Origin of the sequence: Mycobacterium syngnathidarum (assembly GCF_001942625.1) — a bacterium.
Lineage (GTDB): Bacteria > Actinomycetota > Actinomycetes > Mycobacteriales > Mycobacteriaceae > Mycobacterium > Mycobacterium syngnathidarum.
Map to the genome: position 1 here is coordinate 1 of NZ_MLCL01000052.1, position 55,582 is coordinate 55,582.

The 55,582-nt window shown below is 65.5% G+C and carries 59 protein-coding genes and 1 tRNA gene (1 of these 60 cut by a window edge); 40 read left to right on the forward strand and 20 right to left on the reverse strand.

All coding sequences use genetic code 11. From position 1 onward, the window contains the following. Positions 1–75 precede the first annotated feature (75 nt). The 5 genes from BKG60_RS13885 to BKG60_RS13905 all read left to right on the forward strand — a co-directional run bounded on the left by BKG60_RS13885 (position 76) and on the right by BKG60_RS13905 (position 6,608). Positions 76–1,557 (forward strand): flavin-containing monooxygenase, encoded by a 1,482-nt coding sequence (locus BKG60_RS13885; RefSeq protein WP_075909698.1) that lies wholly within the window; start codon positions 76–78, stop codon positions 1,555–1,557. A 115-nt stretch (positions 1,558–1,672) separates the two neighbouring features. Then, on the forward strand, positions 1,673–3,130 hold the full coding sequence (locus tag BKG60_RS13890; RefSeq protein ID WP_012394812.1) for a cytochrome P450: 1,458 nt from the start codon (positions 1,673–1,675) through the stop codon (positions 3,128–3,130). Continuing rightward, on the forward strand, positions 3,127–3,780 hold the full coding sequence (locus BKG60_RS13895; protein ID WP_012394811.1) for a transglutaminase-like domain-containing protein: 654 nt from the start codon (positions 3,127–3,129) through the stop codon (positions 3,778–3,780). Before BKG60_RS13890 ends, BKG60_RS13895 begins: the two co-directional genes overlap by 4 nt. A 14-nt stretch (positions 3,781–3,794) precedes the next feature. Continuing rightward, positions 3,795–5,420, forward strand: coding sequence for a fatty acid--CoA ligase (locus BKG60_RS13900; RefSeq protein WP_016889183.1), 1,626 nt, complete (start codon positions 3,795–3,797; stop codon positions 5,418–5,420). 66 nt (positions 5,421–5,486) lie between these two features. Beyond that, complete coding sequence (locus tag BKG60_RS13905; protein ID WP_016889182.1) at positions 5,487–6,608, forward strand: acyl-CoA dehydrogenase family protein; 1,122 nt, start codon at positions 5,487–5,489, stop codon at positions 6,606–6,608. Between the two features lie 136 nt (positions 6,609–6,744). Here the strand turns inward: BKG60_RS13905 and BKG60_RS32485 are convergent, their stop codons facing one another. Next, a complete protein-coding gene (locus BKG60_RS32485; RefSeq protein WP_078321963.1) occupies positions 6,745–7,224 on the reverse strand; it encodes a transposase in 480 nt (159 codons plus the stop codon). Positions 7,225–7,580: 356 nt separating this feature from the next. On the opposite strand from BKG60_RS32485, the gene BKG60_RS13920 reads away from it, so the two are divergent. Beyond that, the gene (locus BKG60_RS13920) at positions 7,581–8,117 is read left to right on the forward strand and encodes an HD domain-containing protein (protein ID WP_012394808.1); all 537 of its coding nucleotides are present in this window, start codon (positions 7,581–7,583) and stop codon (positions 8,115–8,117) included. Between the two features lie 10 nt (positions 8,118–8,127). Here BKG60_RS13920 and BKG60_RS13925 read toward each other — a convergent pair whose 3' ends face one another. Both BKG60_RS13925 and BKG60_RS13930 read right to left on the reverse strand, forming a co-directional pair. Beyond that, positions 8,128–8,595, reverse strand: a complete 468-nt coding sequence (locus BKG60_RS13925) for an NUDIX hydrolase (RefSeq protein ID WP_012394807.1) — start codon at positions 8,593–8,595, stop codon at positions 8,128–8,130. Between the two features lie 5 nt (positions 8,596–8,600). After that, a complete protein-coding gene (locus tag BKG60_RS13930; protein WP_012394806.1) occupies positions 8,601–9,419 on the reverse strand; it encodes a hypothetical protein in 819 nt (272 codons plus the stop codon). Between the two features lie 239 nt (positions 9,420–9,658). Here BKG60_RS13930 and BKG60_RS13935 point away from each other — a divergent pair, with 239 nt between their 5' ends. The 4 genes from BKG60_RS13935 (at position 9,659) to BKG60_RS13950 (ending at position 14,861) form a co-directional block, all read left to right on the forward strand. After that, a complete protein-coding gene (locus tag BKG60_RS13935) occupies positions 9,659–10,003 on the forward strand; it encodes an SCO3933 family regulatory protein (protein WP_011893911.1) in 345 nt (114 codons plus the stop codon). Between the two features lie 89 nt (positions 10,004–10,092). Continuing rightward, complete coding sequence (locus BKG60_RS13940) at positions 10,093–11,526, forward strand: FtsK/SpoIIIE domain-containing protein (protein WP_012394805.1); 1,434 nt, start codon at positions 10,093–10,095, stop codon at positions 11,524–11,526. Further along, positions 11,523–13,028, forward strand: coding sequence for a replication initiator (locus tag BKG60_RS13945; protein ID WP_012394804.1), 1,506 nt, complete (start codon positions 11,523–11,525; stop codon positions 13,026–13,028). The genes BKG60_RS13940 and BKG60_RS13945 overlap by 4 nt, the downstream gene beginning before the upstream one ends. Positions 13,029–13,214: 186 nt before the next feature. Beyond that, positions 13,215–14,861, forward strand: coding sequence for a recombinase family protein (locus BKG60_RS13950; protein ID WP_012394803.1), 1,647 nt, complete (start codon positions 13,215–13,217; stop codon positions 14,859–14,861). On the opposite strand, the gene BKG60_RS13955 is transcribed toward BKG60_RS13950, so the two are convergent. Continuing rightward, positions 14,843–14,928 (reverse strand) — tRNA-Leu (locus tag BKG60_RS13955). The genes BKG60_RS13950 and BKG60_RS13955 overlap by 19 nt on opposite strands. An 88-nt stretch (positions 14,929–15,016) precedes the next feature. Here BKG60_RS13955 and BKG60_RS13960 point away from each other — a divergent pair. Continuing rightward, positions 15,017–16,360 carry a M20/M25/M40 family metallo-hydrolase gene (locus tag BKG60_RS13960; protein WP_070943303.1) on the forward strand — a complete coding sequence of 448 codons (1,344 nt, stop codon included), beginning with the start codon at positions 15,017–15,019 and terminating at the stop codon, positions 16,358–16,360. 27 nt (positions 16,361–16,387) lie between these two features. Further along, positions 16,388–16,912 carry a YbhB/YbcL family Raf kinase inhibitor-like protein gene (locus BKG60_RS13965; RefSeq protein ID WP_070188690.1) on the forward strand — a complete coding sequence of 175 codons (525 nt, stop codon included), beginning with the start codon at positions 16,388–16,390 and terminating at the stop codon, positions 16,910–16,912. Between the two features lie 20 nt (positions 16,913–16,932). Here BKG60_RS13965 and BKG60_RS13970 read toward each other — a convergent pair whose 3' ends face one another. The 3 genes from BKG60_RS13970 to BKG60_RS13980 are packed head-to-tail and all read right to left on the reverse strand — an operon-like array spanning position 16,933 to position 19,288. After that, entirely contained in the window at positions 16,933–17,994 is a 1,062-nt protein-coding gene (locus BKG60_RS13970) for a quinone-dependent dihydroorotate dehydrogenase (protein WP_207549525.1), read from the reverse strand. After that, a complete protein-coding gene (locus BKG60_RS13975; protein ID WP_070943301.1) occupies positions 17,994–18,263 on the reverse strand; it encodes a DUF5703 family protein in 270 nt (89 codons plus the stop codon). Before BKG60_RS13975 ends, BKG60_RS13970 begins: the two co-directional genes overlap by 1 nt. Further along, positions 18,260–19,288 (reverse strand): YncE family protein, encoded by a 1,029-nt coding sequence (locus BKG60_RS13980; protein WP_083339154.1) that lies wholly within the window; start codon positions 19,286–19,288, stop codon positions 18,260–18,262. The genes BKG60_RS13975 and BKG60_RS13980 overlap by 4 nt, the downstream gene beginning before the upstream one ends. 122 nt (positions 19,289–19,410) lie before the next feature. Here BKG60_RS13980 and BKG60_RS13985 point away from each other — a divergent pair, with 122 nt between their 5' ends. Genes BKG60_RS13985 through BKG60_RS14005 form a run of 5 tightly spaced genes read left to right on the forward strand, consistent with a single transcriptional unit; the run spans position 19,411 to position 22,719 of the window. Beyond that, positions 19,411–19,722 carry a hypothetical protein gene (locus BKG60_RS13985; RefSeq protein ID WP_070188693.1) on the forward strand — a complete coding sequence of 104 codons (312 nt, stop codon included), beginning with the start codon at positions 19,411–19,413 and terminating at the stop codon, positions 19,720–19,722. A 56-nt stretch (positions 19,723–19,778) separates the two neighbouring features. Further along, positions 19,779–20,609 carry an undecaprenyl-diphosphate phosphatase gene (locus BKG60_RS13990; protein WP_070188765.1) on the forward strand — a complete coding sequence of 277 codons (831 nt, stop codon included), beginning with the start codon at positions 19,779–19,781 and terminating at the stop codon, positions 20,607–20,609. A gap of 13 nt (positions 20,610–20,622) precedes the next feature. Beyond that, positions 20,623–21,294 (forward strand): histidine phosphatase family protein, encoded by a 672-nt coding sequence (locus BKG60_RS13995; protein WP_070188694.1) that lies wholly within the window; start codon positions 20,623–20,625, stop codon positions 21,292–21,294. Positions 21,295–21,329: 35 nt separating this feature from the next. Beyond that, entirely contained in the window at positions 21,330–21,917 is a 588-nt protein-coding gene (locus tag BKG60_RS14000) for a DUF3090 domain-containing protein (RefSeq protein WP_070188695.1), read from the forward strand. After that, a complete protein-coding gene (locus BKG60_RS14005) occupies positions 21,901–22,719 on the forward strand; it encodes an SCO1664 family protein (protein ID WP_070943300.1) in 819 nt (272 codons plus the stop codon). Before BKG60_RS14000 ends, BKG60_RS14005 begins: the two co-directional genes overlap by 17 nt. Here BKG60_RS14005 and BKG60_RS14010 read toward each other — a convergent pair. Beyond that, a complete protein-coding gene (locus BKG60_RS14010; RefSeq protein ID WP_070943299.1) occupies positions 22,716–23,123 on the reverse strand; it encodes a DUF2628 domain-containing protein in 408 nt (135 codons plus the stop codon). The genes BKG60_RS14005 and BKG60_RS14010 overlap by 4 nt on opposite strands. 92 nt (positions 23,124–23,215) lie before the next feature. On the opposite strand from BKG60_RS14010, the gene BKG60_RS14015 reads away from it, so the two are divergent. From BKG60_RS14015 to BKG60_RS14025, 3 genes are all read left to right on the forward strand, one after another. Next, on the forward strand, positions 23,216–23,977 hold the full coding sequence (locus BKG60_RS14015) for a 3'(2'),5'-bisphosphate nucleotidase CysQ (RefSeq protein WP_070943298.1): 762 nt from the start codon (positions 23,216–23,218) through the stop codon (positions 23,975–23,977). 100 nt (positions 23,978–24,077) lie between these two features. Next, positions 24,078–25,316: a cysteine--1-D-myo-inosityl 2-amino-2-deoxy-alpha-D-glucopyranoside ligase gene (gene mshC, locus BKG60_RS14020; protein ID WP_070943297.1), complete on the forward strand. Its 1,239-nt coding sequence runs from the start codon at positions 24,078–24,080 to the stop codon at positions 25,314–25,316. A gap of 39 nt (positions 25,317–25,355) precedes the next feature. Further along, entirely contained in the window at positions 25,356–26,240 is an 885-nt protein-coding gene (locus tag BKG60_RS14025) for an SDR family oxidoreductase (RefSeq protein WP_070188700.1), read from the forward strand. Between the two features lie 23 nt (positions 26,241–26,263). Here BKG60_RS14025 and BKG60_RS14030 read toward each other — a convergent pair whose 3' ends face one another. Further along, complete coding sequence (locus tag BKG60_RS14030) at positions 26,264–27,142, reverse strand: PAC2 family protein (RefSeq protein WP_070188701.1); 879 nt, start codon at positions 27,140–27,142, stop codon at positions 26,264–26,266. Between the two features lie 385 nt (positions 27,143–27,527). Between BKG60_RS14030 and metH the strand changes: the two genes are divergently transcribed. The 3 genes from metH to BKG60_RS14045 all read left to right on the forward strand — a co-directional run bounded on the left by metH (position 27,528) and on the right by BKG60_RS14045 (position 33,714). After that, positions 27,528–31,307, forward strand: a complete 3,780-nt coding sequence (gene metH / locus BKG60_RS14035) for a methionine synthase (RefSeq protein WP_070946417.1) — start codon at positions 27,528–27,530, stop codon at positions 31,305–31,307. Between the two features lie 73 nt (positions 31,308–31,380). After that, a complete protein-coding gene (locus BKG60_RS14040; protein ID WP_070946418.1) occupies positions 31,381–32,064 on the forward strand; it encodes an HAD family hydrolase in 684 nt (227 codons plus the stop codon). Positions 32,065–32,121: 57 nt separating this feature from the next. Then, positions 32,122–33,714: a sugar porter family MFS transporter gene (locus BKG60_RS14045; RefSeq protein ID WP_070188704.1), complete on the forward strand. Its 1,593-nt coding sequence runs from the start codon at positions 32,122–32,124 to the stop codon at positions 33,712–33,714. 14 nt (positions 33,715–33,728) lie between these two features. Here the strand turns inward: BKG60_RS14045 and BKG60_RS14050 are convergent, their stop codons facing one another. Continuing rightward, positions 33,729–34,208: a DUF7956 family protein gene (locus BKG60_RS14050; protein WP_070188705.1), complete on the reverse strand. Its 480-nt coding sequence runs from the start codon at positions 34,206–34,208 to the stop codon at positions 33,729–33,731. Between the two features lie 37 nt (positions 34,209–34,245). Here BKG60_RS14050 and BKG60_RS14055 point away from each other — a divergent pair, with 37 nt between their 5' ends. From BKG60_RS14055 to BKG60_RS14070, 4 genes are all read left to right on the forward strand, one after another. Then, complete coding sequence (locus tag BKG60_RS14055; RefSeq protein WP_070188706.1) at positions 34,246–34,527, forward strand: phosphoribosyl-ATP diphosphatase; 282 nt, start codon at positions 34,246–34,248, stop codon at positions 34,525–34,527. 15 nt (positions 34,528–34,542) lie between these two features. After that, entirely contained in the window at positions 34,543–35,397 is an 855-nt protein-coding gene (gene hisG, locus BKG60_RS14060; RefSeq protein ID WP_070188766.1) for an ATP phosphoribosyltransferase, read from the forward strand. Between the two features lie 89 nt (positions 35,398–35,486). Further along, positions 35,487–35,969 (forward strand): DUF4126 family protein, encoded by a 483-nt coding sequence (locus BKG60_RS14065; RefSeq protein WP_070188707.1) that lies wholly within the window; start codon positions 35,487–35,489, stop codon positions 35,967–35,969. Positions 35,970–35,972: 3 nt separating this feature from the next. Further along, the gene (locus BKG60_RS14070) at positions 35,973–37,349 is read left to right on the forward strand and encodes an FAD-containing oxidoreductase (protein ID WP_070188708.1); all 1,377 of its coding nucleotides are present in this window, start codon (positions 35,973–35,975) and stop codon (positions 37,347–37,349) included. Here BKG60_RS14070 and BKG60_RS14075 read toward each other — a convergent pair. From BKG60_RS14075 to BKG60_RS14085, 3 genes are read right to left on the reverse strand one after another with little or no spacing between them, the layout of a single operon-like run. Beyond that, complete coding sequence (locus tag BKG60_RS14075; RefSeq protein WP_200806179.1) at positions 37,315–37,947, reverse strand: flavodoxin family protein; 633 nt, start codon at positions 37,945–37,947, stop codon at positions 37,315–37,317. The genes BKG60_RS14070 and BKG60_RS14075 overlap by 35 nt on opposite strands. After that, a complete protein-coding gene (locus BKG60_RS14080; RefSeq protein ID WP_070188709.1) occupies positions 37,928–38,476 on the reverse strand; it encodes an SRPBCC family protein in 549 nt (182 codons plus the stop codon). The genes BKG60_RS14075 and BKG60_RS14080 overlap by 20 nt, the downstream gene beginning before the upstream one ends. Next, on the reverse strand, positions 38,473–38,790 hold the full coding sequence (locus BKG60_RS14085) for an ArsR/SmtB family transcription factor (RefSeq protein WP_070188710.1): 318 nt from the start codon (positions 38,788–38,790) through the stop codon (positions 38,473–38,475). The genes BKG60_RS14080 and BKG60_RS14085 overlap by 4 nt, the downstream gene beginning before the upstream one ends. 155 nt (positions 38,791–38,945) lie before the next feature. Here BKG60_RS14085 and BKG60_RS14090 point away from each other — a divergent pair, with 155 nt between their 5' ends. Continuing rightward, on the forward strand, positions 38,946–39,203 hold the full coding sequence (locus BKG60_RS14090) for a DUF3297 family protein (RefSeq protein WP_070188711.1): 258 nt from the start codon (positions 38,946–38,948) through the stop codon (positions 39,201–39,203). A gap of 9 nt (positions 39,204–39,212) precedes the next feature. Here the strand turns inward: BKG60_RS14090 and BKG60_RS14095 are convergent, their stop codons facing one another. From BKG60_RS14095 to BKG60_RS14105, 3 genes are read right to left on the reverse strand one after another with little or no spacing between them, the layout of a single operon-like run. Then, positions 39,213–39,731, reverse strand: a complete 519-nt coding sequence (locus tag BKG60_RS14095; protein ID WP_070188712.1) for a DinB family protein — start codon at positions 39,729–39,731, stop codon at positions 39,213–39,215. Further along, the gene (locus tag BKG60_RS14100) at positions 39,728–40,525 is read right to left on the reverse strand and encodes a thioesterase family protein (protein ID WP_070188713.1); all 798 of its coding nucleotides are present in this window, start codon (positions 40,523–40,525) and stop codon (positions 39,728–39,730) included. Before BKG60_RS14100 ends, BKG60_RS14095 begins: the two co-directional genes overlap by 4 nt. Continuing rightward, positions 40,522–41,349, reverse strand: coding sequence for a RecB family exonuclease (locus BKG60_RS14105; RefSeq protein WP_070946419.1), 828 nt, complete (start codon positions 41,347–41,349; stop codon positions 40,522–40,524). The genes BKG60_RS14100 and BKG60_RS14105 overlap by 4 nt, the downstream gene beginning before the upstream one ends. Before the next feature lie 85 nt (positions 41,350–41,434). Between BKG60_RS14105 and BKG60_RS14110 the strand changes: the two genes are divergently transcribed. Then, entirely contained in the window at positions 41,435–42,313 is an 879-nt protein-coding gene (locus BKG60_RS14110; protein ID WP_070188768.1) for a tRNA (adenine-N1)-methyltransferase, read from the forward strand. A 90-nt stretch (positions 42,314–42,403) separates the two neighbouring features. On the opposite strand, the gene BKG60_RS14115 is transcribed toward BKG60_RS14110, so the two are convergent. Genes BKG60_RS14115 through BKG60_RS14125 form a run of 3 tightly spaced genes read right to left on the reverse strand, consistent with a single transcriptional unit; the run spans position 42,404 to position 43,758 of the window. Beyond that, the gene (locus tag BKG60_RS14115; RefSeq protein WP_070188715.1) at positions 42,404–42,697 is read right to left on the reverse strand and encodes a DUF503 domain-containing protein; all 294 of its coding nucleotides are present in this window, start codon (positions 42,695–42,697) and stop codon (positions 42,404–42,406) included. Positions 42,698–42,703: 6 nt separating this feature from the next. Continuing rightward, positions 42,704–43,246, reverse strand: coding sequence for a lipoprotein LppK (gene lppK / locus BKG60_RS14120; RefSeq protein ID WP_070946420.1), 543 nt, complete (start codon positions 43,244–43,246; stop codon positions 42,704–42,706). An 8-nt stretch (positions 43,247–43,254) separates the two neighbouring features. Then, positions 43,255–43,758 (reverse strand): MTB12 family secreted protein, encoded by a 504-nt coding sequence (locus BKG60_RS14125; protein WP_070188717.1) that lies wholly within the window; start codon positions 43,756–43,758, stop codon positions 43,255–43,257. Between the two features lie 145 nt (positions 43,759–43,903). Between BKG60_RS14125 and arc the strand changes: the two genes are divergently transcribed. Further along, positions 43,904–45,745, forward strand: a complete 1,842-nt coding sequence (gene arc / locus BKG60_RS14130) for a proteasome ATPase (protein ID WP_070188718.1) — start codon at positions 43,904–43,906, stop codon at positions 45,743–45,745. 30 nt (positions 45,746–45,775) lie between these two features. On the opposite strand, the gene BKG60_RS14135 is transcribed toward arc, so the two are convergent. Continuing rightward, complete coding sequence (locus BKG60_RS14135; protein ID WP_070188719.1) at positions 45,776–46,921, reverse strand: hypothetical protein; 1,146 nt, start codon at positions 46,919–46,921, stop codon at positions 45,776–45,778. 544 nt (positions 46,922–47,465) lie between these two features. On the opposite strand from BKG60_RS14135, the gene ectA reads away from it, so the two are divergent. The 10 genes from ectA to BKG60_RS14185 all read left to right on the forward strand — a co-directional run. Further along, complete coding sequence (gene ectA / locus BKG60_RS14140) at positions 47,466–48,011, forward strand: diaminobutyrate acetyltransferase (protein ID WP_070188720.1); 546 nt, start codon at positions 47,466–47,468, stop codon at positions 48,009–48,011. A 47-nt stretch (positions 48,012–48,058) separates the two neighbouring features. Further along, positions 48,059–49,345 (forward strand): diaminobutyrate--2-oxoglutarate transaminase, encoded by a 1,287-nt coding sequence (gene ectB / locus BKG60_RS14145; RefSeq protein ID WP_070188721.1) that lies wholly within the window; start codon positions 48,059–48,061, stop codon positions 49,343–49,345. 13 nt (positions 49,346–49,358) lie between these two features. After that, positions 49,359–49,751, forward strand: coding sequence for an ectoine synthase (locus tag BKG60_RS14150; RefSeq protein WP_070188722.1), 393 nt, complete (start codon positions 49,359–49,361; stop codon positions 49,749–49,751). Then, entirely contained in the window at positions 49,748–50,668 is a 921-nt protein-coding gene (gene thpD / locus BKG60_RS14155) for an ectoine hydroxylase (protein WP_070188723.1), read from the forward strand. Before BKG60_RS14150 ends, thpD begins: the two co-directional genes overlap by 4 nt. Before the next feature lie 9 nt (positions 50,669–50,677). Next, positions 50,678–52,186, forward strand: a complete 1,509-nt coding sequence (gene dop, locus BKG60_RS14160) for a depupylase/deamidase Dop (protein ID WP_070188724.1) — start codon at positions 50,678–50,680, stop codon at positions 52,184–52,186. 105 nt (positions 52,187–52,291) lie between these two features. Then, on the forward strand, positions 52,292–52,486 hold the full coding sequence (locus BKG60_RS14165; RefSeq protein WP_003880265.1) for a ubiquitin-like protein Pup: 195 nt from the start codon (positions 52,292–52,294) through the stop codon (positions 52,484–52,486). 56 nt (positions 52,487–52,542) lie between these two features. Then, positions 52,543–53,340: a proteasome subunit beta gene (gene prcB / locus BKG60_RS14170; protein ID WP_070188725.1), complete on the forward strand. Its 798-nt coding sequence runs from the start codon at positions 52,543–52,545 to the stop codon at positions 53,338–53,340. Then, complete coding sequence (prcA, locus tag BKG60_RS14175) at positions 53,341–54,081, forward strand: proteasome subunit alpha (protein WP_070946421.1); 741 nt, start codon at positions 53,341–53,343, stop codon at positions 54,079–54,081. A gap of 5 nt (positions 54,082–54,086) precedes the next feature. Then, positions 54,087–54,830 (forward strand): YqjF family protein, encoded by a 744-nt coding sequence (locus BKG60_RS14180; RefSeq protein ID WP_070946422.1) that lies wholly within the window; start codon positions 54,087–54,089, stop codon positions 54,828–54,830. Positions 54,831–54,965: 135 nt separating this feature from the next. Beyond that, positions 54,966–55,582 carry the 5' portion of a nitrilase-related carbon-nitrogen hydrolase gene (locus BKG60_RS14185; protein ID WP_070946423.1) on the forward strand. It continues 379 nt past the right edge of the window, so 617 of the gene's 996 nt are visible here — the first part of the coding sequence; the start codon lies at positions 54,966–54,968; the stop codon falls past the right edge of the window.

Below are 55,582 nucleotides of genomic sequence, written 5' to 3' on the forward strand. Positions count from 1 at the left end.
GCACCGCGGCGGCCTTCTCCTCCGGGCTGTAACGACGCGCCGTGGGCTTCCCGGCACACTGTTCCTTCGGCATACCTGCATCCTCGTTTCCAAGGTCAGGAGCCTCCGGGATTTCCAGGGCGATTCAGATTCACCAACTTCACCATGGTGGAAAAGGCTGCAGACATCGGCGGCGTCTGGCGCGACAACACCTATCCAGGAGCGGCTTGCGACGTGCCGTCAGCGTTGTACTCACTCTCGGACAAGCCCAACACTCGTTGGTCGAGACGTTATGCAGAACAGCCCGAGATACTCCAATATCTTCGCCGACTCGTCCTGGCCGACGGAATGGACCTGCATTTGCGCACGCGGACCGAAGTCGTCGAGATGACCTTCGATGAACAGGCCGGCCGTTGGCGTTTGGTGACCGGATCCAGCGAGACGATCTGGTGCGATGTCGTGATTTCGGCCGTGGGGCAGCTCTCGCGACCTCATACGCCGAATATTGCCGGCGAAGACACCTTCGAGGGGCCGCGTTTTCATTCGGCGCGTTGGGACCATTCGGTATCGCTGCGCGGCAAGGAAGTAGCCGTCATCGGGACAGGCGCAAGCGCGATACAGTTTGTGCCACGGATCGCACACGAGGCACAGCGCGTAACGCTGTATCAGCGCACGGCGCCTTGGATTTTGCCGAAGTGGGACAGCAGGTACGGACGTCTTCACCAACAGCTGATTAAGGTTCTGCCGCTGTGGCTGCGTCTTGAGCGTTTCGCGGTATGGCTGATTTTTGAAGTGCTCGCAGTGACGTTGGTCGACGCGAAGCCCTTGTCACGCATTCTCGGCGCGGTCGCCCGCTACCACCTCCATCGGCAGGTTGCCGATCCAATGCTGCGCCGGCAACTCACGCCATCAGATGCGCCGGGGTGCAAGCGGGTGTTGTTCTCGAATGATTACTACCCCGCGATTGCCAACGGTGAAGTCTCGTTGGTGACCAACGCGGTTGCGAAGCTTTGCGACAAGGGAGTCGTGACCGACGATGGCGTACTCCATCGCGCGGATGTCGTCATTTACGGAACAGGTTTCCGCGCTACCGACTTCCTCGCCCCGATGCGTGTTCGCGGCTGGGGCGGAGTGACTCTGGACGAGGTGTGGGGGACGCAGGCGCACGCATACCTGGGCATTACAGTCCCGATGTTCCCGAATCTCTTTCTCCTCTATGGCCCGAACACGAATGTCGGTTCCGGGTCGATCATTTACATGATCGAGTCTCAGGTCCGCTATGTCGGTGCCCTCATCAAGATTTTGGCGAGTGACCCAGGGCGTACGGTCGACGTCAGGCCAGACATCGAGCAAAGCTACAACACACGATTGAGCCGGCGGCTGCGAAGGTCGGTGTGGGCGCTTTGCGCGAGCTGGTACACGACCTCGAGTGGCGCGATCCCGACGAACTGGCCTGGGCCTACATTTGCCTACCGGATCCTCACCCGCAAACCACGCAGTCACGATTATCTATTCAGGCACGTTGAACGCCTTCAGTTAGACGGCCCGAGTGAGAACCGCGCGAGGCTGCGCAGATGATCCGGGTCGCAGGCGGTGTCTAACATTTCACTGTTAACTGTTCGAATATTGACATTCAGCACATCTATGTAAACTATTACCAGATACCCGTGCAGCAGAGCGCCCAGGAGGCATCGTGGCTAATCAGCTTCTCGCAATCACGCGTCACCCCAAGGAGCGGTTGACGTCTGTCCTGTTGGCGCCCGCCCCCCGCGTCGTCGATGACAAATGGCGACAGTGGAGTCGGGACTGGAGAGTCCGGGAACTTGCGCCGGCCCCCGCCGGATCTGGGCTGAGAGCCGTCCTAGGGGACGCTGGACTCCCGTTGCTGGGGCACACTGTCGACTACATCCGATTTGGTTCAGAATTCAGTCGGGAGCGTTACGAACGTTTGGGCTCGGTGTCGTGGATGGGCGCATTCGGTACCAAAATGGTGGTCATCGCCGGTCCAGACGCAACGCGTGAGGCGTTCACAAGCGAAGCCAAGGCCTTTTCTCAAGATGGCTGGTCCTTCCTGATCGATGCTTTCTTCCATCGCGGGTTGATGCTCATGAGCTTCGACGAACATTTGATGCACCGGCGCATCATGCAGGAGGCGTTCACGCGTCCTCGCCTGACCGGATATGTCGGGCAGGTGGCCCCGTGCGTTCGCGCAGCCGTGCCCGCGTGGCCGACCGGTCCGTCGGTCCGGATCTACCCGTTGTTGAAGAATCTCACCCTCGATATTGCCACGGATGTCTTCATGGGTGGCCGCGGCAAGGACGAGAGCGCTGCTGTCAACGAGGCGTTCGTGTCCACTGTTCGCGCGGCGAGTTCCTTTGTGCGAGTTCCACTCCCGGGCACCAGGTTCCGCGCCGGCGTGCATGGGCGGCGCGTGTTGGAGGACTACTTCTCCCGACACCTGCCGGCCGCGCGTGCAGGCGAGACCGACGATCTATTCGCCGCCCTCTGCCAGGCGACCACAGAAGACGGTGAACGGTTCTCCGACGAGGATGTGATCAACCACATGATCTTTCTCATGATGGCCGCCCATGACACCTCCACGATCACCACCACTGCTGTCACCTACTTCCTCGCTAAACATCCTGAGTGGCAGGAGAAGGCAGCGGCGGAGGCGCGGTCCTTCGGTCACGATTCGCCAGATATCGACGAACTGGAGCGGATGACGGTCCTCGATCTGATCCTCAAAGAAGCTCTGCGTCTGCTGGCGCCCGTTCCGCTGGTGATGCGCAAGACCGTCCGCGATGTCGCCATCGACGGCTATCACATCCCCCGTGAAACCTTGTGCGCAATCACACCCGCCGTAAATCACTTCGACCGCAGAATATGGAGCGACCCGGACCGTTTCGATCCGTCGCGCTTCGATGAGCCCCGGCGCGAGGACCAACAGCACCGATTCGCCTGGGTGCCGTTCGGCGGGGGGGCGCACAAATGCATTGGGATGCAGTTCGGCACACTCGAGGTGAAGGCAATCCTGCACCAGATGTTGCGTACCTACACTTGGACGGTCCCAAACGACTATCACGTGCGTTGGGACAACACCTCGCTGCCCATTCCCGTGGACGGACTGCCTGTGACGTTGCGGCACCGATGAGCGGTGAGAACTCGCCTTACCTGGAGCCCACGGAGTTCCTCGATTGGCAACATGAATCGGTACGCGACTTCGTTGCATCGGCGACCCGCGGCGCGGTCGACGACACCACGAAGGCCATAGCCATCTTCACTGCGGTCCGCGACTCGATTTGGTATGACCCCTACACCGTGACCGATGACCCGCATGCGTATCGCGCCAGCACCATCGCAACTGCAGACCGCGCTTACTGCGTCCCGAAGGCGGTGCTCTTGACGGCGGCCTGCCGAGCAGCAGGCATCCCAGCGCGGCTGGGGTTCGCCGATGTCCGAAACCACCTTCAGACCGAGACATTGCGTGAGCGGATGGGCGGTACCGACGTCTTCGTCTACCACGGATACAGCCTCATGCATCTCTGCGGTGTCTGGGTCAAGGCAACTCCGGCGTTCAATCGCGAGCTATGCGCACGGTTCGGCGTCCCGCCAATTGATTTCGACGGGCGCACAGACGCCCTGCTGCACGGGTTCGCCGGTGACGGCACACAACACATGGAATATCTGAGGGATCGAGGCGCCTTCGACGATCTACCGCTGGCAGAGATCCTGCAAGCGCTCAGAACCCACTACGGGACGCTCATAGGCGATGCGAGTCGCCATCCAGACCTGTTCGCCTGAAGGGCCGATGCGTAATGCACAGCACGATGCAAGACGTCCAGCTCACAATCTCGGCAATTGTCCGCCATGCCGCCTCCATTCACGGAAACAGCGAGGTGATCACCCCCGACGGAATTGGATACCGAAGTATGTCCTACCGTAGCGTCCTGGGGCGAGCGGGCCGACTTGCCAATGCGTTGCGCGGGCTCGGAATAACGGCAGATCAACGGGTGGCCACTTTTCAGTGGAGTAACCAAGAACATCTCGAGGCCTACTGCGCGGTTCCCTCCATGGGCGCGGTGCTGCACACCCTCAACATTCGTTTGGCTCCAGAGCAACTCGCGTACATCGCCAACCATGCCAGCGATCAGATCATCCTGGTGGATGCGTCGGTTGCGCCATTGTTGGCTAGTGCGCTACCAGCGATGGAGTCGGTGCATACGGTCATCGCCACCGGGGGCGGCGACCTCGCTCCGCTGCAGCGATGCGGGAAGACGGTGTTGCGTTACGAGGAGATCCTGGCGCAGCAACCGGAGACTTTCGATTGGCCCGAGATCGATGAGCGTTCCGCCGCGGCCATGTGCTACACCAGCGGGACTACTGGAAATCCCAAAGGTGTTGTCTACAGCCACCGTTCGACCTACCTACATGCACTGACCGCCTGCACGTCGAACGCCCTGGCAGTGAGCGAGGCCGACCGTATCCTGGCCATTGTCCCGATGTTTCACGCCAATGCGTGGGGACTGATCTACGCGGCGTTGATGTCTGGTGCGGACTTGGTATTACCCGATCGCCATCTGCAAGCCGCGCCGCTGGTGTCGATCATCGAAGAGACTCAGCCGACTATCGCCGGTGCAGTGCCGACGATCTGGAACGATGTCGATCGATACCTGGAATCGAATCCCGCCCGGGACATCTCCTCACTTCGGCTGGTTGCCTGCGGGGGATCGGCAGTCCCCGTCTCGCTGATGCGGGCATTCGAAGACAAGTACAACGTGCCTATCGTGCAGGCATGGGGCATGACCGAAACCTCGCCGCTGGCTACCGTCGCACGCGCAGCGCACGGAGTAGGCGAGACCCGTGCGTGGGAGATGCGCGAAAGCCAGGGTCGGCCGATGTGCGGTGTCGAGATCCGGTTGCGTGACGACCACAAGAAGACAGTGCCGTGGGACGGTCGATCAGCGGGTGAAATACAGGCGCGAGGCCCGTGGATCACCGGCGCCTACTTCGGCGACGATGATCCGGACAAGTTCGACGGAGGGTGGCTGCGCACCGGCGACGTCGGCCGGATCGACCCGGACGGGTATCTCACGCTGACCGATCGTGCGAAGGACGTCATCAAGTCAGGTGGAGAATGGATCTCCTCAGTCGAGCTGGAAAACACGCTGATTGGTCACCCGGCGATCTACGAGGCTGCGGTGGTGGCAGTTCCCGACGACAAATGGCAGGAAAGACCGCTCGCCCTGGTCGTGGTTCACCGTGGAGCCGAGGTCGACATCGACCGACTGCGCGCGTTTCTGTTGGACAAGGTCGCCAAGTGGTGGATCCCGGAGCGGTGGAGCTTCGTGTCTGAGATTCCCCGAACAAGCGTCGGGAAATACGACAAGAAGGCCATACGCGCGCGTCACTCCGCCGGCGAGTATCAGATCGAAACGTCCTAAGAAATCAAACCCATTGATATTGAACAGCCGAGAGGGAATCCTGTGACAGCATCAATTTCTCCCTGGATGAGCGCCGAATTGCTCGAGCTTCGTGACCTTGCCGCGAAGTTCTTCTCGACCGAATTGGCCCCACATGCGCAACGTTTCGCAGACCAGCACCAAGTTGACCGAGAATTGTGGCACAAAGCCGGCGAACTAGGCCTGCTCTGCATGTCCATACCCGAAGAATACGGCGGGGGAGGCGGCACATTCGCGCACGAAGCCGTCGTACTCGAAGAGCAAGCCCGAGTCGGGGACAGCTCATGGGGCGCAGGGCTGCACAGCGGAATCGTCGCGCACTACATCCTCCAGTATGCGGCCGAAGAACTACGGAGGCAGTGGCTGCCCAAGATGGCCTCAGGCGAAATGATCGGTGCTATCGCCATGACGGAGCCAGGGACCGGTTCTGATCTGCAGAGTGTCAAGACCAAAGCAATTCTTGACGGTGACGAGTACGTGATCACCGGCGCAAAGACCTTCATCACCAACGGTCAGCAAGCCGACCTGATCATCGTCGTCGCCAAGACAGATCCAAGTCAGGGCGCCGCCGGCATCTCGCTGATCGTCGCCGAAGCCGATCGACCCGGATTCCGGCGCGGCAAGGTCCTCGACAAAATCGGCCAACGCGGACAAGACACCTCCGAGTTGTTCTTCGACGACGTAAGAGTGCCCCGCTCGCACCTCCTGGGCGAGACCGAGGGTCAGGGTTTCATTCAGCTGATGACGCAGCTACCTCAAGAGCGGCTCATCGTCGCGGTTGGGGCGGTCGCGGCGATGGAACTTGCCGTGGAGCAGACACTCAAATACACCCGTGAGCGGGAAGCGTTCGGACGGCCCGTCTTCGGCTTCCAGAACACGAAATTCATCTTGGCCGAAGCTGCAACCGAAACGCGCATCGCACGAGTATTTTTGGACTACTGCATCGACCTACACCTCGCGGGCCAACTCGACGTCCAGACCGTCGCCATGGCGAAATGGTGGACCACTGAGCGAGCGATGAAGGTGCTCGATGACTGTTTGCAGCTCCACGGCGGATATGGGTACATGACCGAGTACCCCATCTCGAGATTGTGGGTGGACCAGCGCGTGCAGAAAATCTACGCCGGCACAAATGAGGTGATGAAGGAAATCATCTCGCGTTCCCTATGACCCTGAACGATTAGCCACCTGCACATTACTCACCTGGGAGGATTGATGGCATCTACAGAGGTGCCATATCGCCACGAAATGGGTGGACATTGCGGATCGGGTGCCCTTCGGGAGTTGATACCAGATGCTCCTATCTTCAGGCAATGAGTTCTTCAGGCAATGAGTTCGTTGGTTCTTCTGCTGGGTTGGCGGAGGGCGTGGTAGATCTCGCGGGCGATGTACGCTTGATGCAGCGCATGATCTCGTTCTTGGTTTTGCCTTCGGCCAGGCGGTGAACGAAGTAGTCGCGGGTGGGCTGGTGACGGCGCATGCGCACCACCAGGATGACGTGCAGGGCACGGTTGGCGTCGCGATTGCCTCCCCAATTGAGCCGGTGGCGGATCGTTTTGCCGCTGGAGGCTTCCAGTGGGCTGACCCCGCAGAGTTTGGCGAAAGCGGCGTCGCTGCCGATCCGAGCGGGGTTGTCGCCGAGGGCGGTCAGCAGCGTGGCAGCGGTGTCGGGCCCGACGCTGTAGCTCGGGTGCGGCGGTGGCGGTGATGGTGTCGACGTGGCGTTCGAGTCGGGCGGCTGCGGTGTCGAGCTGGTGGCAACGTGCCGCCATCGACTTGATAGCAGTAAAGAAAGTTCTCACATCGCAGGCCAGCGGCGGTCAGGCGGGCGTTGGTCGCGCCTGCTGCCCGCGGCGTCTCGATGCGGCGAGGAGCGAGGACAGTCCTGGCTTGTCGTGGTGCCAGGATGCCGTGGCCGTTGAGATGTACAGCGCTCGTCGTCGTGTGCAAGCTTGTGTGGCGGCGGACGGAGGGCGAAGCGTAGCGAGCGGCGCGGACGGGAGCGCCAGCGGACGGGAGCAGAGGGAGTGTAGCGAAGCCCGCAGGTAGCCGCCGGTTCCTCGCGGGCTATGGCGGCCCGGGCTCCGCTGAGCATCAGTTGCGGGTCTGCGCCATGGCGATGGGACTCGTAGGATGGCGGTTGTGAGCGGGATGCTGGCGCAGCGTGCACGGCGAGAGGCCGAGACGCGACTGGTGGGGCAGCTGCGGCGGTTGGCGCATGTGCGGGGTGTCGCGACGACTGCCGAGCGGCTGAGTCGGCGGTTCGATGCCCAGACAGCGGACTCTTTGGTGGCAGCGGCGTGGCTGCACGATATCGGCTACGCACCGTCGTTGCGCCGGACCGGGTTTCATCCGCTCGATGGCGCAGAGTTTGCCCGGGCGGCGGGTTTTCGGGAGCTGGTCGCCTCCCTGGTGGCGTTCCATACTGGGGCGCACGCGGAAGCTGCCGAGCGCGGCTTGTCAGGTTTAGCGGCGTTCAGCGATCCGCCCAGCGATGTTCTGGATGTGTTGACCTTTTGCGATCTGACGACCGGGCCGGACGGGGCGCCGGTATCACCGCGAGATCGATTGATCGAGGTGTTGGGCCGCTATGGACCCGAGGACCCGGTGCACCGCGCGGTCGACGCGGGGCGCGACGAACTGTTGGCGGCGGTCCGACGGGTACGCGATTGGCTGTAAACCCAGCCGGTTAGCCGAGGTAGGGGCTGTCGCGGTGTTGCAGGTAGTGCTCGATGCGCAGTCGCATCGACGGGTGCATGTCCAGATTGGGGATGTCGTCGGGATCGGTCCAGGCGATGTCGGTGCTTTCGTGATCGATGGCCAGGGTACCGCCGAGAACCTTGGTGGTGAAGGACAGAGAGAACTGTTGGCGGACTTCGCCATCGGTGAACGCGACGACATGCTGCGGGTTGGTGTAGACACCGACAAGGCCGGTGACTTCAATGTCGAGCCCGGTTTCCTCTTTGACTTCCCGGACGGCGGTGTCGGCAATCGTTTCGCCGATGTCGTGTCCGCCGCCGGGTAGCGCCCACAGGGTGTTGTCGCGGCGTTTGATCAGCAGGATACGACCCTGTTCGTCGGTGACGATGGCCGAGGCTGACGGAACGACGCTGTTGGGCAGCGGGGCGTTGGGGTCGTTGTAGTAGTCGGTTCGCATAGGGTTCAGCCTTTCGCGCTGAGCGGTCTGGCGCGATCCCAGACCTGGGTGAAAGCGTCTTCGAGGGTGGCCCAGAGCCGTGGTTCGTGGTGGCGCGACAGCACAAGCACGGGGTTGTTGCGCCCGGGTGAGCCGTAGATGTGGAAGTTGACGATCATGGCGTCGTCGACCCGGAAGATCGACGTGTAGAGCGTGGTGTCGTGGGTGCGGATATCCAGCCCCGGGGTATCGGCATGCGGGGCGAGCAACTCCACGGACGTGCGGCAGCGGGCGATGACGGCCTCGCCGATGCCTTCCTCCTTGCCGCGCAGGATCGTGGTGGCAGTGTCAGGATCCCCGACGAGAAACCGCACCGCCACACCGCGGGCGGCGGCGTCGAGCAGAATGTCGAGGAAGCCGTCGAGGGTGTCAAACAGGAACGTGGCCGCCAGGACGAGGATGTCGATGCCGGTGGTGGCGTCGCCGAAATGCTGCTGCCACGTCGTGATCGGCAGCTGGGTGCGGCTGGCATACAGCGTCGCGGTGAACGGACCACCCAGCGACGTCGTCGCCAGCGCGCTCGCGGTAGGGGCAGGATACTGGTTGGGCCACAGGTTGTGCGGTGTGCAGCCAAGCAGCTTAGCGGCGCGGCGGGCGTTGTCCTCGCGGACGTTGTAGTCGATGTTGGCCAGCCAGCGGCGCACCGTCTTGATATCCACGCCCACCGCAGTGGCGAACCTCTGTGGGGAGAGTCCCTTGGCGTGCAGCCGTTGGGTGAGGCGATCGTTGGGGATCGTGGCGGCCTCGGCGTCGCCGTCCTGATCGCCCGTCGTCTCAGCGCACATCTTTCCGTGTCATCCCTGTCCATCCTCAGCGCGTGGTTCCTAGTTTGCCATGCGACTGCCGCCGCCCCGCGGCGGTGATGCCCGTCCGATGCCCACGGGCATGTCCCTGTCGTGTCCGAAATGTCTGCGGCAGTGTCGGCAATGCCTGCCAACGTCCCTCGCTACGTCCGCGATGTCCACGTGAACTGAGCCCAGCGCCGCAACGGGCGCAAACAGATCACGAAAGGAACAGCGGGACAATGCGTTTAAGAATCGACACATCAGGCACACGGTTCATCGTCACCCGAGCGGCCGAGCCGCGGCTGAACTTCGAGACCGGCAGCCCAAAAGTGGACACCGCCACCGGCGTGCCACTGTATGCCGCGCAGCTGTTGGCGTTGGATGACACCGGTGGTGAAGTGCTCAACGTCACCGTCGCCGGGGATCCGAAAGTGACAGTCACCCAACCTGTTTCAGTCGCGGGTCTGGTTGCTATCCCTTGGGCTCAAGGTGATCGCAGCGGCGTGGCGTTCCGTGCCGACGCCATCACCCCCACCAACCCCGCGGCTGCGCCGAGCGATCAAGCGTCCCGCGCGCAGAAATAACCCCATTTGCTGGGGCGCGGCGCTCGTGGGTGTCGCGCCCCAGCACGTGAGCTGCTATCGACCATTCACTCACCAGAGGGACGCCTGTCATGGCATCAAACTACAAAAACAGCAAGAACTCTCAATCCAACGACGACGACTGGATCACCGACCTCATCCTCTCACTGTTCAAAGCGGCCGGGTATCTGCTGTGGTGGGCGGTCCTGTTCCCGGCCATCAGCATCCCGATCATCGCCAGCGTGGCGATGGCCATTACCCATGGCTCACGCGCGGGTCTGATCATCGGTATTGCTTTCGCTGCCGCGTATGCGGGCTGGGCGTGGCTGGACCCGCGATCGTTTCACGGATGGGTCACCGAGCCGGTGCGGCGGCGCTGGTTGACCTGGTCGCGCTACACCCGCACCTGGCAATCGGTGTGCACCCTGCACGGCCTGACCGCCACACTTGGCGAACGCACCTTGGTGCCGACCTTGCAGTCGGTGCGCATCGGCAAGACGACCGACGTCCTGGCGCTGCGAGTGGTCACCGGCCACTCCCTGGCTGATTGGCACAAGCAATCCGAGGCGCTAGCCGCCGCCTGGCGTGCCGACCGGATCGCCATCCGCGCGACCGCGCCCGGAGAGCTACGCATCACCCTGATGCGCGGCGACGTGCTGGCCGACCCGATTGCCCTGCCCATGCCCACGACGGCGACTGCGGTGGATGTGGGGTCGGTGCGGGTCGGGATCACCGAAACCCGCCACTGGTGGCACCTACCTCTGCTTGGCCACCACCTGCTCGTGGCTGGCGCGACCGGCGCGGGGAAAGGTTCAGTGTTGTGGTCACTGATCGCTGGCCTCGCCCCCGCCGTGAAAACCGGACAAGTGCGGCTCTGCGTCATCGACCCGAAAGGCGGCATGGAACTGGGCGCCGGAGCACCCATGTTCACGGTGTTCACCCACGACGCCACTGGCACCACCCTGTACCTGCTGCGGCAACTAGTGGAGGTGATGCACGCCCGCGCCAATCGGTTACGGGGCAAGACGCGCATGCACACCCCGACTCCGACTGAGCCGTTATTCGTGGTGGTGATCGATGAGATCGCCGCGCTGACTGCGTATGTGACCGACCGCAAGGTGCGCAGCGAAATTGAACAGCTGTTGGGCCTGCTGCTCTCCCAAGGCCGGGCCGTCGGCATTTCGGTGGTGGCAGCGGTGCAAGATCCGGCCAAAGACACCCTGCCGGTGCGGCAGCTGTTTACCGTGCGAATCGGGTTGCGGTTGACCGAAGCCACCCAAACCACCATGGTTTTGGGCCAGGGCGCCCGCGACGCGGGGGCCGACTGCGATCACATCCCCGACACCACTCCCGGTGTGGGCTACATGATGATCGATGGCACGGCCCAACCGGTGCGGGTACGGGCATTTCACGTCGCCGACCACGACATCGCCACTCTGGCAGCACGATTCCGGCCACCTCGTGCCGCGACCCGAACCAACCAGTCCAACAGCGGGCGCACCGACACCGCCCGGGGTCAACGGTGACTACTGCAACGACAGCCCCCACGCTGGTGTTGCCCGGGGTTCCCGGCTCGATCGACACCAATGCGGTGGTGGATCAGATGGTGCGCCGCGCGTCCTCGACGGGGTTCGAATCGTGGTGGCGGCGCGCGGAATCTGTTGGCTTCTGCGCCCACCCCATCCAACTCAGAGGTACCGACGAGATAGGCCGCGATCGGGTGGTGTGGACACGGTGCAACAACCGCCGCGCACAGGTATGCCCATCGTGCTCAGACCTGTACGCCCGCGACACGTGGCAGCTCGTGCACGCTGGCACCGCCGGCGGCCACCATAACATCCCCGCAGCAGTGGCCGATCGTCCGCAGGTGTTCGTCACCCTCACCGCACCTAGCTACGGGCCTGTTCACGCCGCCGCGCGTGCAGGCGACAAGAAGCAGCGTGTGTGTCGCGACCACCACCACACTGGCGGCTACCGCCGATGCCCGCATGGAAAACCACTGTGGTGCAGCACAACCCACGGCGAAGGTGATATCTATGCGGGACAGCCGATCTGCGCGGACTGCTACGACTACACCGGGCATGTCCTGTTCACATGGCACCTGCCCGAACTGTGGCGACGCTTCACCATCACCCTGCGACGCACACTGCGCCGAGAGCTACGTGCTTCGGGCGCCGACCCGGATGCGGTGCAGGTCAGCTTCATCAAAGTCGTCGAACTGCAAGCCCGGCTCATCCCGCACATTCATGCCCTGATCCGCCTCGACCCGCCCGACAGCGATGACTCTGGCGGTCATGACTGGCATGCGCCCCTTGCGGCAACCGAACTGGCCACCATCATCCAACAGGCCGTTCGAACCGTGGCCGTGACGGTCACCGACTCATCCTCAAATACAGCGACACGGGTGATCAGGTTCGGCACACAAGTCGACACCCAACCCATCGACAACCGGCACGCCGGCACGGACGGCTCTGCTGTGCAGGAGGATTCACCACACGGCGGGGTTCTTCCAGGCCGCCGCGTAGCTCGCTACCTCGCGAAATACGTCACCAAATCCTTAGCTGACGTCGGGATCAGCGCGCGACGCATCTCCACCGAGGCCATCGCTGACCTCGATGTCTGCGACCACGTTCGGGCGATCCTGACCGCCATCAGCCAACTCGCCGATAAGGGACTGGCCGGTGTCGGTCGGTGGCTGCACACCCTGGGCTACCGGGGCCACATCACCAGCAAATCCCGCCGCTATTCCACCACGATGACCGCGCTGCGCGAACGTCGCGCGGCCTGGACCCGTGAACAACGTTTAAAAAGCACTGCGCACCAACATGATCTCGGCCTCGACTCCACCGATGGCGATGATCTGGTGGCATGGGAATTCGATCGTGCCGGCCCCACCAGCCTCGGCGACCGGACCCTCATCTACTCCGCGGCCGTCCAACACATCCACACCCGCCGCATCGGACTGATCGAAGTCCGTGGCCAAGCCCGCAATCAACAATGGGATCCGCCAGGGGGAAGCGATGGCTGACAGGTCCCGAGCAGCACGTGCTCGCTCCGGGTGTGACGCTCGTCCCGATGCGCCGACGGTGTCAGAGGGGGGTGTTGAAATTGTTGTGCCCAACCAATATCGACTTCCGTCCGAGGCCAACCGCGCGCTGGTACACGTGATAATGGCTGTGCGGGACCGGATGCTTGGATCAGGGAGGGGAGTGGCGTGAGCCTGAGGTTCGCCTTCTATGGCCGAGTGAGCACGGAGGACGCTCAAGACCCGGAGGCGAGCCGCAGCTGGCAGAAGCGGCGTGCCATGGACCTGATCACTCCGCACGGCGGATTCATCGCCGCCGACTACTTCGATGTGGGACAGAGCCGTTCACTGCCGTGGAAGCGCAGGCCAGAGGCGTCACGTCTGCTTGCTGATGTCGCTTGTCGGGACCGTAGCTTTGATGCCGTAGTGATTGGGGAACCCGCCCGTGCGTTCTACGGGCCGCAGTTCGCGCTCACCTTCCCTGTCCTCACGCACTACGGAGTTGGCCTGTGGGTACCCGAGGTCGGCGGAGCGGTCGATCCCGGCTCCGAGGCACACGACCTGGTGATGACTCTGTTCGGCGGCATGAGCAAGGGAGAGCGCGCTCGAATCCAGATGCGCGTCCGTACGGCGATGTCAGCACTCGCGCACGACACCGCCAGATATCTCGGTGGTCGACCACCCTACGGTTACCGGCTCGTCGATGCCGGCCCGCATCCAAACCCTGCCAAGGCCAATCTTGGGCAGCGGCTTCACCGCCTCGAACCCGACCCCGCGACATCTTCGGTCGTCGAGCGGATCTACCGCATGTACGCCGACGGAGCGGGCCTGCGCTATATCGCGCAACGGCTCACCGACGATGGTGTACCGTCACCGAGCCAGTACGACCCGGCACGGAATCGGCATCGTGACCCACGAGGATGGTCCCATTCGGCGATCCGCGCGATACTCGACAACCCGGCGTACCGCGGTATCCGTGTTTGGGGCAAGCAGGAGAAATACGAGGTTCTGGTCAACCCCGATGATGTCGCTGCGGGGTATGAGACTCGTATGCGGTGGCGTGATGAGGCCGACTGGATCGCACCAGAACGCCGCACGCATGAAGCGCTGATCCGTGACGAACTAGCGCAGGCTGTTCGTCTTCGGATGCAGGCGCGGCGGGGTCCCGGTCTTGTTTGCAGCAGAGAGTCAACAGTGCCATATGCACTGCGTGGGCTGCTGTTCTGTGCCGCATGTGGACGGCGGATGCAGGGCGCTGCCCGCGCCGGGAAGCGAACAACACGCATCCTCTACCGTTGTGAGCTCGGTAAGTCGCGTTCGGTACCCGCGGACCTGAGTGATCACCCGCGCACCGTCTACCTCCGTGAAGATGAGGTGACTGCGCGACTTGACGAATGGATCGCCACCCTGGCCGATCCGGCCGACTTGGCACGCGGGCAAGACGCGGACCCGGTAGCAGGGGCTGGCTACGCGGCCTTGCGGCGCCAGCTCAGCGAGGCGAATGCGAAGGTTGCTGCTCTGGTTACCGCCGTGGAGTCTGGTGTGGCCGTTGAGGATTTGACTGTTGCATTGCGCCGCCGCACCGCCGAGCGCGACGAGCTGAAGGTCCGTCTTGAGCAAGCGGAGCGACCTCGCGTCATGACTGCCGCACAAATCAGCGAGTTGGTTGAGGAATTGGGCGGGCTGTCAGCAGTGCTTGGTGAGGCAACCGGGGCGGAACGCGCTCAGGTATACGCAAGCCTGGGCCTGCGCCTCGACTACGACCCGCATCTTCAGCGAGTCACGGCGACTGCCGACTTAAGTCGTGTCGCCGGACGTGTCCGAGGGGGGACTTGAACCCCCACGCCCGTTAATAGGGCACTAGCACCTCAAGCTAGCGCGTCTGCCATTCCGCCACTCGGACCTGCCAGCCTCGCGGGCTGGGCGCCTAAGGTTATCGGATTGGGTGCCCAAGACCCAAACCGGTGCCCCGGAGTGAATCGGTGGTACCAATGGACTCTGTGACGGTCCCCGCCTCCAGCGCGGACGAGGTAGTCGATCTCGTCAGTGCGCTCATCCGATTCGACACCTCCAACACAGGTGACCCGGCAACCACCAAGGGTGAGGCCGAGTGCGCCCACTGGGTGGCCGAGCAGCTGCAGGAGGTCGGCTACCAGACCGAGTATGTCGAGGCCGGTGCGCCCGGCCGGGGCAATGTGTTCGCCCGGTTGCCCGGCGCCGACCCCGGCCGCGGCGCGCTGATGATCCACGGTCACCTCGACGTCGTGCCGGCCGAGCCCGCCGATTGGAGCGTGCACCCGTTCTCCGGTGCGGTCAAGGACGGCTATGTGTGGGGCCGCGGCGCGGTCGACATGAAGGACATGGTCGGCATGGCCATCGCGGTGGCCCGGCACTTCAAGCGTTCGGGCATCGTTCCGCCGCGTGAGTTGGTGTTCGCGTTCGTCTCCGACGAGGAGCACGGTGGTACCTACGGCGCGAACTGGTTGGTGGACAACCGCCCCGATCTGTTCGAGGGCGTCACCGAGGCGATCGGTGAGGTGGGCGGGTTCTCGCTGACCGTGCCCCGCAAGGACGGCGGCGAGCGACGGCTCTACCTGATCGAAACCGCGGAAAAGGGACTCTCCTGGATGCGGCTGACCGCACGCGGCCGGGCCGGGCACGGGTCGATGGTGCACGACGACAACGCCGTCACCGCCATCGCCGGTGCGGTGGACCGGCTGGGCCGGCATCAGTTCCCGCTGGTACTCAACCCGGCCGTGGAGCAGTTCCTCACCGCGGTGGCCGAGGAGACCGGCTACGACTTCGACGTGAACTCGCCGGATTTGGACGGCACCATCGCCAAACTCGGTGGTGTGGCCCGGATCGTCTCGGCCACACTCCGTGACACCGCCAACCCCACCATGCTCAAGGCCGGCTACAAGGCCAACGTCATCCCCGCCTCGGCGGAAGCCGTGATCGACTGCCGGGTGCTGCCTGGTCGCAAGGAGGCCTTCGAGCGCGAGGTCGACTCGTTGATCGGCCCCGATGTCACCCGCAGCTGGGAACGGGACCTGCCGTCGTACGAGACCACGTTCGACGGTGACCTGGTCGACGCGATGAACGCGGCGATCCTGGCGCTGGACCCCGAGGCCCGCACGGTGCCCTACATGCTCTCGGGCGGCACGGATGCGAAGTCCTTCCAGCGGTTGGGGATTCGCTGCTTCGGATTCGCGCCGCTGCGCCTGCCGCCCGATCTGGATTTCGCGGCCCTGTTCCACGGCGTCGATGAGCGGGTACCCGTGGACGCACTGCAGTTCGGGGCCGGCGTTCTGGAACACTTTTTGCGGAACTGCTGACCGCACGACTCACGACGAGAGGGAACCATGAGCACATCTCCGTACGACAGCCTGCCGAAGCTACCGACGTTCACCCTGACCTCCGAATCTGTCACCGACGGGCAGCCGCTGGCCAATGATCAGGTCAGCGGGATCATGGGGGCCGGTGGTTCGGATACCTCGCCGCAGCTGAGCTGGTCCGGTTTTCCGGCCGAAACCAAGAGTTTCGCGGTGACGGTGTACGACCCGGACGCCCCGACGGCCTCGGGTTTCTGGCACTGGGCGGTAGCCGATCTGCCTGCCTCGGTGACCGAGTTGCCCGCCGGCGCCGGTGATGGTGGCGACCTGCCCGGCGGCGCGGTCACGCTGGCCAACGACGCCGGCCTCAAGCGCTACATCGGTGCCGCCCCGCCGGCCGGTCACGGCCCGCACCGCTACTACATCGCCGTGCACGCGCTGCCGGTGGAGTCACTGGAACTGCCCGAGGGGGCCACCCCGGCCTACCTGGGCTTCAACCTCTTCGGGCAGGCCATCGCCCGCGCCGTCATCCACGGCACCTACGAGCAGAACTAGTCCCGAGGGCGCGGTGGAGGTCAGCGGGCAGCTGATCCCACCGCGTCGCTCAGCGATGCGAAGCCGCCGGCGTGCAACCGCTCGGCGATGCCGTCGTGGATCTGTTTGGCCCACAACCCGCCGCCGTAGATGAATCCGGTGTAGCCCTGCAACAGGGTGGCCCCGGAGGTGATCCGTTCCCACGCGTCGTCGGCGGTTTCGATGCCACCGGCGCTGATCAGTACGAGCTTGTCGCCCACCCGCGAGTACAGCTGCCGTAGCACCTGCAGGGATCGGTGTGCCACCGGGCGCCCCGAGATTCCGCCGGTGCCCAGGTCGGCGACACCGGGTGTGGCCAGGCCCTCCCGGGACACGGTGGTGTTGGTGGCGACGATCCCCGCCAGCCCCAATTCGACTGCCAGGTCGGCGATTTCGTCGATATCGGCATCGGAGAGATCGGGGGCGATCTTGACCAGGACGGGCTTGTCGGTCTCGGCCTTGACCGCGGCCAGGATCGGCCGCAGCGACTCTACGGCCTGTAGATCCCGCAGTCCGGGGGTGTTGGGTGAGCTGACGTTGACCACGACATAGGCGGCCAGCGCGCTGACCAGCCGGGTGCTCTCGGCGTAGTCGGCCACCGCGTCGGAGGGCGGGGTCAGCTTGGTCTTGCCGATGTTCACCCCGATCGGGACATCGGGGGTGTGCTGGGCCAGCCGGATGGCCAGGGCGCCGGCGCCCTCGTTGTTGAATCCCATCCGGTTCAGCAGCGCATGGTCTTCGGGCAGCCGGAACAACCGGGGCTCGGGGTTGCCCGGTTGAGGTTGCGCGGTGACGGTGCCGACCTCGGCATACCCGAAGCCCAGGGCACCCCACGCCTCCAGCCCGCGGCCATCCTTGTCGAATCCTGCGGCCAGGCCCATCGGTCCGGGGAACCGGACGCCGAACACCGTGCTGGCCAGTACCGGATCGCTGGGCGCCAAGCGCCGCGCCAGTGCGCGGCGCAGGATCGCGGGGCCGGTGACCGCACGCAGGACGGCGAAGACCCACAGGTGAATCCGTTCCGGCGGGACCAGAAAGAACGCCCGCCGCAAGGTCGCGTAGATCACAGCGCAGGCGCCTGGGGCGTGCCCGGCATGGATGACGCGGTTTTCTTGCGGCGCAACAGCACCCGTCGGCTCCCATCTGTGTATGCCCGCACCCGGGTCAGTTCCCAGCCGCGGTACTCGGCCTCGATCGACAAGCGGATCGAGGCGCTGATCCTGGTGACATCCGGCGGTAGCCGCAGCGGTATCCAGTCGTATTCCTCGGACAGATCCTCTGCGACGACTTTGTCCCATCCGGGAGGCATGCGGCCCTGCTGGATGGTGGTCATCGGCGACCCGATGCGGTGCGGATCACCTGCACACCGGCTCCCGAGCCGGACACCACGTACAGGGTGTCCGTCTTGTCGTCGTAGGCCAGGGAGTTCGGTTGCTGCACGGTTCGATAACGCACCTTTTCCACCGGTATGCCGGTGGAGAGATCGTAACCAATCACGGTGTTGGCCGCGGTCTGCGACACCCAGGCCAACTGGGCGGATCCGGCCAGGCCGTAGGGGGCGGCGGGCACCGGGTAGCGCTGCCGCATGATCAGCGGATCGGCGCCGAACACGAGTAGCTCGTCGCCGCGGGTGTCGGCGACCAGGACGCGTCCGCGCGCATCGGCGGCCATGGTGGTGGCGCCTTCGCCGGCCCGCAAGGCCTGGGCGGCTTTCGTGCCGCCGGCGTTGACGGCCGTCACCGAAGTTTGTCCGCGATCCAGAACTACGGCGGTATTTCCTTGTGTGACAAGTGAATCCACCCGGGCGAAGATCTTTAGCCGGGCAGCCACGGTGTGGTCGCCGGCCAGGGTGTAGACGGCTCCGTCGGCGGTGCCGAGCACCGGATTGCCGTCGGCGCGCAGCGCGATCGCGGTGAAATCCACGCCCTGGGCGCCGTCCACATCGATCTTTGCGGGCTTGGCCGAGGCCACGTCGACCCGGAAGTATCCGCCTCGTGTGGACGCCAGGACGTTGCCCTTGCCGTCGACGCTGAGCGCCGTGGCCGCGGGCAGCAACGTCACGTTGCGCCGCTGTTGCCTCCCGGACAACAGGCTCAGGGTCGACTGACCTTCGGCCCCCGGGGTCAGGACGACGAGCGTTCCGGTTGCTGGGTCGAACACGGCGCCCGCGGCGTGCCCGCTCAATTCCCGGATCTCGCCGTCCGGGGCGGCCGCGACCGGCGGTGAAACTGCGGCCTGAGCGGGCTCGATGGTGGGCGGTGGAGCGTCGGCGGGGTTGGACGTGCAGCCCGCGGTGAGCAGCAGGGCCAGCGCAAAAAGGCCGGCGCGAACTGGCTGACCTGCAGGGATTGGGCGCAACGGATGGCTCTCGATCGGAAACGGATATCGGTGACGTGCAGGTATCCAGTTTAGGCATGGCCGTCGGTCGGAAATGGTCGCGTCTGCAACCAATGCGGCATAAGTCGAGGTATGGTTCGACCATGACCCTCGCCGCAGACCGGGAACTCGACAACCGAGAGTTTGCTATGGAGGATATTTCCACTGGTGTACACGCTAGTGGGTTTGGCCAAGTTGGCGATGGCCGGAGTTTTTCGTTCCACATCGAGCGTCAGCAGCTGATGATCGAGATCTACCGCCCGCGGCTGTCCGGGCCGGTCCCGATCGACGACGATGTCGTTGCCGTGGCCACCCGCAAACTGACCGATATCGACCTGACTGATGAACGCAGTCTGTCGGCAACGGTGCGCGACGCAGTCGCCGACGCGCAGCCGGTTTCGCGCGCCGGTCGCTGAGGCATACCTGAAGCACTTGCCACGGTACGGTCGTCGTCGTGACTGACGTCGGTGCCATGTCCTGGCTGCAAGTTGTCGTGTTGTCGATTGTCCAGGGGCTCACCGAGTTTCTGCCGGTCTCGTCCTCTGGGCACCTGGCGATCACCTCGCGGGTGTTCTTCGACGACGACGCGGGTGCCTCGTTCACCGCGGTCACGCAGTTGGGAACCGAGCTCGCGGTCCTGATGTACTTCGCCAGGGACATCGGGCGCATCATCAAGGCCTGGTTCACCGGTCTGACCAACGCGGCGCACCGGTCGGCCGACTACTGGCTGGGCTGGTGGGTGATCATCGGCAGCATCCCGATCGGTGTGTTCGGCCTGTTGTTCAAAGACGAAATCCGTACCGGCGCACGCAATCTGTGGTTGGTTGCCACGGCGCTCATCGTGTTCTCGGCGGTGATCGCCGTGGCCGAGTACTACGGCAGGCAGGTTCGTCGCGTCGAACAGCTGACCTGGCGTGACAGCATCATCGTCGGCCTGGCCCAGTGTCTGGCCCTGGTGCCTGGCGTGTCCCGATCGGGAGCGACCATCAGTGCCGGCCTGTTTCTGGGGATGGAACGCGAGCTGGCCGCCCGGTTCGGTTTTCTGCTGGCGATCCCCGCGGTCTTCGCCTCGGGCATTTTTTCGCTGCCCGATGCGTTCCACCCGGTCGGGGAGGGGATGAGCGCCAGCGGCGCCCAGCTCCTGGTGGCTACCGTGATCGCGTTCGTCGTCGGCTTCGCGGCCATCGCCTGGTTCCTGAAATTCCTGGTGTCGCACAGCATGTACTGGTTTGTCGGCTACCGGGTGGTGTTGGGCGCGGTGGTGCTGGCGCTGCTGGGGACCGGGGTGGTCGCCGCACAATGACGGAGGAGTCGAAATGACGGTGATTCTGCTGCGACATGGCCGTTCGACGTCGAACACGGCGCATACCCTCGCGGGTCGCAGCCAAGGCGTCGACCTCGACGAGCGCGGCGTCGAGCAGGCGGCCGGCGTGGTCGCGCGGATCGGGGAACTCCCGGTGACCGCGATCGTGCATTCGCCGCTGCTGCGCTGCGAGCGCACGGTGGCACCGCTGGCCCAGGCGCTCGCACTGCAGCCGATCGTCGACGACAGGCTCACCGAGGTGGACTACGGCAGCTGGACCGGTCGGGCGATCGGCGAGCTGGTCAAGGAGCCGCTGTGGGCGGTCGTGCAGCAGCAGCCCAGCGCGGCGGTGTTCCCCGACGGCGAGGGGCTCGCGCAAGTGCAGGCTCGCGCGGTTGCCGCGGTGCGGGAACGGGACCGAGCGCTGGCTCAGCAGCATGGCGCCGACGTTTTGTGGGTCGCCTGCACGCACGGCGACGTGATCAAGGCGGTGCTGGCCGATGCCCTCGGCGTGCACTTGGACGGGTTCCAGCGCATCACCGCGGACCCGGCGTCGATGAGCGTGATCCGCTACACCGAGCTGCGTCCTTTCGTGATGCACATCAACCACACGGGCACCCAGTTGAGCGCCGGGCTGGCGGCCAAACCCGCCACCGACGCGGTGGTGGGTGGGTCCACCAACTGACCAGTGAGACCGCTACCGGTATTTTGGAAGGTGTCATGGCCCGCGCAATTCATGTATTCCGCACTCCCGACCGTTTCGTCGCCGGGACAGTCGGCCAACCCGGCAACCGAACGTTTTACCTGCAGGCTGTCCACGACAAACGGGTGATCTCGGTCATCCTGGAAAAGCAGCAGGTGGCCGTGTTGGCCGAGCGGATCGCTGCCCTGTTGACCGAGATCAATCGCCGCTTCGGCACACCGATCCCGCCGGATACCGGCGAGGTGAGTGATCTGCTGCCGCTGGTCACCCCGGTCGACGCCGAGTTCCGCGTCGGGACGATGGGGCTGGGCTGGGATTCGGAAGCGCAGACGGTCGTGGTCGAGCTACTCGCGGTGTCCGAGGGGGAGTTCGACGCCTCGGTGGTGCTCGACGATGCCGAGGACGGCCCCGACGCGGTGCGGGTGTTCCTCACCCCGGAGTCGGCACGGGAGTTCGCCACCCGGTCCAACCGGGTCATCTCGGCCGGACGTCCACCCTGCCCGCTGTGTGATGAGCCGCTGGACCCCGATGGTCACATCTGCGTGCGTACCAACGGCTATCGGCGCGGTGAGGTGGCCGGGTCCGAAGATGACGCAGATTCCTGACGGCGACGACGGCGCGGTACTGGCCGACGGCGAACTGACGGTGATCGGCCGGATCCGGTCGGCCAGCAACGCCACGTTCCTGTGCGAGGCGACTTCCGGTGAGAATCAGGTGCACTGTGTGTACAAGCCGATCCGGGGCGAGGCGCCGCTGTGGGACTTTCCCGACGGCACCTTGGCCGGCCGTGAGTTGAGTGCATACCTGATCTCGGCCGCCTTGGGCTGGGATATCGTGCCCCGCACGATTATTCGGGATGGCCCAGCCGGTCCGGGGATGCTGCAGCTGTGGGTGGATCAGCCCGGGGACCAGGTGGGCGACGAGCCCGACGCCGGTCCCGATCTGGTGGACCTGCTTCCGGCCGGACACCTCCCGCCGGGTTTCCTGCCGATCCTGCAGGCTTACGACTACGCCGGCGACGAGGTGACACTGGTGCACGCCGACGACCCCCGGTTGTTCCGCATGGCGGTGTTCGATGTGCTGATCAACAACGCCGACCGCAAAGGTGGACACATCCTGGCCGGGCTCGACGGGGCTGTCTACGGGGTGGACCACGGAGTGAGCCTGCATGCCGAGGACAAGCTGCGGACCGTGTTGTGGGGCTGGGCGGGCAAGCCCGTCGACGATGAAACTCTGGCCGATGTCGCCGCACTGCGCGCCGGTTTCGCCGGTCTGGCAGAGCAGTTGTGCGGTCACGTCACCGACGTGGAGATCGCCGCGTTGCGGTCCAGAATCGTTGGGCTACTGCACAATCCGGTGATGCCGACACCCGATCGGCATCGGCCGATCCCGTGGCCGGCCTTCTAGCGGGCCCAGCCGAACCCTTCGAACGGATTCCACGACTGGCTACCGCGCACCGCGTGCAGGTAGTAGGCGTAGTTCGCCGTCGACATCGCCAGCGCGCCGATGGCTATTCCGACGGACCGCCCGATCGTGTCGCTGACATCGAGGACCGTCAGCACCACTCCCGCGGTGATCGCGATTCCCAACAGTGTCAAACCCTTGCGCCACATACCCTTTACGAAGAAATAGAGCGGGCCGAACAGGAACGCCAGGATGTTGGAGGTGAGCCGCAGCTTGGCCATGAAGCTGAGATTGCGGTACGCGGCCTTGGCCTCGGGTGAGGCGCTGGGCAGGCCGTAGGCGTTGAAGAAATCGAACTTCCAGCGCCACGAGTCGGACAGGTTGTCGACAGGGGTCTGCTCGGTCATGGATCTCCTCTGTAGCGGCGGCGGGACCTGACAATACCGGCGCAACCGGCCCCGCCAACGCACCAATTCGGTGCGCCGACGATACTTGGTCGATGCACGCGACCGACGCCGACCTGGCTGCCGCAGTGGCCAAGGAGGCCGGCGAGCTGTTGCTGGCAGTCCGCGAACAAGTCGGTTTCTACGATCCCTATTACCTCGGCGACGAGGGCGACCGCCGCTCGAACGCGCTGATCCTGGACCGCCTCGCCCAGGCTCGCCCCGGTGATTCCGTGCTCAGCGAGGAGGCGGTCGACGACCTGTCCCGCGTCGATGCCGACCGGGTCTGGATCGTCGACCCCGTGGACGGCACGTACGAGTTCTCTCTGCCCGGCCGTGAGGACTGGGCAGTGCACATCGCCCTGTGGCAGCGTTCGGTGAGCGCCGATGGCGGCCTCTCGGATGCGGTGGTGGCCCTGCCCGCCCGCGGCGAGGTGTACCGCAGCGACACGGTCACGCCACCCGGGCCGCGCCGGCCCGGCCCCTTGCTGATCACCGCGAGTTCGAACCGACCTCCGGCAGTGCTGTGGCGGATGCGTGAGCAGCTGGACTTCCGGATGGTGCGCATCGGCTCGGCCGGGGCCAAGGCGATGGCCGTGGTGCGCGGTGACGTCGACGCCTACATTCACGCGGGCGGTCAGTGGGAGTGGGATTCGGCCGCGCCCGCGGGGGTGGTGCTCGCCGCGGGCCTGCACGCGTCCCGGTTGGACGGCTCGGAGTTGCGCTATAACCGCGCCGACCCGTACCTGCCGGACTTCCTCATGTGTCGCAAAGAGCTGGCGCCGATCCTGCTGGAGGCGATCGGGGTGGCTCGATGATGCGGGAATGGAATCCAGGGCGGTGTTGTCTGACTTGGGAGAACTGTGTGGGACCGACCGGCGGGAGGCCGTCCTGAGCGAGCACCTTAGAGTCGAGGCCATGCGATCGTGGTCGGCACCGTCAGTCCCGGTGCTGGAGGGGAGTGGTCCGCAGCTGCGGCTGTACGACAGCGCCGACAGGCAGGTACGCCCGGTGACCCCCGGGTCGACGGCCACGATGTACGTGTGTGGCATCACGCCGTACGACGCCACCCATCTCGGTCACGCCGCGACGTATCTGACTTTCGATCTGGTACATCGGCTCTGGCTGGACGCGGGGCACACGGTGCACTACGTGCAGAACGTCACCGATGTGGACGATCCGCTGTTCGAACGGGCCGACCGCGACGGGATCGACTGGCGTGACCTCGGCGACCGGGAAACCCAGCTCTTCCGCGACGACATGGCCGCCCTGCGCGTGCTGCCGCCGCAGGACTACGTGGCCGCCACCGACGCGATCTCCGAAGTGGTCGAGCTGGTGGAGAAGATGCTGGCCTCCGGCGCGGCCTACGTGGTCGACGACCCTGAGTATCCCGACGTGTACTACCGCGCCGACGCCACCGTCCAGTTCGGTTATGAGTCGGGCTATGACCGCGCGACCATGCTGCGGCTGTTCGGCGAGCGTGGTGGTGACCCGGACCGCGCCGGTAAGGGCGACGAACTCGATGCGCTGTTGTGGCGGGCGCAACGGCCGGGTGAGCCCAGTTGGCCCTCGCCGTTCGGCGCAGGCCGGCCCGGTTGGCACGTCGAGTGCTCGGCCATCGCGCTGACCCGTATCGGCTCGGGCCTGGACATCCAGGGCGGCGGCAGCGACTTGATCTTCCCGCACCACGAGTTCTCCGCCGCGCACGCCGAATCGGTCACCGGGGAGCGGCGTTTCGCCCGCCACTACGTGCACGCGGGCATGATCGGCTGGGACGGTCACAAGATGAGCAAGAGCCGCGGCAACCTGGTGCTGGTGTCGCGCCTGCGCGCCGACGGTGTCGATCCGTCGGCAGTGCGGCTGGGGCTGTTCGCCGGGCACTATCGCAGTGACCGGTTCTGGAGCGACGAAGTTCTCGCCGAGGCCGACGCCCGGCTCAAACGTTGGCGTGCCGCCGCCGCGTTGCCGGCCGGGCCGGATGCCACCGACGTGGTGGCCCGGGTGCGTCAGTACCTGGCCGACGATCTCGATACACCGAAAGTGCTTGCCGCACTGGATGGTTGGTGTAGCGACGCGCTGGCCTACGGTGGTCATGACACCGCCGCGCCGCGACTGGTGGCCGATACCGTGGACGCGCTGCTGGGCGTCGAACTCTAGGGCCTCGTCGCACGCGCCCCGGTGGGGTACGTTGCGGCAATGGGTTCTGTGAACGGCAAAGTCGTCTTCATCACCGGCGGAGCACGCGGTATCGGCGCAGAGGTGGCGCGCCGGCTGCGCACCAGGGGTGCCAAACTGGTGCTCACCGACCTCGACGAGGCACCGCTGAGCGCGTTGGCCGCCGAACTCGGTGCCGAACATGTGCTGACGGCGCTGGCCGATGTGCGCGATCTGGCCGCCATGCAGAAGGCTGCCGACGCCGCGGTCGAGCGATTCGGCGGCATCGACATCGTGATGGCCAACGCCGGGATCGCCAGCTTCGGTTCGGTCATTCAGGTCGATCCCGAGGCGTTCAAGCGGGTCGTCGACATCAACGTGGTGGGGGTGTTCAACACCGTCCGTGCGACCCTGCCTGCGGTGATCAAGCGCCGCGGGTATGTGCTCGTGGTGTCCTCCCTGGCGGCGTTCACCTCGGCGCCCGGACTGGCGGCCTACCACGCCTCCAAGGCCGGCGCCGAGTACTTCGCGAACACCTTGCGCCTGGAGGTGGCCCACCTCGGCGTCGACGTCGGCTCGGCCCACATGAGCTGGATCGACACCCCGTTGGTGCAGGACGCCAAGTCGGATCTGTCGGCATTCCGGGAAATGCTGTCCAAGCTGCCGCCACCGCTGAACCGGACCACCACCGTCGACGCCTGTGGCGCGGCCTTCGTCAAGGGCATCGAGGGGCGCAAGAAGCGCATCTACAGCCCGGCGTGGGTGGGGGCGTTCCGCTGGATCCGGCCGTTCGTCACCACGCCGCTGGCCGAGCGCGACATCCTCAAGTTCACCCCGACGCTGCTGCCCAAACTCGACGCCGAGGCCGCTGCGCTGGGCCGGTCCACCAGTGCCCGCATCGAGGCGCTGGAGAAGGAGAAGGACTAAGCGGCTCCGGCTGAATTGGCCGCTCAGCGGCCGCGACGCCGCAGGTAGCGCTCGAATTCCGCGGCCAGCGCGTCGCCGTCGATCTTGCCGAGCGCCTCGTGCATGTCGACTTCGGCGTCGCCGCGCTGTTCCAACGAGGCGACGTACTCCGCGATCTCCTCGTCCTCGGCGGTCATCTCGGTGACGGCCTGCTCCCACTCCTCGGCGGCCGCCGGCAGGTCGGCCAGCGGCACCTCGACGTCCAGTACGTCCTCGACCCGGCGCAGCAGGGCCACGGTCGCCTTGGGGTTGGGCGGCTGCGAGACGTAGTGCGGTACGGCGGCCCAGAAGGTCACGGCTGGGATGCCGGCCTGCACGCAGGCGTCCTGGAACACCCCGGCGATCCCGGTCGGGCCCTCATAGCGGGTCTCTTCCAGACCGAAGAACTTCGCCGAATCGGCTGAATAGGCCGAGCCCGACACCGGCACGGGCCGGGTGTGGGGCGTGTCGGCCAGCAGCGCGCCCAGGATCACCACGGTCTGCGCGTTGAGTTTGTCGGCGATGGCCAGCAACTCGGCGCAGAAGGTGCGCCAGCGCATGTTGGGTTCGACGCCGTGCATCAACACCACGTCCCGGTTGCTGCCCGGGGGACGGCAGTGCGAGATCCGCATCGACGGCCAAACCAGCTCGCGGGTGACGCCGTCTACCTGGCGGATCACCGGGCGATTCACCTGATAGTCGTAGTACGACTCGTCGTCGATTTCGACGATCGGTTGGGCTTCCCAGATCGCATCCAGGTGGTCCAGCGCGTCACTGGCCGCGTCGCCGGCGTCATTCCAGCCCTCGAAGGCCGCCACGATGGTGGCTTCCTTCAAATCGGGCAGGTTCATCGGCCGGCCGGCGTTCGGATACGACGGGGTCACACCTAAAGCGTAAGCCTTGGCGGGTGTCGATGAGCCCGTTGTACGGGCGGGTCGCGGCGGTGCCGAACAGCGCTGTTCGATAGACCGACTACGCTGTTGATGTGACTGCCGCTGACACGTCTGCCCGCGACACCGACCCGCTCGACACCTTGTCGATGCGCGTTGCGGCCGGTGCCGGCGCGGTCGAGACGAAATACGGTCAGCTGCAATCTGGTTAGCCCTCGGGGTCGGGGTCCATCGCGGCGAGGAGTTGGGCGTCCACATGTCTGTCGAATGACGACGTAGACTCGTCTGGTCGAGAGGCGTTGCAACGGTTCCGGGTTTCTGCCCGTAGCCGCCACGCTCGGCAGAGTCAAGGACGCCTTCCGTTACGGAAGGGACGTACGTGACCATCGTTAAGTCGAACAGCGCGACGACGAACACCTTCGCGCCCAACGTCCGCCCGGACTGCACTGACGAACTGGCAGCTTCTCTGCGCCGGCGGATCATGGTGATCGACGGTGCGATGGGCACGGCCATCCAGCGGGACCGCCCGGACGAGGCGGGTTACCGCGGCGAGCGGTTCAAGGACTGGCCGAATCCCGTCCAGGGCAACAACGACCTGCTCAACCTGACGCAGCCACAGATCATCGAGGACATCCACCGCGAGTACCTCGAGGCGGGTGCCGACATCTTGGAGACCAACACGTTCAACGCGAACGCGGTTTCGCTCTCCGACTACGGCATGGAGGAGCTGAGTTACGAGCTCAACTACGCCGGTGCGGCCCTGGCCCGGGCGGCCTGCGACGAGTACAGCACCGCCGACCAGCCCCGGTACGTGGCCGGGGCGCTGGGGCCGACGACGCGGACCGCATCGATCTCGCCGGACGTCAACGACCCCGGGGCTCGCAACGTCTCTTACGACCAATTGGCCGCCGCCTACCTCGAAGCCGCCAACGGACTGGTCGACGGTGGTTCCGACATCATCATCGTCGAGACGATCTTCGACACGCTGAACGCCAAGGCCGCGGTGTTCGCCATCGAAACGCTGTTCGAGCAGCGCGGACGCCGCTGGCCGGTGATCATCTCGGGCACCATCACCGATGCCTCCGGTCGCACCTTGTCCGGCCAGGTCACCGAGGCGTTCTGGAATTCGATCCGGCACGCCAAGCCGATAGCGGTCGGCCTCAACTGCGCTCTGGGCGCACCTGAGATGCGGCCCTACATCGCCGAGATGTCGCGAATCGCGGACACCTTCGTCTCGTGCTACCCCAACGCGGGCCTGCCCAACGCCTTCGGCGAGTACGACGAGTCCCCGAAGCGGCAGGCCGGCTACGTCGCCGAGTTCGCCGAGGCCGGCCTGGTCAACATAGTCGGTGGTTGCTGCGGAACCGCGCCTGCGCACATCGCCGAAATCGCTAAGGTCGTGGACGGTGTGGCGCCGCGCGCGCTGCCGGAGATCCCGGCGGCCACGCGGCTGGCGGGGCTGGAGCCGCTCAACATCACCGAGGACTCCCTGTTCGTCAACATCGGCGAGCGCACCAACATCACCGGCTCGGCCCGGTTCCGGAACCTGATCAAAGCCGAGGACTACGACACCGCGCTGTCGGTGGCCCTGCAGCAGGTCGAGGTCGGTGCGCAGGTCATCGACATCAACATGGACGAAGGCATGATCGACGGCGTGGCCGCGATGGACCGGTTCACCAAACTGATCGCGGCCGAGCCGGACATCAGTCGTGTGCCGGTGATGATCGACTCCTCGAAGTGGGAGGTCATCGAGGCGGGCCTGAAGAACGTGCAGGGCAAGCCGATCGTCAACTCGATCTCCATGAAGGAGGGCGAGGAGAAGTTCATCCGCGAGGCCCGGCTGTGCCGCAAGTACGGCGCCGCCGTCGTCGTGATGGCCTTCGACGAGCAGGGACAGGCCGACAACCTGGAACGCCGCATCCAGATCTGCGGGCGCGCCTACCGGATCCTGACCGAAGAGGTCGGCTTCCCGGCCGAGGACATCATCTTCGACCCGAACTGTTTCGCGTTGGCCACCGGCATCGAGGAACACGCCACCTACGGCATCGACTTCATCGAGGCCTGCGCCTGGATCAAGGAAAACCTGCCCGGGGTGCACATCTCCGGCGGCATCTCGAACGTGTCGTTCTCGTTCCGGGGCAACAACCCGGTCCGCGAGGCGATTCACGCGGTGTTCCTATACCACGCCATCAAGGCCGGCCTGGACATGGGCATCGTCAACGCCGGTGCGTTGGTGCCCTACGACTCGATCGACCCCGAGCTGCGGGACCGCATCGAGGACGTCGTCCTGAACCGGCGCGAGGACGCCGCCGAGCGGCTGCTGGAGATCGCCGAGAGGTTCAACACGAAGAACTCCGGTGATGGCGACGATCGCGCCGCGGCCCAGTGGCGCAGCCTGCCCGTCCGCGAGCGGATCACGCACGCTCTGGTCAAGGGCATCGACGCCCACGTCGACGACGACACCGAGGAGCTGCGGGCCGAGATCGCCGCCGCGGGCGGCCGCCCGATCGAGGTGATCGAGGGCCCGTTGATGGACGGCATGAACGTCGTCGGCGACCTGTTCGGTGCGGGCAAGATGTTCCTGCCGCAGGTCGTGAAATCGGCCCGGGTGATGAAGAAGGCCGTCGCCTATCTGTTGCCGTTCATCGAGGCGGAAAAGGCGGACACCGCCGCCTCCGGCGGAACAGCGAGCAAGGACACCAACGGCACGATCATCATGGCGACCGTCAAGGGCGATGTCCACGACATCGGCAAGAACATCGTCGGGGTTGTGCTGCAGTGCAACAACTTCGAGGTGATCGATCTCGGTGTGATGGTGCCCGCCCAGAAGATCCTGGACGCGGCCAGGGACCACAACGCCGACATCATCGGACTGTCCGGCCTGATCACCCCGTCGCTGGACGAGATGGTCAACTTCGCCGTCGAGATGGAACGCGAGGGGCTGGAAATCCCGCTGCTGATCGGTGGCGCGACCACCTCGCGCGCCCACACGGCCGTGAAGGTGGCGCCGCGCCGCAGCGGTCCGGTGGTCTGGGTCAAGGATGCGTCCCGCTCGGTGCCGGTGGCCGCCGCGCTGCTCGACGACAAGCAGCGGCCGGCCCTGCTGGAGACCACCCAGAAAGACTATGCAGCGCTTCGGGAACGGCACGCCCAGAAGAACGAGCGGCCGATGCTGACGCTGGAGAAGGCCCGTGCGAACCGGACCCCGATCGAATGGGACGGCTACACGCCGCCGGTCCCCGCACAAGGTGTGGGAATTCGCGATTTTCATGACTACGATCTCGCCGAACTGCGCGAGTACATCGACTGGCAGCCGTTCTTCAACGCCTGGGAGATGAAGGGGCGGTTCCCCGACATCCTCAACAACCCGGCGTCGGGTGAGGCCGCCCGCAAGCTGTACGACGACGCCCAGGAAATGCTCGACACCCTGATCAAGGAGAAGTGGCTGCGTGCCAACGGGGTGATCGGGTTCTTCCCGGCGAACGCGGTCGGCGACGACATCGAGGTCTACACCGACGAGACCCGGACCGAGGTGCTGACCACGCTGCGAAACCTGCGCCAGCAGGGCGAGCATCGCGACGGTGTCCCGAACCGCAGCCTCGGCGACTTCATCGCGCCCAGAGATACCGGGGCACCGGACTATATCGGCGCTTTCGCCGTCACCGCCGGCCTGGGCAGCCAGGACAAGATCATGGAGTTCAAGGCAGCCCTCGACGACTACAGCGCGATCCTGCTGGAGTCGCTCGCCGACCGGCTGGCCGAGGCGTTCGCCGAACGGATGCACCAACGGGTCCGCGAGGAGTTCTGGGGTTACCAGCCCGACGAGGAGCTGGACAACGAGGAACTCATCGGCGAGAAGTACGTGGGCATCCGCCCGGCCCCCGGCTATCCGGCGTGCCCCGAGCACACCGAGAAGGTGACGCTCTTCCAGTTGCTGGATGTGCAGGAGCGGACCGGAATCGAGCTGACCGACTCGATGGCGATGTGGCCCGGTGCTGCCGTCAGCGGGTGGTATTTCTCGCACCCGCAATCGCAGTACTTCGTCGTCGGCCGGATGGCGCAGGACCAGGTCGCCGACTACGCGAGGCGCAAAGGCTGGACCCTGGCAGAAGCCGAGCGCTGGCTGGCACCGAATCTCGGCTATAACCCGGAGGACTGAGTGCTACGGGTACGAGTAGTGCGCTGAGTCACACGATTTCACCGCCATCACCACGCGGTGGGACAATGAGCTCATGCGTGCGGTGCTGTGGGATATGGACGGCACGCTCGTCGACTCCGAAAAGCTCTGGGACATCGCCATGCACGCGCTCTATGCGCGGATGGGCGGGGTGCTGACCGCTGAGGTGAGGGAATCGACGGTCGGCGGTTCGTCCGAGACCGTCATGCGGATCGTCTATGAGGATCTGGGGCTGGAGCCCGAAGCCGCCGCGATGGCCGCATCGGCCGATTGGTTGCACGACTACACCGGCGAGCTCTTCGAGCAGGGACTACCGTGGCGGCCGGGTGCCCAGGAGATGCTCGACGGCCTTACCGCGGCGGGGGTCCCGATGGCCCTGGTGACCAACACCCGCCGGGATCTGGCTGAACGGGCCTTGAACAGCATTGGCCGCCACTACTTTTCGGTGACGGTCTGCGGTGATGAGGTCGCCAGCGGCAAGCCGGCACCTGACCCGTATCTGCGGGCGGCCGATCTTCTCGGTATTGCCACCACATCCTGTTTGGCGGTCGAGGATTCGGTCACCGGCACGGCATCCGCCGAGGCCGCCGGCTGCCCGGTGTTGGTGGTTCCCAACGATGTGGACGTTCCCGGAGGCCCGTTGCGCCGGCATGTTTCTTCGCTGACGCACCTCGATGTCGACGGCCTTCGCGCGGTGTATCACGAACTGAATTCCCAAGCCGGAGAACGCACCGCCTGATCGAGCCCGTGTGATTCAATGTGAGCCTGATCACGCGTTGCTGCGGAAGGGCGTTCCATGACTCACGGACCGGTCGACGATCCTGCATCGGCCCTGGATTACGAGGAATCCGAGCACAGCGGCCGAGTGGTCCGGATCGCGTCGGTGGCCGCATTGGGCGGGCTGCTTTTCGGGTATGACAGCGCGGTGATCAACGGCGCGGTGGCCGCGCTGCAGGATGAATTCCAGATCAACAACGTAGTTCTGGGTTCAGCGGTGGCTTCGGCGCTGCTCGGGGCCGCGGTGGGCGCGCTGACCGCGGGCCAGCTCGCCGACCGGATCGGCCGGCGGTCGGTCATGAAGCTCGCGGCACTGCTGTTCTTCATCAGCGCGATCGGTACCGCCGTCGCCACCCACATCTGGCTGGTGGTCATCTTCCGCATCATCGGTGGCCTCGGTGTCGGGGTGGCCTCGGTCATCGCGCCGACGTACATTGCGGAGACGGCACCGCCTCGTATCCGTGGGCGACTGGGCTCCCTTCAGCAGCTGGCGATCGTCACCGGAATCTTCCTGTCGTTGTCGATCGACTACCTACTGGCCCATTTGGCCGGCGGCTCCCGCGAGGAACTGTGGTTCGGGCTTGCGGCCTGGCGGTGGATGTTCCTGGTGATGGCGATACCGGCACTGGTGTACGGCTTGCTGGCCTACACCATCCCGGAGTCTCCTCGCTACCTGGTCGCCAAGTTCCGGATTCCGGAGGCACGCAAGGTTCTTTCGATGCTGCTCGGCGAGAAGAACCTGGAGATCACCATTCACCGGATCGAAGACTCGCTGAAATCCGAGAAACCGCCGTCCTGGCAGGATCTGCTCAAGCCGCGGGCCTCCGCGGGCAGGTTCGCCGCCTGGGTTCGGCGCTACGTGTGGCTGTTGCTGTTGCTGTGCATCGTGTTGGCTGTCCTCTCGGTTTCATTGGGCTTGTGGCTGCTGGCGGTGGTCTTCGCCGCGCTCGGCATCGGGGCGGCCGTCATCAGTGGGCTGTACGGAATCGTCTGGATTGGGTTGGGACTGTCCATATTCCAGCAGTTCGTCGGCATCAACGTGATCTTCTACTACTCGAATGTGTTGTGGGAGGCCGTCGGATTCGAGGAGAGCCAGGCCTTCACCATCACGGTGATCACGTCGGTGACCAACATCGTCACCACGTTGATCGCCATCGCGTTGATCGACAAGATCGGGCGCAAGCCGCTGTTGCTGATCGGCTCCACCGGTATGGCGATCACCCTGGGCACCATGGCCGTGATCTTCGGAACCGCCCCGCAGGTCGACGGTCAGCCTCAGCTCGACGGTGCGGCCGGGCCGATCGCGCTGATCGCGGCGAACCTGTTCGTGGTGGCCTTCGGCATGTCGTGGGGCCCGGTGGTCTGGGTACTTCTGGGCGAGATGTTCCCCAACCGCATCCGGGCGGCGGCGCTGGGCTTGGCGGCTGCGGGCCAGTGGGTGGCGAACTGGCTGATCACCGTGTCCTTCCCGGAGTTGCGCAACGTGCTCGGCGTGGCCTACGGCTTCTACGCGCTGTGTGCGTTTCTGTCGTTGCTCTTCGTGTGGAAGTGGGTCGGGGAAACCAAGGGCAAACACCTTGAGGACATGCACGCGGAGGCGTTGAGGGCGTAGTGCTCGCCGGCAGCTCAATCGGCCGGGAGTGGGGGAGGCTCGTAGTCGTCGGAATATGGACCGCAGCCGACGCTGCGGGCGATCTCGACGGCCGCCTCGATCAACTGATCCGGTGCGAGGTCACGGTGGGCCAGATAGACCTCACACCGGCCGACAACCACCCACGTACTGGACAATTGCGGCTGCACCAGGGCGAATTCGTCCGGTGCGGAGCGTTGTGCCGCGTACGTTCCCGGAGTGAGTTCGCCGCCGTAGCGCAGTTCTTCGACTTCGGCGGCGAAGTCGTCGACGGGGTGGATCGACACGGTCAGCCTCGGCGCCGAGGCCACGTCGTCGCCCCAGGACGCGGACAGGCAATCGAGCGGAAGGATCGGGTTGGCCAGACGATTGTTCTGGACCAGGCCGTCCATCGTCAGGTGTTTGGACAGGATCGCCTGGATCGCGGTGACCCGGGCAGTGTAGGTCGGCAGCTCGTCGCCGACTGGTTCGCTCACCCTTCTATTGCACCGCACGAATCGACCCCTGCCGAGCATGAAACAATTCATGCCTGTGAAGACCTTCGAGGCCCTGTTTGCCGAACTCAGCGACAAAGCGCGCACCAGACCTGCCGGTAGCGGCACGGTCGCCGCACTTGACGCCGGTGTCCATGGGCTGGGCAAGAAGATCCTGGAGGAGGCCGGCGAGGTGTGGCTGGCCGCCGAGCACGAGAGCGACGAATCGCTCGCCGAGGAGGTCAGCCAGTTGCTGTACTGGACCCAGGTGCTGCTGATCTCCCGGGGCCTGACCCTTGACGACGTCTACCGGAAGTTGTGAGCCGTGGCCGAACAGATGTTGCGCGTCGCGGTGCCCAACAAGGGCTCGCTCAGCGATGCGGCCGCCGAGATCCTCTCCGAGGCCGGGTACCGGCGCCGGCGTGACCCCAAGGACCTGACCGTCGTCGATCCGGTCAACAACGTCGAGTTCTTCTTTCTGCGGCCCAAGGACATCGCGATCTATGTGGGTTCGGGGCAGCTCGATCTGGGCATCACCGGACGGGACCTGGCCGCGGATTCTGACGCCCCGGTACGCGAGCGCCTGTCACTGGGCTTCGGCAACTCCACCTTCCGGTACGCCGGCCCGGCCGGGCGGGAGTGGACCCCCCAGGATCTGGCCGGCAAGCGGATCGCCACCTCGTTCCCGAACCTGGTGCGCAAGGACCTTGCCGCGCAGGGGATCGAGGCTTCGGTGATCCGATTGGACGGAGCGGTGGAGATCTCGATCCAGCTCGGCGTCGCTGACGTGATCGCCGACGTGGTCGGCTCGGGTCGCACGCTGGGACTGCACGACTTGGTGGCATTCGGTGCACCGCTGTGCGAGTCGGAGGCGGTGCTGATCGAACGCGATGGCCCCGACGGCGACGACAGTGCCTCCGCGCGGGATCAGCTGACGGCCCGGGTGCAGGGCGTGGTGTTCGGCCAGCAGTACCTGATGCTGGATTACGACTGCCCGCGTGCGGTTCTGGAGCGGGCCACCGCGGTGACACCGGGCCTGGAGTCACCGACCATCGCCCCGTTGGCGGACCCGGATTGGGTGGCCGTGCGGGCTCTGGTGCCGCGCCGTGACGTCAACGCCATCATGGATGAGATCGCCGCGATCGGCGCCAAAGCGATACTGGCATCAGATATTCGGTTCTGCCGTCTCTAGCGCGCGGATACCGCACTCCTTGATCGGCGCGTGCTGCGGCACGTTGCGTGTTAGCGTCCGGGTGACAATTTCAGGCCTCGGAGGTCGGCGTGACGCATTTTCTGGTTCTGTTGTTGGCTCTTCTCATCGGCGTGGTGGCCGGGTTGCGGGCGTTCACCGCGCCGGCCGCGGTGGCGTGGGCCGCCGCGCTGGACTGGATCAACCTCGACGGCACCTGGGTCGAATGGTTGGCCCATCCGGTCACGGTGACCGTGTTGACCATTCTCGCTGTGGTGGAGTTGGTGACCGACCAGCTGCCGCGGACGCCAAGCCGTAAGACACCGGTACAGTTCATCGCCCGCCTGATCACCGGTGCGTTCGCCGGTGCGGTGATCGGCACCGCGTGGGGCTACACGTTCACCGCGCTCGGTGCGGCACTCGTCGGTGCCGTGCTCGGCACCCTGGGAGGCTACGAGGCGCGAAAGCGGTTGGTCGGCCGCAACGATGGCCATGATTTGCCGGTCGCCCTGTTCGAAGACGCGGTCGCCGTGCTCGGCGGTTTCGCGATCGCGACCCTGACCTCCGTGCTCTAGCGCATGGCGGCTGCGCAGAGTTTCGACGCAATCGTCATCGGCGCGGGTCAGGCCGGGCCGCCGCTGGCGGGCCGATTGACCGCGGCGGGGCAGACGGTCGCAGTGATCGAGCGCAAGCTGGTCGGTGGCACCTGCGTCAACTACGGCTGCATTCCCACCAAAACCCTTGTGGCCAGTGCGCATGCCGCCCACCTCGCGCGGCGCGGCGCGGATTTCGGTGTGGGCACAGGCGAAATCGACGTCGACATGGCCAAGGTCAAGGCCCGCAAGGACGAGATCATGCTCGCCGATCGCCACGGGGTCGAAGACTGGCTGCAGGACATGGACGGGGCGACGCTGATCCGCGGCCACGCACGTTTCGTCGACCCGCACACCATCGACGTCGACGGCCGGTTGCTGCGAGCTGACCGGATCTTTCTCAATGTCGGTGGCCGGGCGGTGGTCCCGGAGTTCCCCGGTCTGGACGGCATCGACTACCTGACCAACGTCGGCATCTTGGACCTCGACGAGGTGCCCGAGCACCTGGTGATCGTGGGCGGTAGTTACATCGCGCTCGAGTTCGCGCAGATGTACCGCCGGTTCGGGGCCCGGGTCACGGTGATCGAGAAGGGCCCGCGGCTGACCTCCCGCGAGGACGAGGATGTGTCGGCCACCATCGCCGAGATCCTGCGCGCCGAGGGGATCGACGTGGTGCTCAACGCGACCGGTATCCGCTTTGCCAAGCGGGACAGCGGTTTCGAGGTGACGCCCCGCGACGGTGCGGATCCGATCGCGGGGACACACCTGCTGCTCGCGGTGGGACGGGCGCCCAACACCGACGACCTCGCGCTGGAGAACGCCGGTGTGGCTCTCGACGAGCGGGGTTACGTCGTGGTCGACGATCAGCTGCGCACCACAGCCGAACACATTTGGGCGATGGGGGACTGCAACGGCAGGGGCGCGTTCACCCACACGTCCTACAACGACTTCGAGATCGTCGCCGCGAATCTGCTCGACGACGATCCGCGCCGGGTCAGTGATCGCATCCCCACCTATGCGCTCTATATCGACCCGCCGCTGGGCCGGGCCGGGATGACGGTTGATCAGGTGCGGAAGTCCGGCCGAAAAGCGTTGGTGGGCAAGCGCCCGATGACCAGGGTCGGTCGTGCGGTGGAGAAGGGCGAGACCCAGGGCTTCATGAAGGTGGTGGTGGATGCCGAGACCGAGGAGATTCTGGGAGTGGCCATCCTCGGCGTCGGTGGGGATGAGGTGGTGCACTCGGTCCTCGACATCATGACGGCGAAACTGCCCTACACCGCCATATCGCGCACGATGCACATCCACCCCACCGTCAGCGAGCTGGTACCTACGATGCTGCAGGAGCTGAAGCCGCTGGACTGAGCGTGCGGCCGATGTTGAGCTGACGGGTCACCAGCGCCACCCGGTGCCCTAGGTGGCGGCAGGTGCGCACATCTGAGGGGTGCACCTGATCGGGGTTGGCGTCCACGTTGGTCTGAGCGCCGGCGCCCAGAAAGAAGCCGAGCCGGTTGAGATCGTCCTCACTGCTGAACGAGGTGTTCCAGCCGGTGCTCAAACCCAGGTTCACCCAATGCATGTGGTGCTGGGCTGCGAAGACCGCCAGTGAACTGAGCGTGTTGAGCTTGTCGCCGCTCTTGCCGCCGGAGTTCGTGAAACCGGCCGCCACCTTGTCGCGCCACCTGCCTTCCATACACCGGGCGCCGGTCTTCTCGGCGAAGGCCTGAAATCCCGCCGACACGTTGCCCATGTAGGTGGGGCTGCCGAAGATCATGGCGTCCACGTTGTCCAGCACGTCCCAATCCCGCTCGGTCATGGTTTCGACGTGCATGACGGTGGCGTCGGCTCCGGCGTCGGCGGCGCCGGCCGCGACCGCGCCGGCCAGGGTCGCCGTGTGGCCGAATCCGGAATGGTGGACCACCGCGACGGTGGGTGCGGCGATGTCAGTTCCGTTGTGGGGCATCTTCGTTTCCTTTTCGTGGGGTCCATTGGGTGCCGAGTGATTGAGCGACGTCTTGATAGCGCCGGGCCCAGTCGGGGAGGGGAGCGCCGGCGAGGAATGCCTCCAGTCGGTCGAGGTAGGCGTGGGTTCCGGGGTGGAAGCCCTGACCGTCGGAGATCGTCAGGCCGCGGTGGCTGAAGCGGAGCAGGGTGCCGTCGCCGTCAGGGATGAGCTCATAACGCACAACGCCGGGTTCAGGTGCGGACAGGATCGGCTGGTTCCACTCGTGCTCGAAAACCCTTGGCGGGTCCCATACCCGGATCCGTCCGGTCATCGTCTTCTGTTGTGCTGGGATCGGCGGCGAGTGGGGAATCATCTCGATCGTGCCGCCTTCGCCGGCCTCGATCGTCGTTTCACCCATCCACTGGTTGCGTTGTGCCGGATCGGTGATGGCGGCCCACACCGCCTCAACCGGATAGGGCAGGCGCCGTTCGAAGTTCAGCGCGGCCCGGTCGCCCTCGACGGTGAGTTTGCCTTCACGGCTGGTCATTTCGTCTCCTTGTGTGTCGACTTGAGATGACGTTCCAGGGCGTCGAGATGATCGGTCCAGTAGCGCCGATACCGTTCGATCCAGTCATCGATCTGCATCAGGCCGTCGGCGCGCAAGGCGTAGATGCGGCGCTGCGCGTCGGGCCGGACCTCGACCAGGCCGACCTCACGCAGTATCCGCAGGTGTCGGGACACCGTGGGCTGGGTCAGTCCGGGCAAGGTGGCCACCAGCTCACCTGCGGTGCGTTCACCGTCGACCAGGGCGTCGAGCAACGCACGGCGGCTGGGTTCGGCGACGGCTTCGAACACGTCCATGCCTTGAGTATTGCATTGCGTCTATATAGACGCAAGCGAATATATCTGCTGAAGCGTAATACCAGCGCCTACGCGCAACGCGCCAATGCAGGTCGCGTAGATTCTTTGAGGACCAATCCGAGCACCTGACGCAGCAGCATTCAACGAAGGCCATCATGTCCGAGGATCCGAACGCAGACGTTCCACCGAATCACCTCTCCATCGACCCGCGGAGCGCCTTCTACGACGAAGAGGTGCTCCTCCGCGACGTGGGTATCCGCTTCAACGGCGTCGAGAAAACCAATGTCCACGAATACGACGTGGCCGAGGGCTGGGTGCGTGTTGAGGTCCCTACCGCGAAGGATCGCCGCGGAAATCCTATGGTCGTCAAGCTCAGCGGCACGGTTGAACCTTATTTCCGCTCGCCCCAGTAGGGGCGCGGTCTAGTTGCCGGATCGGAGCGCGGCGCGTTGTAGGCGTAGCTGGCCGATCTCCGCGGCGTTCTTGGTCAACTCGACGTTCAACCACAACACCATGTCGGCCACTGACCGGCCCGAGTCGGGTCCCCACGGAAACGTCGCGGGCCCAAGGAGATCCGTGTCGGTCAACGACTCCAGCAGGCTGCGCCACTGAGCGCTGAGCGCATTGATCCGCTGAATGGCAGTTCCGGGCCCGGGCCAGTCGATCTCGGAGCGTGGCAGTGGTGTTCGGCCCTGGGCGTGCGCCACCGCGCTGGTCCACCAAAAGATCATGTGCCAGGTGAGCCAGCCGATGGTCGGTACCGGAATCGGGTCGGGCTCGGTGTCTGCCCAGTCCGGCCACCACCGACCCGCAACGTCCCGGTGCACCGTCCACACCCGAGGGCCGGGCTCCCACAGGTGATCCTCGTCGGTCAGCGCCGACAGGTGCAGGTCGGTCAGCGCCCAGGCCAGGTCGAACTGACGGCGCAGCTCGGTGATCACGGTGCCCGCATCACCAGCAGCGTCTGCGCGGACGTGCCGATAAACCCTTTGCGGTCAAAGATTTCCGCTGTTGTCACGCCGATCCCATCGGGTCCGATGGAGCCGCGGGCCCGCACCGCGAAGTCCGAGCCCTCCGGCAGGCGGTGAAGGTGTACGGCGGTGTCGGTGTTCATGAAGACGAACTTCTCCGGATCCAGCGCCGCGCCGATACCGTTCGCCGAATCCACCACGAGTGCAAGGCGCTGCAAGGCCGTCGTCTCCTCGTCGTCGACCACCGGCGTCAGCGGACTCATCCAGGCCACGGCCGCCTCGCCCTCGGCGGTGCGCTGCCGTCGCCACGACACGCTCTCCAGGTAGCCCGGCGCGCCTTCCCAGTTGTGTGCCACGTCGGCGGCCTCGCCCTCCACCAACGGCGGGAAGCGATCGGTGACCACGTCACTGGTGTCGCTGGGCGCCAGCAACCAGGCGGCCACCCGGGCCACCGCACGCCAGCTGCCGTCGGGCCGGGCCGCCTCCATCTCGGAGACCACCATCGAGATCCGTGATCCCGGCCGGTCCACCCAGGCCCGAACCCGTACCGGCGCAACCGGAATCGCGCCCAGGATGTCCAGCGTCAACCGTCCGACCCGCAGGCCCGAACCCGCGGTCAACTCCTCGATCGCCTTGGTCAACAACGCCAGCGGCGGCGAGCCGTGCTGAATGGCCGGATCCCAGTTGCTCCGGGTGTCGGCGGTGGATTCGAACAGCTGGTACTCACCATCGACGCCGCGCCGATGGTAGTGACACCCGATCATGCAGCTCCTGATTCTGGCCACCCGGGATACGGCGGCGGGGTGCCGCCGAACGCCGGACACAAACTCTGATGCGCGCACCACGAGCACAGCCGCGATGGGTTGGGCCGGAAGTCGCCCGTGGCCCCAGCCACCTGGATGGCCTTCCAGATCGCCATCAACGTGCGTTCGAAGCGCAGCAGCTCGTCGTGTTCGGGGGAGTAGTCGAGCACCTGACCGTCGGCCAGATACAGCAGCCGAAGCCGTGACGGCATCACCCCGCGCGAGCGCAGTAACGCCACCGCATAGAACTTCATCTGGAACATCGCTTTGAACTCGGCCTGCGCCCGCGCCTCCGGCGGGGCCTTGCCGGTTTTGTAGTCGACGACGCGCAACTCGCCTGACGGTGCGACATCGATGCGGTCGACGAAACCACGTAGCAGGGTGCCGTCGGCCAATTCGACCTCGAGGCGATGCTCACAGCACTGCGGATCGAACCGCGTCGGATCCTCCAGTCGGTAGTACCCCGACAGCAGGGCCCGGGCCTCGGCCAGCAGCGTGGCCGGGTATTCGGTGTCGGCCAGCTCGGGCTCGGCCGCCACCACCTGCTCCCACGCCGGCTCGACCAGCGTCAGCGCGGTGTCATGCACCCGCTCGGCCGCGGGCAGGCCGTACAGCTGCTCCAACGCGGCGTGCACCAGCGAACCCCGCAGCTGGGCGGTGGACCGGGGCTCGGGGAGCCGGTCGATGGCGCGGAACCGGTACAGCAACGGGCACTGTTTGAAATCGCCGGCCCGGGACGGTGACAGCGCCGGGCGGCGCGGGCCCGGGGCCGGTTCGTCGTTCACATCCGTAAGCCTAGGACGCAGGCCCGACAATCTTCCGCAGCCCCGCGCACCTGGCGCAGTGGGTGTACTGGCAGGCTGGACGTCCGTGGCAGCGAAGAGACCGACCGGACCGTTTGCCGTTGGCGACCGGGTGCAACTCACCGACGCCAAGGGGCGGCGCTACACGATGGTGCTCAACCCCGGCGGCGAGTTCCACACCCATCGCGGCATCATCGCCTTCGATGACGTGATCGGGCTGCCGGAAGGCAGCGTGGTCAAATCCACCAACGGCGATCAGTTCCTGGTGTTGCGTCCGCTTCTGGTCGACTACGTGATGTCGATGCCGCGCGGCGCACAGGTGATCTACCCGAAGGACGCCGCGCAGATCGTCCACGAGGGCGATATCTTCCCGGGCGCCCGGGTGTTGGAGGCAGGTGCCGGCTCCGGCGCGCTGACCTGCTCGCTGCTGCGCGCGGTCGGCCCCGAGGGGCGCGTGACGTCCTACGAGATCCGCGACGACCACGCCCCGACCGCCGAGAAGAATGTCATCACCTTCTTCGGTGAGCGGCCCGACAACTGGGACCTGGTGATCGGTGACCTGGCCGACTACGACGGCCCGGAGATGGACCGCGTGGTGCTCGACATGCTGGCGCCCTGGGAGGTGCTGCCGGCAGTCTCCAAAGCGTTGGTGGCCGGCGGTGTATTGATCATCTACGTCGCCACTGTCACCCAGCTGTCGCGGGCCGTGGAGGCCCTTCGCGAGCAGCAGTGCTGGACCGAACCTCGGGCCTGGGAGAGCATGCAGCGCGGTTGGCACGTGGTGGGTCTGGCGGTGCGCCCGGAGCACAACATGCGCGGCCACACCGCGTTTCTGATCAGCGCCCGCAAACTCGCACCGGGTGCGGTGGCGCCGGTCCCGCTGCGCAAGAAGCGTCAGCTTGCGGTGGAGTCTCAGATGGCCGGCGAGTCCGAGCCGGACGACTGAGGACCTAATCGTCGCCATTTTCTACGCCAGGGCTGCTCGCCGCCGCGATCACCGCCCAGGTGTAGAAATCGGCGGCAGGTCAGGCACACCCTAGTCGTCGCTGTGGTGCAGGCCCCGCCGGGTTGACAGCAGCTCCAGCTCCGGGCGGCTCGCGACCATCCGTTCGGCGGCGTCGAGCACGTCGATCACGTGCGCCCGATCGGCGGCGACCAGGGCGACCCCGATGCCGGCTCGGCGATGTAGATTCTGAGCGCCGGTCTCGGCGGCCGACACGGCGAGCTTGCGGTGCAGCTCGGCGATCACCGGCCGGATCAGCGAGCGCTTCTGTTTGAGCGAGTGCACGTCACCAAGCAGCAGGTCGAACTCCAGCCAGCCGATCCACATGGCGGCTCAGCGCGTCGGCGTCGGAGCGTCCGGCGAACCCGCCGCCGATCCCATCTCGAGCAGAAGATCGGCGGTGTGCCGGGTCAGCTGCCAGCCGTCGCCGTGCGGGGTGAATTCCATCGGGAAACTGAAGTGGCGGTCCGATTCCTCGCCGCCGGCAGTCACCTTGACGGTCGCCACCACGTTGGCAGGCTCGGTCTGGGACCAGGCCAGGTCGGTGGCTTCGAAGGCCAGGGGGCTGAATCCGTTGTCGGCCAGGGCACGGCCGAACTTGTCCAGCGCGGCGGCGTCATCGGCGGTGCCCTGTTCGACCAGGACGACCTTTTCCGCGCCGGGGACATTGACGTCGGCAAGCCGGTCCAGCACGCCGGTGAGCGCTTCGGGAGCGGGCAGTGGCGCGGCGGGCGGTGCGGCCGGCGCCGTGGTGGTCAGCGCACTCGTCATCGGGTGCGAGGATTTGGCCGGATGGTCGCCGCTGCTGCACCCACAGAGCCCGAGTGCCGCCACGGTCGTGGCGGCACTCAGGACTGCGATGCGGGTGCGGTTCAACTACCTACTCAGCCGACGGAGGACAGCAGGTTGAGCGCGGAGCCCTTGGAGATCTGCCAGCCGGTCGGGCTCGGGCCCGCGACGAACTGGATGTTCTGGGTGGCGGTGCCACCGAGGGCCGAGGTCGCGGTGACGTCGGCGTAGGCCACGCCGCCCTGGTCGTCGATGTTGGCGATGTTGAAGGTCAGCGGGAACTTCCCTTCAGCGGCGGCCCTGTTGTAGGCGCGGTCCGCGGCGATGCTCTCGATGCGGCCGATACCGCCCTGGATGTAGGGGGCCTTGCCGCTGAACGAGCCGCCGCTTGCCAGCGCCTGCAAGGTCTGCACCAGCGGGGCCTCCAACTGCGGCGCGGGGGCGGCCGGCAGCGGCGCATCGAACACCACCGGCTGGACGGCGGGCGCGGCCGACATGCCGCTGGATGCAATAGATGTCACACCCACCGCTGCTCCGCTCACCACGGCTGCGGCTGCGGCTGCGGTGAGAAAGCCGGTAACGAGGGTTTTCGGGGTCACGACTGTCCTTTCGATCGGACCAACTGAACTTAGAGGCTAACAGTGGTGCTGGTGTGTCTCTTTCCTAGAGCACACACAATGGCTGAATCGCCGGTAGCGTTGAAGTTGTTACTGCACCAACTTGCGGTGCGGGAGGGAGCGCAATATGAGTGAGTCAGAGCGTTCGGAGGGCCATGCCGAGAGCTTCTCGGCCGGCTACTCACAGCCCATGTCCAGCGACGATGCCGCCGAGCTGGAATCGCTGCGCCGTGAGGCTGCGCTTCTGCGTGAGCAACTGGAAAACGCGGTAGGGCCCCAGAGCGGGCTGCGCAGTGCCCGCGACGTCCACCAACTCGAGGCGCGGATCGACTCGCTCGCGTCGCGCAACGCCAAGCTCATGGACACCCTCAAGGAAGCCCGCCAGCAGCTGCTCGCCCTGCGCGAGGAGGTGGACCGGCTGGGTCAGCCGCCCAGCGGTTACGGCGTGCTGCTCGGCACCCACGAGGACGAGACCGTCGACGTGTTCACCTCGGGCCGCAAGATGCGACTCACCTGCTCGCCGAACATCGAGACCGCCTCGCTCAAGCAGGGGCAGACGGTCCGGCTCAACGAGGCGCTCACCGTGGTCGAGGCCGGCAATTACGAGGCGGTCGGTGAGATCAGCACGTTGCGGGAGATTCTGGCCGACGGCAACCGCGCCCTGGTGGTCGGTCATGCCGACGAGGAACGCATCGTCTGGCTGGCCGAGCCGCTGATCGTGGCCGAGGATCTGCCCGAGGCCGCCGAGGTTGCGCTCGACGACAGCCGGCCGCGCAAACTGCGCCCCGGTGATTCGCTGCTGGTCGACACCAAGGCCGGATACGCCTTCGAGCGCATCCCGAAGGCCGAGGTCGAGGATCTGGTGCTCGAAGAGGTGCCGGATGTCAGCTACAACGACATCGGCGGCCTGGGCCGGCAGATCGAACAGATCCGCGACGCCGTGGAGCTGCCGTTCTTGCACAAGGAGCTCTACCGCGAGTACTCGCTGCGTCCGCCCAAGGGCGTGCTGCTCTATGGCCCGCCCGGTTGCGGTAAGACGCTGATCGCCAAGGCCGTGGCGAACTCGCTGGCCAAGAAGATGGCCGAGGTCCGTGGCGATGACGCGCGCGAGGCCAAGAGCTACTTCCTCAACATCAAAGGCCCCGAGCTGCTGAACAAGTTCGTCGGTGAGACCGAGCGTCACATCCGGTTGATCTTCCAGCGCGCCCGCGAGAAGGCGTCCGAGGGTACCCCGGTGATCGTGTTCTTCGACGAGATGGACTCGATCTTCCGCACCCGCGGCACCGGCGTCAGCTCCGACGTCGAGACAACGGTTGTGCCGCAGCTGCTTTCGGAGATCGACGGTGTGGAAGGGCTGGAGAACGTCATCGTCATCGGCGCCTCCAACCGCGAGGACATGATCGACCCGGCGATCCTGCGGCCCGGCCGCCTGGATGTCAAGATCAAGATCGAGCGGCCGGACGCCGAATCGGCGCAGGACATCTTCAGCAAGTACCTCACCGAGGCCCTGCCGGTGCACGCCGACGATCTCGCCGAGTTCGGCGGTGACCGCGCGCTGACGATCAAGACGATGATCGAGAAGGTCGTGGACCGGATGTACGCCGAGATCGACGACAACCGGTTCCTGGAGGTCACCTACGCCAACGGTGACAAGGAAGTCATGTACTTCAAGGACTTCAACTCCGGGGCGATGATCCAGAACGTGGTCGACCGCGCGAAGAAGAACGCCATCAAGAGCGTCCTGGAGACCGGTCAGCCCGGCCTGCGCATCCAGCACCTGCTGGATTCGATCGTCGACGAGTTCGCCGAGAACGAGGACCTGCCCAACACCACCAATCCCGATGACTGGGCGCGGATCTCGGGCAAGAAGGGCGAACGGATCGTCTACATCCGCACCCTGGTCACCGGCAAGAGTTCGTCGGCCAGTCGCGCGATTGACACCGAATCCAACCTGGGGCAGTACCTGTAGGCGGTGTCTCGGGCTACCCGCTTCGAGCCCTCAGGGTTGCGCCGTGTGGGTGCGGTACCGGTCGCGGGCCACGAGGGTCAGTCGTAGGTCGTCGAGCAGTGGGTCGAAGAACCGGTTCCGCTGCTCGACGTCCGAGACCGCCCTGGCGCTCAGGTACATGAACGTCAATGCGGCCAGGAACATGGTGGTCTGGATCAGCGCCTGAGGAACCGGGAACGTCATTCCCAGCAGCTGGCCATCTGCGGACCCGTTGCGGGTCCAGGCGGCCAGCAGTTCGGGGCTGAGCACGATCAGGCCCAGCACGAAGAAGATCAGTGCCGTGACGATGGCGACGGTCAAGATCTGCACTATTTGCGAGAGTAAGAGCACGAACACCACGTTGAGTCGTTCCGGCTTCGACAGCCGTACCCGCCGCGGCCGATCGGCCATGTCGGCGAACGGTGTGCCGCTCAGACGCCCGTCGTCTTCGGGTTCTTTGGCATCGGGCCGAAGGATCGGCCGCACTCGCTCCAGCGTGCTGGAGCCCAGGAACACCGTGGCGACCGCGAAGAGGAACGCCAGCGCCAGCCAGAGGCGGGTCCGGCTCAACGTCGATGCCATCACCCACACGTAGGTGTTGAAGAACACCAACACCGTCAGCAGGACCACCGGCAGTGCCCGGACGAACAGGCTGCCCACCGACGCCAGGTTCGAGATCGTCACCTGGGCCGCGAAACTCAGTATCGATCCGATTCCTGTTGCAGTGCAAAGCAATACCGCCGCAATGACCAGCAATTCGATGACGAGGTTGACGCCGCTACGGGCGGTCATCCCACCGTAGAACCCACTGGCCACGGTCAGCAGCACGGCCACCGTGGAGGCCGCACCGGCACTGCGTGAGGTCCCGAGCCGGGCGACCGTCCAGCCGATGATCGCGGCGATGGGCAACACCAGCAACAGCACCGCGAGCACAAACCACTCGGTGCGTGTGGGGCTGCCGTCGATGGCAATGGTGTGCTTGCCGGTCACCGCGACCACCAGCACCGAGCTCAACGTCACCCATGCGTAGGCGGCCAGGGCCGGCGCGGACCGGGCCCACACCGACCGCACCAGCGCGCCGGGACGCAACACCGCGGGAAGCCCGTTGGCCAAGAACCACCGTTCGGCCTCGACGTGGTCGGCGAATTTTGACGTCACCTCGAATACTGCACCAAGCAATCACTGCTTCGGCAAGCACTGGTGCCGAGAGCGGTGCAGTGTGTCGTGGGTCTCACTCTGCTGCTTACGGATCCCATGGTGTTGCCCGGACCACAGCGCGGAGACCGAAGAGAATGAGGTGACGGAAATGGCCATGTGCATTCCCGCGCGCTATCGGAAATGCGCCTGCCAGCGATTATTAAAACTTGATTGGAATTTCTGAGCGGCTCGGTGACTGGACATATCCCGGGCGCGCGCGGTTGGTTTTGCCGGCGCGATCGCCGGTGGTGACCCGAGGGGCCAGGTGCTGTGAGGGTGGTACACGCGCGCCAATGTAACGATCAGATAACAGCGCTAACAATTTTCTGAGATTGACGAATCGCGAAGTTAATGCAGGTCAAAGCGGGTGAATGTAGACGGAATATCGGTCCTGACGCGGTGTCGGCGCTTGATCCCGGCACTGCGGTGTGCTTACGTCGAGGGCACCGATGGCTTGAAACTGACGATGATCGCTGAGAAGTTCGGTGGTGACTTTTAACTCGATATGCGTGTTTTAGAAAGCGTTCCGGGACGCCATTCCCGGGAAGAATTCCTGCGCGCCCCGCGGGGTACCGATGCGATTGGCATCCGTGACCTCGCCGAAGCGACCGGGGTGCTGGATGTGAATTCCACCTACGCCTATCTGTTGCTGGCAACAGATTTTGCTGCGTCGTCAATCGTGGCCGAGCGCGACGGTGAGCTGCACGGATTCATCACGGGCTACCACCCGCCGCCACGGCCGGACGTCCTGTTCGTCTGGCAGGTCGCCGTGGCCCCCTCGGCCCAGGGCGGGGGACTGGCCTCCACGATGCTCGACGCACTCGTGCACCGGGTCCGCACACAGCGCGACGGCCGCCCGATCACCGTCGAGGCGACGGTGGCGCCAGGCAACGCAGCCTCACGCGCGTTCTTCGGGGCCTTCGCGCGCCGGCACGGTGTCCCGCTCGTCGAGGACCCGCACTTCGAGCGCAACCTCCTCGACGCCGACGGGGCGCACGAGGATGAGCCGATTCTGCGGATGGGGCCCATCACCACTCCGCTCTCGCGCTGAAATCAGTTATCTGATAACTAGTTTGATTCGATTGGAAGGATTATCCCTTGCTGCTCGCTACGACAGCTCCGTTGACCGAGTCTGACCTTCCCGACGTGTTCAGCTCGGTCGAGTCCGAGGTCCGCAGCTATTGCCGCAGCTGGCCCACCGTCATGAACCGTGCGGCCGGCTGCTGGGTGACCGATACGGCGGGCCGTACCTACATCGACTTCTTCGCCGGGGCGGGTGCGCTGAACTACGGCCACAACAACCCCGCGCTGAAGGAGCCGTTGCTCGAATACCTGGCCTCCGACGGGATCGTCCACTCGCTGGACATGGCCACTGCGGCCAAGCAGAAGTTCCTGGAGACCTTCGAACAGCTGATCCTGCGCCCGCGCGGGCTGGACTACAAGGTCCAGTTCCCCGGCCCCACCGGCGCGAACTCGGTGGAATCGGCCCTCAAGCTGGCCCGCAAGGTGACCGGCCGCGAGTCGGTTATCAGCTTTACCAACGCATTTCACGGCATGACGCTGGGTGCGTTGTCCGTGACCGGCAACTCGATGAAGCGAGCCGGGGCGGGCATCCCGCTGGTGCACGCCACCCCGATGCCGTACGACAACTATTTCGGCGGGGTCACCGAGGACTTCCAGTGGTTCGAGCGCGTGCTCGACGATTCGGGCAGCGGGTTGAACCGGCCCGCCGCGGTGATCGTCGAAACCGTCCAGGGTGAGGGCGGTCTGAACGTCGCGCGGATCGAATGGCTGCGTGCACTGGCCGAGTTGTGCCGTAAACGCGACATCTTGCTGATCGTCGACGACGTCCAGATGGGGTGTGGCAGGACCGGGCCGTTCTTCAGCTTCGAGGCGGCCGGCATCGTGCCCGATATCGTCACGATATCGAAGTCGGTCAGCGGCTACGGCCTGCCGATGGCGCTTACGCTGTTCCGCCGCGACCTCGACGTGTGGACACCGGGGGAGCACAACGGAACCTTCCGTGGCCACAACCCGGCGTTCGTCACCGCCACTGCGGCGCTCGAGACGTACTGGCAGAACGACGAATTCAGTGCCGAGACGGTGGCGAAGTCTGAGCTGACGCGGGGCCGCCTCGACGAGATCGCGGCCGCTCACGACGGCGTGACCGCTCGTGGCCGCGGGTTGGCCCAGGGCCTCAAGTTCGACCAGACGGAACTGGCCGGGCAGGTGTGCCGGGCGGCGTTCGACCGTGGTGCCCTGATGGAGACCAGCGGACCTTCCGACGAAGTGGTCAAACTGCTACCGCCGCTGACGGCTTCGTCCGCCGAGTTGTCCGAGGGGCTCGACATTCTTGCCGAGTCTGTCGCCGTCACGCTGGCCTGAGGGAGGCATTGACATGATTGTTCGCACCACTGCCGAGATCACCGGGACCGACCGTGATGTGGCCGATGCCACCTGGCGCTCCAAGCGCATCATCCTGGCCGGCGACGGCGTCGGTTTCTCGTTCCACGAGACCACCATCGAGGCCGGTTCGGTCAACGAGTTCCACTACCAGCACCACGTCGAGGCGGTGTGGGTGATCGAGGGCACCGGCACGCTGACCGATCTGGAGACGGGGCAGCAGTATCCGCTGGCCGACGGAACCATGTATCTGCTCAACAACCACGACCGCCACCGCGTCACGTGCGATGAACAGCTCCGGATGTTGTGTGTCTTCAACCCGCCGGTTACCGGGCGGGAGGTGCATGACGAGAACGGCGTTTACCCGGCGCCGCAGTCGGTCGCATGACGGCACAGCAGGACACCGAACTATCGGTGATGAGTGCAGTGACCGAGGATCGGTACCCGACGCGGCTGGAGCATGCGATCGAGCCGATACCGCGCCACGAGCCGGTGGTGTGGGGCAGCGTGGCCGATGGCCCGCTGAGTCAGCCCCATCTCGACGGCTTCTCCGAGTACGGCTATCTCGTTGCGCCCGAGACGGTATCGGATGATTGGCTGCCGCCGCTGCGGCACGAACTCGACCGGATCGCAGCGGATCTCGACACTGATGATCCGCGGGTGATCCGTGAGCCCGGCGGCGGCACGATCCGGTCCATCTTCGAACCGCATCTGTTGAGCGACCTGGTGGCCAAGGTGGTCCGGCTGGACACGGTATTGCCGGTCGCGCGTCAGTTGCTCGGCGGTGATGTGTACATCCACCAGGCGCGGATCAACCTCATGCCGGGGTTCACCGGGACCGGGTTCTACTGGCATTCGGACTTCGAGACCTGGCATGCCGAGGACGGAATGCCGGCGATCCGTGCCGTCTCGTGCTCGATCGCGCTTACCGAGAACTATCCGTACAACGGGTCGCTGATGGTGATCCCGGGGTCGCATCGCACGTTCTATCCGTGCGTCGGTGCCACGCCTGAGGACAATCACGACACCTCTCTGGTGGCGCAGAACATCGGCGTGCCGGATGAGACGACCCTGACCAAGGCCGTCGACGAGCACGACATCCACCAGTTCACCGGCCCGCCCGGAACCGCACTGTGGTTCGACGCGAATCTGCTGCACGGCTCGGGGTCCAACATCACACCCCTGCCGAGGTCGAATGTCTTCCTGGTGTTCAACTCGGTGGACAACGCGCTGACCGAGCCGTTCGCCGCCCCGAAGCCTCGGCCGGAATACCTGGCGGCTCGGAGTACAGACGCCGTCACCTAGGCTGGCCCCATGCAACGGATTATCGGAACAGAGGTCGAATACGGCATCTCATCGCCGTCCGATCCGACCGCCAATCCGATCCTGACCTCGACTCAGGCGGTGCTGGCATATGCGGCGGCCGCCGGCATCCAGCGCGGCAAGCGCACCCGGTGGGACTACGAGGTCGAAAGCCCGCTGCGCGACGCCCGCGGCTTCGACTTGTCGCGGGCGTCCGGACCGGCCCCGATCGTCGATGCCGACGAGGTGGGCGCGGCCAACATGATCCTCACCAACGGTGCCCGGTTGTATGTGGACCATGCGCACCCGGAGTACTCGGCACCCGAGTGCACCGATCCGATGGATGCGGTCATCTGGGACAAGGCCGGTGAGCGGGTGATGGAGGCCGCGGCTCGCCACGTCGCAAGCGTGCCCGGCGCGGTCAAACTGCAGTTGTACAAGAACAACGTGGACGGCAAGGGAGCCTCCTACGGGTCGCACGAGAACTACCTGATGAGCCGGCAGACGCCGTTCTCCGCGGTGATCGCCGGGTTCACGCCGTTCCTGGTGTCCCGGCAGGTGGTGACCGGCTCGGGCCGCGTCGGCATCGGACCCTCCGGCGACGACCCCGGCTTCCAGTTGTCCCAGCGGGCCGACTACATCGAGGTCGAGGTCGGCCTGGAGACCACGCTCAAACGCGGCATCATCAACACCCGTGACGAGCCACATGCCGATGCTGACAAGTACCGGCGGCTGCACGTCATCATCGGTGATGCCAACCTGGCGGAGACGTCGACCTATCTCAAGGTGGGCACCAGCTCGCTGGTGCTCGACCTGATCGAAGAGGGCCCGCAGTTCGGGCTCGATCTGTCCGATCTGGCGCTGGCCCGTCCGGTGCACGCGGTGCACGTGATCAGCCGCGATCCGTCGCTGCGCGCGACGGTGGCGCTGGCCGACGGTCGCGAGATGACCGCCCTGGCGCTGCAGCGGGTGTACCTGGAGCGGGTGGCCAAACTGGTCGACATCAAGGACGCGGATCCGCGGGCCTCGCATGTCGTCGAGACCTGGGCACACGTGCTCGACCTGCTCGAACGCGATCCGATGGAATGTGCCGAGATTCTGGACTGGCCGGCCAAGCTGCGGTTGCTGGAGGGGTTCCGCCAGCGCGAGAACTTGGGCTGGCAGGCGCCGCGGCTGCACTTGGTCGATCTGCAGTACTCCGACGTGCGGCTGGACAAGGGCCTGTACAACCGGCTGGTCGCGCGAGGTTCGATGAAGCGCCTGGTCACCGAACAGCAGGTGATCGACGCGGTGGACAATCCGCCGACCGACACCCGCGCGTACTTCCGGGGCGAATGCCTGCGCCGGTTCGGTTCGGACATCGCCGCGGCCAGCTGGGACTCGGTGATCTTCGACCTCGGCGGCGATTCGCTCGTTCGGATTCCGACGCTGGAGCCACTGCGTGGCAGCAAGGCGCACGTCGGCGCCCTGCTGGACTCGGTGGACAGCGCCGCCGAACTCGTCGAGCAACTCACGAACTGACCATTTCCGGCGGTGAGCTATCCCGGGCAATCCGGGTGCCGACCGGTACTGTGGAAGGACCGGTTGGGCGGTTAGCCCTACCGATGACAATTGCAGGAGGCAGCGATGGCTCAAGAGCAGACCAAGCGTGGCGGTGGCGGCGGCGAGGACGACGACCTCCCGGGTGCATCGGCCGCCGGCCAGGAGCGTCGCGAGAAGCTGGCCGAGGAGACTGACGATCTGCTCGATGAGATCGACGACGTGCTGGAAGAGAACGCAGAAGACTTCGTGCGCGCATACGTTCAAAAGGGCGGCCAGTGACCTGGCGCGAAAACTTGTCTCTGCCCCAACCCCTCTCCGGTACTCCCTCTGTAGCAATGGATCTGTCGTCCTTCTCTGAACTGCTGCGTCGACAGGCCCCCGAACTGTTGCCGGGTAACCGTGTCGCCGACGGCGCGATCAACCCGACCAACGCGGTGCCGCACGGAACGACCATCGTCGCGATCAAGTACCCCGGCGGCGTACTGATCGCCGGTGACCGCCGCGCTACCCAGGGCAACATGATCGCCGGTCGCGATGTGCAGAAGGTCTACATCACCGACGACTACACGGCGACCGGCATCGCGGGCACCGCTGCCATCGCGGTCGAGTTCGCTCGCCTATACGCGGTGGAACTCGAGCACTACGAGAAGCTCGAGGGTGTCGCCCTGACATTCGGCGGCAAGGTGAACCGGCTGGCGATCATGGTGCGCGGCAATCTCGGTGCGGCACTACAAGGTTTCGTGGCGCTCCCGTTGCTGGTGGGCTTCGATACCGACGCGCCCGACGCCGAGAATGCGGGCCAGATCGTGTCGTTCGATGCCGCGGGCGGCTGGAACATCGAGGAGGAGGGTTACCAGTCGGTGGGCTCCGGCTCGATCTTCGCCAAGTCGTCGATCAAGAAGCTCTATCCGCAAGTGGTGGATGTGGATTCCGCGCTTCGGGTGGCCGTCGAGTCGCTCTACGACGCAGCCGACGACGATTCGGCCACCGGTGGTCCCGATCTGGTGCGCGGCATCTATCCGACCGCGGTGACGATCGGTGCCGAGGGCGCCGAGGTGGTCACCGAGGAACGCATCGCCGAGCTGGCCCGCGAGGTCATCGCGCGCCGGACCCGGACGGGCGGTGAGGGGTAAATGAGCTTCCCGTATTTCATCTCGCCCGAGCAGGCGATGCGTGAGCGTTCCGAACTGGCGCGCAAGGGCATTGCCCGCGGTCGCAGCGTGGTGGCGCTGGCCTATGACCGCGGCGTGCTGTTCGTGGCGGAGAACCCGTCGAGGTCGCTGCAGAAGGTCAGCGAGCTCTATGACCGGGTCGGTTTCGCTGCCGTCGGCCGGTTCAACGAGTTCGACAATCTGCGGCGCGGCGGTATCCAGTTCGCCGACACCCGCGGCTACGCCTACGACCGCCGCGACGTTACCGGCCGTCAGCTGGCCAACGTGTACGCGCAGACGCTGGGCACGATCTTCACCGAGCAGGCCAAGCCCTACGAAGTTGAACTGTGTGTGGCCGAGGTGGCGCACTACGGCGAGACGAAAGCTCCGGAGCTGTACCGGATCACCTATGACGGGTCGATCGCCGACGAGCCTCATTTCGTGGTGATGGGCGGAACCACCGAGCCGATCATCACTGCATTGAACGAATCGTACGCGGAGAATGCCGACCTGGGCGCCGCGGTCAAGATCGCGATCGAGGCACTGAGTGCGAGCGGCAACGGCTCCGAGCCGCGCATACTCGGACCCGCAACCCTCGAGGTCGCGGTTCTCGACGCCACGCGGCCGCGCCGCTGCTTCCGCCGGATCACCGGGGCAGCACTGGAAGCTCTTCTGCCTGAACCAGATTCGGCTTCAGATTCGGATTCCGAACCGGCTGAGTAGCCGCGATGGTCGAGCCGGTCAGCCCCGTAGCGCCAGTGCTGACCGGCGCCAGGATTCTGCGCCAGAACTGGGTCGACCTGACTTTTCTGCACTGGCCGGTTGCCCCGGGCCGAATCGCGCACCTCTTTCCGGCCGGAACCGCCCCTGACACCTTCGACGGGGCAAGCTACGTCGGCGTGGTGGCCTTCCGGATGACGGGCACCGGCTTCGGCCATGGGCCCGGACTGCTCGGCAGTTTCCTGGAGACCAATGTGCGGTTGTACTCGGTCGATCGCACCGGGCGTCGCGGCGTCGTGTTCCTGAGCTTGGACACGCCGAGGGTCGATGTCGTGCTTGCGGCCCGTGCCGCGCTGGGAGTCCGCTATCGGTGGGCCCGGATGTCGTACCACCGGGCTGGGAACCGGCACGTCTACACGACGGCGGTGCGTTGGCCGCGAAGCCGGGCCCGTAGCCGCATCGAGGTGGAGGCTGGCGATCTTCTGACGCCGGGGCAGCTCGACCATTTTCTGACTGCGCGCTGGGGTTTACATGTCGCCCATGCCGGACGCACCTGGTACGTGCCCAACGAGCACCCGGCCTGGTCGTTACGGTCTGCAGAGCTGCTGGGGTTCGATGAGTCCGGACTGTTCGCCTCGGTCGGCCTCGACGGGCTGTGCGACGGGCCGCCTGCGCACGTCGCGTTCAGCGACGGCGTGCCTGCCCGGTTCGGGTGGCCGCTGCGGGTCGGCACGTCCAACCGATCCCGTTGACCACGGTTTCGGCGGTGCCGCCAACACCGGTGTCGGCGCAGCGAACCGGGTCGACCGCCGCCTCACGTCGTGCTTTACAACGGATGTCAGCTGGGTCACAATAAAACGAACGCCATTCGTTTTAGGAGACGACAGATGATCACCCTGACTGCCGCCGCGCCTGAGTCGCTGTCCCGAAGCGCCGAGTCGACGCGTCCCCTTCTGCGGGTCGGGCTGGTGCAGCACCGGTGGCGGCCCGATGCGGGCGAACTGGTCAAGGTGCTGCGGAACGGCATCGATCGCGCGGCCGGCGCCGGTGCCGCGCTCGTCTGCCTGGCGGAGATAACCCTGTTGCGGTACCCCGCGGACACCCCGGCCGCATCGAATCCCGGCGCATCGGCGGAGGATCTCACCGAAGGTCCGACCTTCGCCCTGGCCGCTGAGGCGGCCCGCGCCAACGGCGTCTTCGTACACGCCTCTCTGTACGAAAAGGCGCCGGCCGAAGACGGATTGGGCTTCAACACGGCAATCCTGGTGACCCCGTCGGGGGAGTTGGCCGGGCACACCCGCAAGCTGCACATCCCGATCTCGGCCGGCTACTACGAAGACACCTATTTCCGTCCGGGTCCCGGACCGTCCACCGGCGAGGCCGCCCCCTATCCGGTGTACAACCCGGAGGGTCTTGGTGCCCGCATCGGCCTGCCGACCTGCTGGGACGAATGGTTCCCGGAAGTGGCGCGCAGCTATTCACTCGGCGGTGCCGAGATTGTCGT

Excerpts from the sequence above, each read along its gene's own strand:
- BKG60_RS14045 (WP_070188704.1), top strand. The coding sequence starts at position 32,122 with ATGACTCACGGACCGGTCGACGATCCTGCATCGGCCCTGGATTACGAG.
- BKG60_RS13940 (WP_012394805.1), top strand. The coding sequence starts at position 10,093 with ATGGCATCAAACTACAAAAACAGCAAGAACTCTCAATCCAACGACGAC.
- BKG60_RS14005 (WP_070943300.1), top strand. The coding sequence starts at position 21,901 with ATGACGCAGATTCCTGACGGCGACGACGGCGCGGTACTGGCCGACGGC.
- BKG60_RS14070 (WP_070188708.1), top strand. The coding sequence starts at position 35,973 with ATGGCGGCTGCGCAGAGTTTCGACGCAATCGTCATCGGCGCGGGTCAG.
- thpD (WP_070188723.1), top strand. The coding sequence starts at position 49,748 with ATGACGGCACAGCAGGACACCGAACTATCGGTGATGAGTGCAGTGACC.
- BKG60_RS13965 (WP_070188690.1), top strand. The coding sequence starts at position 16,388 with ATGAGCACATCTCCGTACGACAGCCTGCCGAAGCTACCGACGTTCACC.
- BKG60_RS14055 (WP_070188706.1), top strand. The coding sequence starts at position 34,246 with ATGAAACAATTCATGCCTGTGAAGACCTTCGAGGCCCTGTTTGCCGAA.
- BKG60_RS14040 (WP_070946418.1), top strand. The coding sequence starts at position 31,381 with ATGCGTGCGGTGCTGTGGGATATGGACGGCACGCTCGTCGACTCCGAA.
- ectA (WP_070188720.1), top strand. The coding sequence starts at position 47,466 with ATGCGTGTTTTAGAAAGCGTTCCGGGACGCCATTCCCGGGAAGAATTC.
- BKG60_RS14085 (WP_070188710.1), bottom strand. The coding sequence starts at position 38,790 with ATGGACGTGTTCGAAGCCGTCGCCGAACCCAGCCGCCGTGCGTTGCTC.
- BKG60_RS14165 (WP_003880265.1), top strand. The coding sequence starts at position 52,292 with ATGGCTCAAGAGCAGACCAAGCGTGGCGGTGGCGGCGGCGAGGACGAC.
- BKG60_RS13930 (WP_012394806.1), bottom strand. The coding sequence starts at position 9,419 with ATGTGCGCTGAGACGACGGGCGATCAGGACGGCGACGCCGAGGCCGCC.
- BKG60_RS14000 (WP_070188695.1), top strand. The coding sequence starts at position 21,330 with ATGGCCCGCGCAATTCATGTATTCCGCACTCCCGACCGTTTCGTCGCC.
- BKG60_RS14150 (WP_070188722.1), top strand. The coding sequence starts at position 49,359 with ATGATTGTTCGCACCACTGCCGAGATCACCGGGACCGACCGTGATGTG.
- BKG60_RS13995 (WP_070188694.1), top strand. The coding sequence starts at position 20,623 with ATGACGGTGATTCTGCTGCGACATGGCCGTTCGACGTCGAACACGGCG.
- BKG60_RS14100 (WP_070188713.1), bottom strand. The coding sequence starts at position 40,525 with ATGATCGGGTGTCACTACCATCGGCGCGGCGTCGATGGTGAGTACCAG.
- BKG60_RS13960 (WP_070943303.1), top strand. The coding sequence starts at position 15,017 with ATGGACTCTGTGACGGTCCCCGCCTCCAGCGCGGACGAGGTAGTCGAT.
- BKG60_RS13900 (WP_016889183.1), top strand. The coding sequence starts at position 3,795 with ATGCACAGCACGATGCAAGACGTCCAGCTCACAATCTCGGCAATTGTC.
- BKG60_RS13895 (WP_012394811.1), top strand. The coding sequence starts at position 3,127 with ATGAGCGGTGAGAACTCGCCTTACCTGGAGCCCACGGAGTTCCTCGAT.
- BKG60_RS14090 (WP_070188711.1), top strand. The coding sequence starts at position 38,946 with ATGTCCGAGGATCCGAACGCAGACGTTCCACCGAATCACCTCTCCATC.
- BKG60_RS14115 (WP_070188715.1), bottom strand. The coding sequence starts at position 42,697 with ATGTGGATCGGCTGGCTGGAGTTCGACCTGCTGCTTGGTGACGTGCAC.
- BKG60_RS14025 (WP_070188700.1), top strand. The coding sequence starts at position 25,356 with ATGGGTTCTGTGAACGGCAAAGTCGTCTTCATCACCGGCGGAGCACGC.
- BKG60_RS14075 (WP_200806179.1), bottom strand. The coding sequence starts at position 37,947 with ATGCCCCACAACGGAACTGACATCGCCGCACCCACCGTCGCGGTGGTC.
- dop (WP_070188724.1), top strand. The coding sequence starts at position 50,678 with ATGCAACGGATTATCGGAACAGAGGTCGAATACGGCATCTCATCGCCG.
- BKG60_RS13975 (WP_070943301.1), bottom strand. The coding sequence starts at position 18,263 with ATGACCACCATCCAGCAGGGCCGCATGCCTCCCGGATGGGACAAAGTC.
- arc (WP_070188718.1), top strand. The coding sequence starts at position 43,904 with ATGAGTGAGTCAGAGCGTTCGGAGGGCCATGCCGAGAGCTTCTCGGCC.
- prcA (WP_070946421.1), top strand. The coding sequence starts at position 53,341 with ATGAGCTTCCCGTATTTCATCTCGCCCGAGCAGGCGATGCGTGAGCGT.
- BKG60_RS14080 (WP_070188709.1), bottom strand. The coding sequence starts at position 38,476 with ATGACCAGCCGTGAAGGCAAACTCACCGTCGAGGGCGACCGGGCCGCG.
- BKG60_RS13925 (WP_012394807.1), bottom strand. The coding sequence starts at position 8,595 with ATGCGAACCGACTACTACAACGACCCCAACGCCCCGCTGCCCAACAGC.
- BKG60_RS13985 (WP_070188693.1), top strand. The coding sequence starts at position 19,411 with ATGACCCTCGCCGCAGACCGGGAACTCGACAACCGAGAGTTTGCTATG.
- BKG60_RS14015 (WP_070943298.1), top strand. The coding sequence starts at position 23,216 with ATGCACGCGACCGACGCCGACCTGGCTGCCGCAGTGGCCAAGGAGGCC.
- BKG60_RS13935 (WP_011893911.1), top strand. The coding sequence starts at position 9,659 with ATGCGTTTAAGAATCGACACATCAGGCACACGGTTCATCGTCACCCGA.
- prcB (WP_070188725.1), top strand. The coding sequence starts at position 52,543 with ATGGATCTGTCGTCCTTCTCTGAACTGCTGCGTCGACAGGCCCCCGAA.
- BKG60_RS14010 (WP_070943299.1), bottom strand. The coding sequence starts at position 23,123 with ATGACCGAGCAGACCCCTGTCGACAACCTGTCCGACTCGTGGCGCTGG.
- hisG (WP_070188766.1), top strand. The coding sequence starts at position 34,543 with ATGTTGCGCGTCGCGGTGCCCAACAAGGGCTCGCTCAGCGATGCGGCC.
- BKG60_RS14180 (WP_070946422.1), top strand. The coding sequence starts at position 54,087 with ATGGTCGAGCCGGTCAGCCCCGTAGCGCCAGTGCTGACCGGCGCCAGG.
- mshC (WP_070943297.1), top strand. The coding sequence starts at position 24,078 with ATGCGATCGTGGTCGGCACCGTCAGTCCCGGTGCTGGAGGGGAGTGGT.
- BKG60_RS13905 (WP_016889182.1), top strand. The coding sequence starts at position 5,487 with ATGAGCGCCGAATTGCTCGAGCTTCGTGACCTTGCCGCGAAGTTCTTC.
- BKG60_RS13990 (WP_070188765.1), top strand. The coding sequence starts at position 19,779 with ATGTCCTGGCTGCAAGTTGTCGTGTTGTCGATTGTCCAGGGGCTCACC.